Origin of the sequence: Microbacterium sp. zg.Y1084 (assembly GCF_024623595.1) — a bacterium.
GTDB lineage: Bacteria > Actinomycetota > Actinomycetes > Actinomycetales > Microbacteriaceae > Microbacterium > Microbacterium wangruii.
In genome coordinates, this window is the sequence record NZ_JANJGV010000003.1 from 1 (window position 1) to 57,671 (window position 57,671).

The following is a 57,671-nucleotide window of genomic DNA, read 5'->3' on the forward strand; positions in this document are numbered from 1 at the left end:
CCAGCGCACCGGCCGCAGCCCCGGCCGCGCCCAGCGCACCGGCCGCAGCCCCGGCCGCGGCATCCGCCGCCGCCCCGGTGGCCACGGCCACCCCCGCCGCCGCGGCATCCACCGCCGTCGCGGCCGGGCCGCGCCCGCCGCTCACCGTGCCCCGCACGGTGTGGCCCGGCGTCGCGGCCACCGTCCGCCCGGCGCCGAAGCCCGAGCCGCGCCGCATCGGCCCGTTCACCCGCGGCCAGTGGGCGGGTGTCGTGATCGTCGGCGGTGGCGGGCTGCTCGTCGCCGCCGCGCTGGCGGTGTTCTTCGTGCGGTGGTTCCTGAGCCTGGACTTCATGCAGGACTTCCTCGTCACCTACCCCGGCGAGTACCACCTGCCCGACACCGCGCCCGTCGGCTTCCCGGCCTGGCTGGGATGGCAGCACTTCTTCAACGCCTTCCTGATGGTGCTGATCATCCGCACCGGCCTGCAGGTGCGCACCGAGAAGCGCCCGACGGTGTTCTGGACCCCGCGCGGCGACAAGAAGGGCAAGACCAGCCTCACCATCTGGCTGCACCAGGCCCTCGACGTGCTGTGGCTGGCCAACGGTGTGATCTTCGTGGTGCTGCTGTTCGTTTCCGGTCAGTGGATGCGCATCATCCCCACCAGCTGGGAAGTCTTCCCCAACGCGCTGTCGGCGGTGCTGCAGTACATATCGCTGGACTGGCCCACCGAGAACGGCTGGGTCAACTACAACTCGATCCAGCAGCTGGCCTACTTCGCGACGGTGTTCATCGCGGCCCCGCTCGCCGCCCTCACCGGGTGGCGCATGGGCGCGCTCTGGCCGAAGAACGCCACGGCGCTGAACAAGGCCTACCCGGTCGAGTGGGCGCGCACGCTGCACTTCCCGGTGATGATCTACTTCGTCGCGTTCATCGCCGTGCACGTCGCGCTGGTGATGTCCACGGGCGCGCTGCGCAACCTCAACCACATGTATGCCGCGCAGGGCTCGGTCGACCCGAACGCCTACGCCGACAACTGGACGGGCTTCTGGCTGTTCATCGCGTCGATCGTCGTCACAGCGGGGGCGTGGATCGCCGCGCGGCCCCTCGTGGTCGCGCCGGTCGCGCGCCTGTTCGGCACGGTCAGCGGACGATAGCGGGGCGGATGCCGTGACCGAGCGCTGGACCAGGAACGTCACCCGGATCCTCGCTCCCAACGCGGGACCGATGACGCTCGACGGCACCAACACGCTCGTGGTCGCTGCACCGCAGAGTCGCACGGTCGTCGTGGTGGATCCCGGCCCCGATGACGCCGGCCACCTCGGCGCCGTGACGGCGGCGGGCGAGGTCGCGCTGATCCTCCTCACGCACCACCACATCGACCACGTCGAGGCGGCCCCGCGCCTCGCCCGGCTCACCGGTGCGCCCGTGCGGGCGCTCGACCCGGCGCTGTGCATCGACGCGCCGCCGCTCAGCGACGGCGAGCGCATCGAGGCGGCGGGCGTGGTCATCGACGTCGTGGCCACGCCGGGGCACACCGCCGATTCCGTCTCGTTCCATCTGCCCGGCGATGCGGCGCCGGCAGCGGATGCCGCTGCGAACGCGGACGCGGCATCCCCCACCGGCGTCATGCTCACCGGTGACACCATCCTGGGGCGGGGGACGACGATCATCGCCGCACCCGACGGCTCGCTGCGCGCCTACCTGGCCAGCCTCGACAGGCTGCGCGGCTTCGGCCCGATACCGGTGCTGCCCGCGCACGGCCCTATGCTCGACGACCTCGTGGCCGTGTGCGACGCGTACGCGGAGCACCGCCGTGGCCGCCTGGCCGAGGTGAGGCACGTCCTCTCGCGCCTCGGGCGCGAGCCGGCGACGAATGCCGACCTCGTCGCGGCCGTCGCCGACGCCGTGTACGCCGACGTCGACCCTGCGGTGCGGTTCGCCGCCGAAGCCTCCGTGCGCGCGCAGCTCGCGTACCTCGCCGACGCCCGCTGACTCGCAGCGGTACGCGCGCGCCCGCCGGAGCGGCACGCTCGCACCTGCCCCCGGTACCGGGCCTCCGCCCCCGCCCCCGCCCCCGCCACGGCACCGGCCACGGCACCGGCCCCGTCGCCGACGGCATCCGTCGCGCTCCACCGTGCCGTGCCGGGCCCCGGCCCCCGTCGCCCACGGCATCCCTCGTGCCGGCACCGCACCCGTGCCGCTGCGGGACGCCGGACTACACTGTTCGCACCGCTCACAACCCGCCTCGGCCACAAGCCTGAACAGGATGGAACGACGATGACGTCGACGATGACCTCGACCACGCCCGCGCTCACCGATGACGAGCGGGAGGCGATCCTCGAAGCCGTCCGCGAGTACACCGCGGCCGAGCTCGCCCCCTACGCGCTGGAGCGCGACGAGCGGGGCGAATTCCCGCGTGAGTCGCTGCGGCGCGGCGGCGAACTGGGGCTGGGCGGCATCTGCATCCGCGAGGATGTCGGCGGGGCGGGCCTGCGCCGAGCCGACGCCGCCGCGATCTACGAGGCCCTCGCCGAAGGCGACCCGGCGATCGCCGCGTACGTGTCGATCCACAACATGGTGGCCGGGATCATCGACGCCCACGGCACACCCGAGCAGCGGGCGCAGTGGCTCCCGGGACTCGTGTCGATGACCGACTTCGGCTCCTACTGCCTCACCGAGCCCGGCGTCGGCTCGGACGCGGCAGCGCTGACCACGACGGCGGTGCGCGACGGCGACGACTACGTGCTCACCGGCGTGAAGCAGTTCATCTCGGGCGCCGGCGAGGCGGGCGTGTACATCGTCATGGCTCGCACCGGTGACGCGGGCGACCCTGCGCAGGCGGGCGCCCGCGGTGTCACGGCGTTCCTGGTGCCCGCCGGGGTTCCCGGCCTGTCATTCGGCGCCGAGGAGCACAAGATGGGCTGGCGTGCGCAGCCCACCCGTCAGGTCGTGCTCGACGGGGTGCGCGTGCCGGCATCCGGCCGCATCGGCGCCGAAGGAGAGGGGTTCCGCATCGCGCTGGGCGCACTCGACGGCGGCCGCCTCGGCATCGCCGCGTGCTCCCTCGGCGGCGCGCAGTGGGCGCTCGAGCGCACCGTGGCGTACGTGCAGCAACGCGAGGCGTTCGGCGAGCAGCTGGCGCAGAAGCAGTCGATCGTGTTCACCCTCGCCGACATGGCCACCGAGCTGCACGCCGCCCGCACCCTTGTGCGCGACGCCGCGGCGGCCCTCGACGCCGGTGCGTCGGATGCCACGGCGCGGAGCGCCATGGCCAAGCGCTTCGCCACCGACGCCGGCTTCCGCGTCGCCAACGACGCCCTGCAGCTGCACGGCGGCTACGGCTACCTGCGGGAGTACGGCATCGAGAAGGTGGTGCGCGACCTGCGGGTGCACCAGATCCTCGAGGGCACGAACGAGATCATGCGCGTCATCATCGGGCGCGAGCTGCTGCGTCATCGCGGCATGGCACGATGAACCCATGACCCCCTACGAGACCCTCATCGTCGAGACCCGTGGCCGCGTCGGCTGGATCACCCTCCACCGCCCCGATGCCCTCAACGCCCTCAACTCCCGCCTGGCGGCGGAACTGGCCGAAGCGGCATCCGCCTTCGATGCCGACGACGAGATCGGCTGCATCGTGCTGACCGGCAGCGAGCGGGCATTCGCCGCGGGCGCGGACATCAAGGAGATGGCCGACAAGTCGTCGCACGAGATGGCGATGCGCAACCCCTTCGCGGGCCTCGAGGAGTTCGCTCGCCTGCGCACCCCCGTCGTCGCCGCGGTCGCCGGGTTCGCTCTCGGCGGCGGATGCGAGCTGGCGATGATGTGCGACGTCATCCTCGCCGCCGACACCGCGCGCTTCGGCCAGCCGGAGATCAACCTCGGCGTCATCCCCGGCATCGGCGGCACGCAGCGTCTGACCCGCGCGATCGGCGCGTACAAGGCCGCCGAGCTCGTGCTCACCGGGCGCATGATGGATGCCGCGGAGGCGGAGCGCTCCGGTCTGGTGTCACGTGTCGTGCCGGCATCCGACCTGCTCGACGAGGCCGCGAAGACCGCGGAGGCGATCGCCGCCAAGTCGCTGCCGGTGGTCTACGCGGCCAAGCAGACCCTGCGGGCAGCCCAGGAGACGCCGCTGGCGGAGGGGCTGCGGCTCGAGAAGGCGGTGTTCACCTCGCTGTTCGCGCTGGAGGATCAGAAAGAGGGGATGGCGGCGTTCCGTGACAAGCGCGCGCCGCGATTCCAGCACCGCTGATCCGGGAGCCGCCCTATGATGCCCCCGTGGGCCTCGGATCCGGGAGCGGCAGAGCGCAGGGCGTGATGGGTCGCGCCGCGGCGGCGGATGCCGCGCTGACGCCCATCGACTGGAGCCGGTTCCCACCGGGGGCGGAGCGCGATCGCGTGCTGGCGCCGAGCGGATCGCTCGCGCGGGTGTCGATGGGGCCGAGCGGCGGCCAGCGGGTCGTGCTCGTTCCCGGGGTCACCGGGTCGAAGGAGGACTTCGTCCGCATGATGCCGCTGCTCGCGGCGGCCGGCTATCGTGCGGAGTCCTACGACATGGCGGGGCAGTACGAGTCGTGCGCGGCCGGGCCGGAGAACCTCGAACCGCCGCAGCGCCACTACACGCTCGACCTGTTCGTCGACGACCTGGTTGCGGTGCTGCGCTCCGCCGCCACGCCGGCGCATGTGCTCGGCTACTCGTTCGCCGGCACCGTCGCCTCGATCGCCGCAGCGCGCTACCCGGAGCTGTTCGCCAGCCTGACGCTGCTTTCCTCTCCTCCGGTGGCCGGGCAGGCGCTGCGGTCCTTCCGGATCCTCGGCCCCATCACCGGCCTGGTGCCCGCTTCGGTCGAGGCGCGGCTGATGATGTGGGCGGTGCGCAACAACGTGCACCGCGCGCCGCGTGACCGCGCCGTCTTCGTGAGGGCGCGGTTCGCCCTCACCCGGCGTGCGAGCGTCGAGGACATCTTCGGGCTCATGAAGCACACGCCGGCCGTGGCCGACGCGCTGCGGGCGACCGGACTGCCCGTGCTGGTGGTCGCCGGGAGCGGCGACGTCTGGCCGGTCGAAGCCCACGACGAGTTCGCCCGGCGGCTGGGAGCGACGCTGCTCGTGATCCACACCGGGCACAGCCCGTGCGAATCGGCGCCGAATCAGGTCACCGAAGCGATGCTGGCGATGATCTCCGCGTGACGGACTGCGACGCCCGGCGCGGGTCGCGCTGCAGGCGCCGCCGTTCCCGTCGCCCCGCGGCGCACCGCCACTGACGCTCAGCGATGCTCTCCTCGGACAGGTTGACCGCGAGGCCGTGGAACGCCCAGTTGACGCGTCGGCGGAAGCCCGCCATCGAATCGAACGGGCGGGCGGAGACCCCGACTCGCAGCTCGCGGTCGAACTCCACGCCCATGTCGGGCTGCAGCGCGAAGCTGATCTCGAGGTCGTCGTGCATCCTCGGGTCGTCCATGTGCAGGTGGGGGCGCAGCGTCTGCCACGCCTCGCGCCGCAGCGCGAAGTTCGACCCGAACACCGGCACGTGCCCCATCACCAGCCGCATCGACCAGAAGTAGCCGCCCAGGTAGGCGTATCGGCCGAGCACGCGCCGCGGCCAGGTGCCGCCGTAGAACCGGCCGGTGCCCGTGATGCCGGTGAGCGTCGGGTCGTCGTCGAACCGCTGCTCCAGGCGCGCGATCCACTCGCGGGACGGGATGGAGTCGGCATCCAGTCGCCCGATGATGTCGCCCTCGGCCGCGTCGAATCCGGCGGCCGTTGCGCGCAGCACGCCGGGGCGCGGCTCGTCGACCACGCGGGCACCGGCGGCGCGGGCGACCGCCGCGGTGTCATCGCTGGAGCCGTTGTCGACGACGATGACCTCGTCGGGCTTGCGGGTCTGCACAGCGAGTGCGGCGAGGCAGTGCCGCAGCATGCGCGCATCATCGCGGGAGGGGATCACGACGCTGATGGTGCTCATGGCGCGTCAGCCTAGGGGTTCGCGGCCGCGTGGGGGAGGGGCTGGCGCCCCGACGCGCGGGTCCGGGCCGCGGGGGCGCCGGGGGTTTGGGTCGCGTGTCGGTTCCCGAACCCGGCTGCGACGGGGTTTGGGTCGCGTATCGGTTCCCGAACGGGGTGTGGCGGGGTTTGGGTCGCGTATCGGTTCCCGAACCCGGTGCCGCGCGGGCAGGCGGGGTTTGGGTCGCGTATCGGTTCCCGAACCCGGTGCCGCGGGCGCTCGCGGCGCTTCGGGTCGCGTATCGGTTCCCGAACGGGGGTGTGGCGGGGTTTGGGTCGCGTATCGGTTCCCGAACCCGGTGCCGCGCGGGCAGGCGGGGTTTGGGTCGCGTATCGGTTCCCGAACGGGGGTGCGGCGGGGTTTGGGTCGCGTATCGGCTCCCGAAACGGAGTCAGGCGGATACGGAGTCAGGCGGGTACGGAGTCAAGCGGGTTCGGCGCTCGGTGGGACAGCGGCGGGGTCGGGCTCTGGTGCTCAGCGCGCGGCGGTGCCCGCCGCGAAGCCCGCGGCGTAGCCCTGCGCGTGGGCCTCGTCGGCGCCCAGGTGGAAGAAGTCGCGCTCGGCGGGGCGCACGATCGACCGCGCTCCCGGAAGATCCAGCGCACCGACGAGGTCGGCGCGCCCCCGCACCACCGCCACGGGACGCCGTGATGCCTTGCCTTTCACGAGGTCGGCGGCCGCGGCCAGTTCGTCGGCGACGCAGGGCATCGTCACGACGAGCGGACGGCCCTCGGCATCGGTCTGCCCGCGGAGGTCCTCCATCACCGTGACGCCGGCGGCGCCGATCGCATGGTCGGTCTGCCCCTCCCGCCACGCGCGGCCGAGGGTGTCGGAGACGATGATTCCCACGTGCGCGCCCAGTCGTTCGCGGAGTCCTGCCGCGATAGCGCGGGCCGAGGCGTCGGGATCCACCGGCAGCAGCAGCACCGTGCCGTGCGGGGTGTTCGAGGCATCGACGCCGGCGGCGGCGGAGACGATGCCGAGCCGGTTCTCGACGATGCGGGTGACATGACCGGATGCCGAGGTGCGCGAGGCCACCAGCCGCACCGTCTCGGCGGTGATCGCGTCCTCTCGGTCGTCGGCGCGGATCATGCGTCCTTCTGCCTTGGACACGATCTTGGAGGTGACCACGAGGATGTCGCCGTCGGCGAGGTCGCCGGCCGCGGCATCCGCGATGAGGGAGACGAGGTCATCCCCCGCGGCGACCTCGGGGATGCCGTCGAGGGCCCAGACCTGCAGCACGGCGCTCAGCGGACGAAGCGGACTTCGGTCAGCATCTCGCCGAGGAAGGGCTCGGTGTGGCTCGCGCCGTCGAGGGTGAAGCCATTGCGCTCGTAGAAACGGTGCGCGCGCGGGTTGTCCTCGGCGACCCACAGGTAGGCCTGCTCGTCGGGGTGGATGGCTGCGTCGAACAGCCGCTGGCCCGTGCCGGTGCCGTGCCACGCGTCGAGAAGGTAGATGAAGTACAGCTCGCGGTTGCGTGGCGCGTCGCGGTCACGCGCAGGCCCGGAGCCGACGAAGCCGACGATCTCGCCGTCGGCGAGCGCGGCGTGCATGCGGAAGTCGGGGCCCTGCTCGGCCCAGTGGGTCCACAGCTCGGCGAGGCGGCGGGGAGAGACGTTCTCGAGGGCGGCCTTGCTGATGAGGTGGTCGTAGGTCTCGTGCCAGCAGGCGGCGTGCACTCGCCCGAGGGCCTCGGCGTCCACGTCGCGGACCGGACGGACGACGATGTCGGTCTGGGTCTCTGCATCCATGCGGGCACTCTACGCGGGGCGCGGGCCCCCGCGAAATCCGCGCGACGGCCGGTGTCGGGGCGTGACGGCGAGACGGGTTCGCGCGGTCGGCCGCCCCGGCAGCGCCGCGCGATCGCTGATGTCGTTGTGGGTTGCCCTGCACCGATTGCGACGTGGGCTGCCAGGCGCACTACCATCGCGCTTCGTGAACGTATGGTGGCGGACCCTTCTGACGATCCTGCGCGCGAAGCGGGCACTGCGCCGCAAGGGGCGGATCGATCCGACCGCGGTCGGACGCGTGCGGCTGCGCACCCTGCCCACCGACATCGACCTGCTCGGTCACATGAACAACGGCCGCTACGCGTCGCTGTTCGACCTCGGCCGGTTCGACCTGCTCATCCGCACCGGAGTGTGGGATCTGGTGAACAAGCAGGGCTGGTACGCCGTGGTCGCCAGCGAGACCATCTCATTCCGCAAGTCGCTCGGGCTGTGGCAGCGCTTCACGGTCGAGTCGCGCCTGCACGGTCACGATGACAAGGCGGTGTACATGGTGCACCGCGCCGTCGTCGACGGGGAGATCTATGCCGAGATGCTGGTGCGCGCCCGCTTCCTGAAGCGCGGGGGAGGGCTCGTGCCGATGGAGGAGCTGTTCGAGGCTCTGCACCGCCCCGACAATCTGCCGCCTCTCGAACCGTGGGTCGTCGACTGGGCCGCGGCATCCGCTCTGCCGTCGACGAAGAGCCCCGCCCCCAGCGTCTGGTCCTGACCGCCGCGACGCGGCTCGGCAACCGCCCCGCGACGGCAGCGCGGACCTAGGCTGGGCGCATGTCGCAGACCTACGAGGACCGGCAGCGCTCGGACATCCACCCCTTGGCCGAGGAAGCAGTGGAGCTCGCCCAGCGCTGGGTGCGCGAAGCCGCCGCCGCCGATGTCGATCCCGCCGCCGCACGACTGGCCGGTGTGCTGAAGGACCCGCAGGGGCTGCCGTTCACGATCGGCTTCGTCGACGGGGTGATGCGGCCGGAAAGCCTGTCCGCCGCGGCATCGCAGCTGGGCCGCATCGCTCCCCTGGTTCCGCAGTTCCTCCCGTGGTATCTGCGCACGGCGGTGCGGGCAGGCGGCGCGGTCGCGCCGGTGCTGCCGAGCCCCGTCGTCCCCATCGCCCGGCGCGTGCTGCGCGAGATGGTGGGGCACCTGGTCGTCGACGCGCGTCCCGACAAGCTCGGCAAAGCCATCGCCCGCATCCGCGAGAGCGGGGCGCGACTGAACCTGAACCTGCTCGGCGAGGCCGTGCTCGGCGAGGGCGAGGCGGGCCGCCGGCGCGACGGCATCCACGAGCTGATCCGCCGGGACGACGTCGACTACGTCTCGGTGAAGGTCTCGGCGATCACCCCGCGCATCTCGATGTGGGCCTTCGAGCAGACCGTCGAGACGGTCGTCGAGCGTCTGCTGCCGCTGTACCTCTCCGCGGCCGAGGACGGCACGTTCATCAACCTCGATATGGAGGAGTACCGCGACCTCGACCTGACCATCGCGGTGTTCACCCGCCTGCTCGAGGACGAGCGGCTGCAGGGGCTCGAAGCCGGCATCGTGCTGCAGGCGTACCTGCCCGATGCGCTCCCCGCGCTGCAGGAGCTCACGGCGTGGGCGCGCGAGCGGGTGGGAGCGGGTGGCGCCCGCATCAAGGTGCGCCTGGTCAAGGGGGCGAACCTCGCGATGGAGCGGGTGGATGCCACGATGCACGACTGGCCGCTCGCCACGTACGACAGCAAGCTCGACACCGACGCCAACTACCTGCGCTGCCTCGACTGGGCCCTGCACCCGGACCGCACGGCTGCGGTGCGCCTGGGAGTGGCCGGGCACAACCTCTTCGACATCGCCTATGCGTGGCTGCTCGCCGGTGAGCGGGGGGTGCGCGCCGACGTCGACGTCGAGATGCTGCTGGGCATGGCGCAGGGCCAGGTGCAGGCCGTCGCCCGCGAGGTTGGACCCGTGCTGCTCTACGTGCCGGTCGTACGGCCCGACGAGTTCGATGTGGCCATCAGCTATCTCGTGCGCCGGCTGGAGGAGAACGCCTCGAGCGAGAACTTCCTCTCCGCCGCGTTCGAGCTCGCCGACGACGCGTCGCTGTTCGACCGGGAGCGCGATCGGTTCCTGGACTCCCTCGACCGCAGCGCGGACCCCACCCTCGACATCGGGCCGCACCGGGTGCAGGACCGCACCGTGGATCCCGTGCCGCGCCTGCGCAGCATCCTGCGCGATGCCCCCGGCCGCGATGGCGCCGAAGAGGGAGGACTGACCCAAGCAGTGCTCGGCATCGCCCGCGGCGGCGGGCCGGACGACACCACGCCGATGGAGCCGATCGCCGAGGCGCTGCGGTTCGGCGGGGAGGAGTTCGTCGAGACGGCGGTGTTCGCCCCGCGCGAGACCCGCCGGGCACTCGGGGCGCCCGGCTTCCGCAACGCCGCCGACACCGACCCGGCCGTCGCGGTCAACCGCGCGTGGGCGAGCTCGGTGCTGGAGCGCATCGAGGTCAGCGCCGCGGGAGATGCCACGCTCGACGCCGCCCGCCTCACCGACGTCGGCTCGCTGGAGCGCGTGATGGCGACGGTCGCCGAGGCGGCCGGACCGTGGGGGGCGCTCGCCGCCGCCGATCGCGCCGCCGTGCTCATCGCCGCAGGACGTGCGCTCGAGGCCCGCCGTGCGGAGCTCATCGAGGTCGCCGCCTCGGAGACCGGCAAGGTGTTCGCCGAGGCCGACGTCGAGGTGAGCGAGGCCGTGGACTTCGCGCATTACTACGCGGCGACGGCCCGCGAACTCGACCGGGTGAGCGGCGCCGTGTTCGAGCCGGCTCGGGTGACCGTCGTCGCCCCGCCCTGGAACTTCCCGGTCGCCATCCCCGCCGGCGGGGTGCTGGCGGCGCTCGCCGCCGGATCCGGCGTCGTGTTCAAGCCGGCGCCGCAGGCGCGCCGCTGCGCCGCGGTGGTCGCCGAGGCGCTGTGGGCGGCGGGCGTTCCGCGAGACGTCCTCGCTCTCGTCGACGTCGAGGAGGGCGAACTCGGCCGCCAGCTCATCTCCCACCCCGCCGTGGACCGCGTCATCCTCACCGGATCATGGGAGACCGCGGCGCTGTTCCGCTCCTGGCGCCCTGCGCTTCCGCTGCTGGCCGAGACCAGCGGCAAGAACGCCATGATCATCACGCCCAGCGCCGATCTCGACCTCGCCGTCGCCGATCTGGTGCGCAGCGCGTTCGGCCACGCCGGACAGAAGTGCTCTGCGGCCTCGCTCGCGATCCTCGTCGGTCCGGTGGGGCGCTCGCAGCGGTTCGCCCGCCAACTGGTGGATGCCACGCGCTCGCTGCGTGTGGGGCCTCCCACCGATCCGCGCGCCGAGGTCGGGCCGCTCGTGCAGGCCCCCGAGGGCAAGCTCGCGTGGGCGCTGACGACCCTCGAGGAGGGGGAGAAGTGGCTCGTCGAGCCGCGCCGCCTCGACGACGTGGCGCCCGAGTACGCCGGACGGCTGTGGACGCCCGGCATCCGCGTGGGCGTGCAGCCGGGCTCGCGCACGCACCTGGAGGAGTTCTTCGGGCCGGTGCTCGGCGTGATGCACGCCTCGTCGCTGACGCAGGCCATCGAGCTGCAGAACGCGGTGGCGTACGGCCTCACCGCCGGGCTGTACACGCAGGCGCCGGGAGACCTCGCGCTGTGGCTCGACCGGGTGCAGGCGGGAAACCTCTACGTCAACCGCGGCATCACCGGCGCCATCGTGCAGCGCCAGCCGTTCGGCGGCTGGAAGCGCTCGTCCGTCGGGGCGGGCGCAAAGGCCGGTGGGCCCAACTACCTCATCGGCCTCGGCAGCTGGCGGCCGTCGTCGGGCAGCGCGCAGTCGTCGACACTGCACCTGCGCGGCCTGGATTCACGCATTACGACCCTCATCGAGGCTTCCCAGCCGACGCTCGATTACGAGGGTTTCGACTGGCTGCGCCGTGCGGCGCTGTCGGATGCGATCGCGTGGGACCGCGAGTTCGGCCACGTCCGCGACGTCTCGGAACTGGGGGTGGAGCGCAATCTCTTCCGCTACCGCCCGGTCGACGGCGTCGCGGTGCGGGCGACGGCGGACGCCACCTGGCAGGCGGTGCTGCGGGTGGTGATCGCCGGCATCCGCGCGGGTACCCCGATGACGCTGAGCGCGCCGGTGGGACTGCCCGCCGCGGTGAGACGCACGCTCGGCGATCTGCGGGTGCCGGTGTTCCTCGAGACCGACGAGCAGTGGCTGCAGCGCATGACCGGAGTCGGCCAGTCGACGCCCGACGACCCGATCGAGGGTGAGATCGTCGCCCGCCCCTCGCGCGCGCGTCTGGTCGGCCCTCGCGAGTCGATCGCGACACTGCACCGCGCGCTGGGAGCGGCCGTGGACGGCGACCCCGACCTGGCCGTCTACGACAACGAGGTCACCACGGCCGGGCGGCTCGAGATGCTCCCGTTCCTGCAGGAGCAGTCGATCACCATCACGGCCCACCGGTTCGGCAACCCCGACCCCTGGAGCGAAGCGGTCATCTGACGGCGGCGGCCGAGGGCGGGGCGGTCGCCGGCGCGGATCGCCGAGCAGCGCGGCATCCGTCGTGTGACAATGGTCGCGGCGTGTCCGGATCGCCCCTCGCCCTCGCCGCACCGTCGCGGCGGAGCCTGGGCCACCGGACCAGGAGGACAGCGTCCGCCACCTTCGCGAAGGAGCACAATGTCCACGCAGCCCACCACCCTCGCCACGGATGCCGGCGCGCAGCCGGGCGCGCAGCCCGCCGCGCCGGAGCGCATCGCCCAGCACCGCCGCTACCTCATGTGCCGGCCGGAGTACTTCACCGTGAGCTACCGGATCAACCCCTGGATGGAACCGGGGCGACCCACCGACACCGCGCGCGCGCTGTCGCAGTGGCAGGACCTGTACGACACGTACGTGCGGCTCGGGCACGACGTCGAGCTGATCGACCCGGTGCCGGGCCTTCCCGACATGGTCTACACGGCCAACGGCGGCTTCGTCGTCGGAGGTCGCGCGCTGGGCGTGCGGTTCCGCGTGGCCGAACGGCGCGGCGAGGAGCGCGCGTTCATGGACTGGTTCGCCGCCAACGGGTTCGAGGTCATCGAGCCGGTCGAGGTGCAGGAGGGGGAGGGTGACTTCCTGCTCGTGGGCGACACCGTGCTCGCCGGTACGGGCTTCCGTTCCGACGGAGCCAGCCACCGCGAGGTCGCCGACGTGTTCGGTCGTGAGGTGGTGAGCCTGACACTCGTCGACCCGCGCTTTTACCACCTCGACACCGCCCTGGCAGTGCTCGACCCGGTGGAGGGCGAGGGAGGCGTTCCGCGCGCGAACATCGCCTACCTGCCGACGGCGTTCGACGACGCTTCGCGGGCCGTGCTCGCCGAGCGCTACCCCGACGCGATCCTCGTGGACGACGCCGACGGGGCGGTGTTCGGCCTCAACACCGCCAGCGACGGCCGCAACGTCATCGTCTCGCCGCGAGCCCACGGGTTCATCGCCCAGCTGCGGGAGCGCGGCTACACGCCGGTGACCGTCGACCTGTCCGAGCTGCTGCTGGGTGGCGGCGGCATCAAGTGCTGCACCCTCGAGCTGAGGAGCTGACATGACCGACGCACCCGCTTCGCCCCTCCACACCGAGCCCACCGCGGCACGGATCATCGCCGCCGAGGACGCCCACGTCGCCCACACCTACCACCCCCTCCCGGTCGTCGTGGCCGAGGGCGAGGGATCGTGGGTCACCGACACCGAGGGCAAGCGCTACCTCGACCTGCTCTCGGCCTACTCCGCGCTGAACTTCGGCCACCGGCATCCCGACCTCGTCGCTGCCGCCACCGCTCAGCTCGGCCGACTGACCCTCACCAGCCGCGCCTTCCACAACGACCAGCTCGGACCGTTCGCCGAGGCGCTCGCCGCTCTGTGCGGCAAGGATCTGGTGCTGCCGATGAACACCGGCGCCGAGGCCGTCGAGACCGGCATCAAGGTGGCCCGTGCGTGGGCGTACCGGGTCAAGGGCGTGCCGGCCGACAGCGCCACCGTCATCGTCGCCGACGGCAACTTCCACGGCCGCACGACCACGATCGTCGGATTCAGCGACGACCCCGTCGCCCACGACGACTTCGGGCCCTACGCCCCCGGTTTCGTCTCGGTGCCCTACGGGGATGCCGCGGCGATCGAAGCGGCGATCGACGACACCACGGCGGCGGTTCTGCTGGAGCCGATCCAGGGCGAAGCCGGGGTCATCGTGCCGCCGGCGGGCTACCTGGCGGCGGTGCGGGAGATCTGCACCCGGCGCGGCGTGCTGTTCATCGCCGATGAGATCCAGTCCGGCCTCGGCCGCGCCGGCACCACGTTCGCCTGCGACCGCGAAGACGTCGTGCCCGACCTGTACCTGCTGGGCAAGGCGCTCGGCGGCGGCATCGTGCCGGTGTCTGCCGTCGTGGGAGACCGCGGCGTGCTGGGAGTGCTGCGCCCCGGCGAGCACGGGTCGACCTTCGGGGGCAACCCGCTGGCGGCGGCGGTCGGCCGCCGGGTGGTGGAGCTTCTCGCGACCGGCAGGCTGCAGCAGCGGGCAGCGGCGCTCGGCGAGCACCTGGAGGCCGCGCTCACGCCGTTGATCGGCCACGGGGTGACCGCCGTGCGCGTCGCCGGGCTCTGGGCGGGTGTCGACATCGACCCCGCGCACGGCACCGGCAGGGAGGTCGCCGAGCGGTTGCTCCTGCGCGGCGTGCTGGCCAAGGACACGCACGGGCAGACCATCCGCCTGGCGCCGCCACTGGTGATCCGCGCGACCGAGCTGGACTGGGCGGTCGAGCAGCTCAAGGTCGCCCTGGGCTGACTCGCGGCGCACCGGCATCCGGCCGGAGAAACGGGCCCGAGTGGTCGGATGCCGCCTGCGTGTCAAGGTCGGCAACCCGGAAACATGGCGGCAACCCGGCGCGGATAGGGTGAATCCCATGGGTGATCTGTTCGACGGCTACGGCTCCATCTTGGCGCCACGCAAGACGCCGTCGGGCGTCCCGGCGTTCGACGAGATGTTCGGCCACCCAGACGGATCCGGTGCCCCGGTCGCCTCGCGGCGCGCCTATCGCGAGCTCTATCAGGCGCTGGCGCAGATGACCCAGGAAGAGCTGCGCGGACGCACCGATTCGCTCGCCAGCTCGTACCTCGCCCAGGGTGTCACGTTCGACTTCGCCGGCGAGGAGCGGCCGTTCCCGCTCGACGCGGTGCCGCGCATCATCGACTACGACGAGTGGTCGCGCATCGAGGCGGGCGTCAAGCAGCGTGTGCTCGCACTCGAGGCGTTCCTCGACGACACCTACGGGCACCAGCACTGCGTGCGCGACGGCGTGCTGCCGGCGGGCCTCATCGCCTCGTCGCAGTACTTCTACCGCCAGGCCGCCGGCATCCACGCCGCCAACGGTGTGCGCATCCACGTGTCGGGCATCGACCTCATCCGCGACGAGCACGGCGAGATGCGCGTGCTCGAGGACAACGTGCGTGTGCCCTCCGGTGTCAGCTACGTCATCTCCAACCGCCGGGTCATGGCCCAGACGCTGCCCGAGCTGTTCGTCTCGATGCGCGTGCGGCCCGTCGGCGACTACCCGAACAAGCTGCTCGCGGCACTGCGCGCGTCGGCCCCGCCCGGTGTCGAAGACCCCAACGTCGTGGTGCTCACTCCCGGCGTCTACAACTCGGCGTACTTCGAGCACACCCTGCTCGCCCGCCTCATGGGCGTGGAGCTCGTGGAGGGACGGGACCTCGTGTGCACCGGCGGCAAGGTGTTCATGCGCACCACCCGCGGACCGCAGCGCGTGGACGTCATCTACCGCCGCGTGGACGACGACTACCTCGACCCGCTGCAGTTCCGTGCCGATTCGATGCTCGGGGCCCCCGGCCTGATGCTCGCCGCGCGCCTGGGCAACGTGACGATCGCGAACGCCGTGGGCAACGGCGTCGCCGACGACAAGCTGCTCTACACGTACGTCCCCGACCTCATCCGCTACTACCTCGCCGAAGAGCCGATCCTCAAGAACGTCGACACCTGGCGCCTCGAGGATCCCGGCGCCCTCGAGGAGGTGCTGGACCGCCTCGACGAGCTGGTGGTCAAGCCCGTCGACGGCTCCGGCGGCAAGGGGCTCGTGGTGGGCCCGGATGCCTCACCGGCAGAGCTGGACAAACTGCGCGCCCGGCTCCGTGCCGACCCCCGCGGGTGGATCGCCCAGCCCGTCGTGATGCTCTCGACCATCCCGACCCTCGTCGAGGACGGCATGCGACCGCGCCACGCGGATCTGCGGCCCTTCGCCGTCCACGACGGCGACGACGTGTGGGTGCTCCCCGGGGGGCTCACACGCGTGGCGCTCCCGGAGGGACAGCTCGTGGTCAACTCCAGCCAGGGCGGCGGTTCCAAGGACACCTGGATCGTGGGAGGGGCGGCGCCCCGCGACGTCGAGTACGGACACGGCCGCGGTGGCGGCATGGCCGACCTCGTCGCCGATCAGGCCACGACCGAGGCGATCCCGGTGGTCTACGACGAGCAGGCCGCGCCCGTGCACTCGCCGCAGGACGCGCCGCGTGCGCGCGCCGAGCAGCAGGAACAGCAGCAGCAGCAGCAGACCGCGGTGCCGACGACCGGGGGGTGCGAGTCATGCTGAGCCGCATCGCAGAGAGCCTGTTCTGGATCGGGCGCTACATCGAGCGGGCGGACGGCACCGCCCGCATCCTCGACGTGCATCTGCAGCTGCTGCTGGAGGACCCCTGGATCGACGAGGACACCGCGTGCCGGTCGTTGCTCAGCGTCATGGGATCGATGCCGCCGGACGACGCCCTCGAGAAGGTCGAGCGGCAGGACGTCCTGGCGCGCCTGGCGGTGGACCGCGGCAACTCCTCGAGCATCGCGTACTCGCTGCACGCCGCACGCGAGAACGCCCGGCGGGCGCGCGAGATCGTCTCCACGGAGCTCTGGGAGACCCTCAACACGACCAATTCGCGGATGCCGCGTCGGCTGCAGTCCGAGAAGGTGCACGAGTTCTTCCAGTGGGTGCGCGAGCGCTCCGCGCTGGCCGTCGGCATCGTCGACTCGTCGACCAGTCGCGACGAGGCGTGGCAGTTCTTCACGCTCGGTCGCAGCATCGAACGCGCCGACATGACGGCACGCATGCTGGCGACACGGTCGCTGACAGAGGCATCCGGCCCGTCGTGGACGACCATCCTGCGGTCGTGCGGCGCCTACGAGGCGTATGTGCGCACCTACCGGGGCATGCCGAGCTCGCGCAACGCCGCCGAGTTCCTGCTGCTGGACCGGCTGTTCCCGCGGTCGATCATCTACTCGATCCAGCGCGCCGAGGAGTGCATGAGCGCCATCGATCCGCGCGCCGACCGGGTCGGGCACTCCAACGCCGTGCTCCGCGCCCTCGGTCGCATCCGCAACGATCTCGAGTACAGCCCCATCACCGACATCCTCGGGGAGCTGCCCGAGCATATGGAACGGGTGCAGACGGTGACGCGCGAAGCGTCGGAGGCGATCCGGCAGCGCTTCTTCCCCACCCAGGCCGAGCCCAGCTGGATCGGAGAGATCTCATGATGCGGCTGCGCGTCGAGCACACCACCGGCTTCGTCTACCCCGGGGAGGTGTCCGCGTCGTACAACGAGGCACGCATGCTGCCGGTGTCGACCGAGAACCAGTTCGTGCTGAGCTCCTCGCTGGACATCGAGCCGTCGACGAGCGTCAACCAGTACGTCGACTACTTCGGCACCCGGGTGGCGTCGTTCGACGTGCTGTCGGCGCACACCGCCCTGAACATCACGGCGCGCTCGCTCGTGGAGGTGCGGCCGCGTCCGCTGGAGCATCCCGAGATCTCGTGGGAGGACCTGGCCCGCGAGGCGCAGGGCGCGATCAGCACGGTCGAGATGCTCGCGCAGACGCCGCACACCGCCCCGCACGAGGAGGTGGCCCGCCTGGCGCGTTCGATCGCCGCCGAGCACGACGGCCCCGGCCACGCCGCGCACGCGATCGCCGTCGCCGTGGGCGACGCCGTCGAGTACGTCTACGGCAGCACCGGCGTGCACTCCACCGCCGCGGAGGCGTGGGAGAAGCGGTCGGGAGTCTGCCAGGACATGGCCCACATCACCCTCGGCGCCCTGCGCGAGGTGGGCATCCCCGCCCGGTACGTCTCGGGATACCTGCACCCCGACCCCGATGCCGAGGTGGGCGTGGCCGTCGTGGGCGAGTCGCACGCCTGGGTGGAGTGGTTCGCGGGCGACTGGCACGGCTTCGACCCGACGAACAACGTCGAGATCGGCGAGCGGCACGTGCTGGTCGGGCGCGGGCGGGATTACAGCGACGTGCCGCCGCTGCGCGGCGTGTACGGCGGCGCCACCAAGAGCGACCTGCACGTGCAGGTGACGATCACCCGCGAGGCCTGACCGCGCCGACGGCGATTCCGGCCGCCTCAGGCGGGCGGGCTGTCGGGGTCGAGCGTCTTGAGCGTCTCCTCCTCAGCCGGGTTGTCGGCTTCGAGCTGGTCCTGTGTGCCCTCGTCACCACCGAGCGGGGCTTCCTCGTCGTCGGCGGCTGGAGCGTTGTCGCGGTCCTGGTCCATGACGACACGGTAGGGGTCACCGCGCTCGGCCGCACCGGGCTTGCGCTGACCCCCGGCGAGGTGCCACGGCGGATACCGCTCGGCGCTGCTCCGGTGTCGCAAAGGAGCGTGGAACGAGCGCCGCACTGTGCGGACGCGACACTCGAGCGGCTCTTCGCGACACCGGCGATCGCGGCGGGCGCCCGTAGGATCGGCCGGGAGCGGGGCCCGAGGCGCGGAGCGCCGACGATCGTCGGCTGCGCCTCTCGGCTCCGTCCTGATCTTCTCCGCTCGAAAGGCGACTCGTATGACCCGCACCCTCGGCACCACCGGCATTCCCGTCGGTGACATCACCCTCGGCACCTCGTCGCTCGGTGACGGCACCGCTCCCGGTTCGGCGGAAGAGGCCGCAGCCGTCGCGGCGGCGGTGGACCTGCTCACCGGTCCCTTCCCGCTCGTCGACACCTCGAACAACTACGGCGACGGCCGGTCCGAGGAGGTGCTCGGCCTCGCCCTCGCGCAGCTGGGGGGCCGCGCCGCCGCCCGCATCGCCACCAAGGTCGACCGTGACCCGGAGGCCGGCGCGTTCGACCGCGACCGGGTGCTGCGCTCCTACGAGGAGAGCCTCGCGCGGCTCGGCGTCGACCGCGTCGGCATCCTCCACTTCCACGACCCCTTCAGCGTCACCTTCGAGGAAGCCACCGCGCCCGGCGGGGGACTGGAGGGGATGCGTGAGCTGCGGGACTCGGGCGCCGTCGACGCGATCGGCATCGCGGCGGGGCCGATCCCGCTGATGACCCGGTACGTCGAGACCGGTCTGTTCGATCTGGTGCTGTCGCACAATCGCTTCACGCTCGTCGATCGCAGCGCCGAGGCGCTGTTCGCGGACGCGCGCCGCCGCGGCATGGGGGTCTTCAACGCGGCGCCGTTCGGTGCCGGCATCCTCGCGAAGGGGTCGGCGTCGCGGGCATCGTACGGCTACACCGAGGCCTCGCCCGGACTCGTCACCTGGATCCAGCGCGCCGAGGCGGTGTGCGCCGACCACGGTGTGCCGCTGGCCGCGGCGGCGCTGCACTTCTCGCTGCGCTCGGACCTCGTCGACTCCACGATCGTCGGCATCTCCTCGACGCGGCGGCTGCAGCAGCTGATTGCGCTGCGCGACACCTCGGTGCCCGACGCGCTCTGGGGAGACCTCGACGCGCTCGGGCCGGCGCCGACCCCGCTGGCGGCGCAGGACGCGGCGGCCGCGCTGTGAGCCGCCCCGCGATCGGCGTCATGCTGCCCCGCGACCTCGACGCGCACCAGGTGCAGACGTTCGTCCGCCGCGCCGAGGAGCTCGGGTTCGATGAGCTGTGGATCGTCGAGGACCTCGGATTCCGCGGCGGCATCGCGCAGGCCGGTGCCGTGCTGGCGTGGACCGAGCGGATGCGCGTCGGGATCGGCATCCTCCCCGCCGGCGCCCGCAACGCCGCGTTCGCCGCGATGGAGCTGGCCACGCTCGCGCAGCTGTTCCCCGGGCGGATCGACGCCGGGATCGGGCACGGGATGCCGGACTGGATGCGCGCGGTCGGGGCATGGCCGTCCCGCCCGCTGGGGGCGCTCGAGGCCCACGTGACGGCGGTGCGGACCCTGCTCGCCGGGGGTGCGCTCGACAGCGACGTGCACCTGGACTCGACAGCGGTGCCGAGCGAGCGGCCCCCGCTGCTGCTGGGCGTGCGCGGCCCGAAGTCCCTCGCGCTGTCGGGGCGCATCGCCGACGGCACCGTGCTGGCCGAGCCGGTGACCCCGGAGTACGCGCGGGCGGCGGTGGCGCGGATCGACGCGGCATCCCCGCATCGGCTCGTCGCCTACAACGTCGGCGTCGTCGACGCGGATGCCGCGGCGGCCCTGGCGACGGCGCGCCCCGGGCTGGCCGCGATCGGCGAACCGGACTGGGCTCCGCACATCGAGCCGCTGCCGTTCGCGGCCGAGTTCGCAGCCCTGCGCGCACGGTGCGCCGACGGGGCGGAGTTCGCGCGCACGATGCCGGACGAGTGGGTGCGGCAGCTGGCGCTCGTCGGGACAGCCGCGCAGGTGCGTGCGCGCATCGACGAGCTCGCCGGCGCCGGTGTGCACAGTTCGGTGTTCATCCCCGTCGGCGACAGCCTCGCCGCCCTGGAGTCCCTGGCCGCCGTCCTCGACTGAGGATTCGTCCCGTCGAACCAGCGCGAGGCAGCACGTGGCAGCAGGTGGCAGCACGTGGGCGCGGATACTCGCCCAGACGACCACGGCTCACCCGGCTCGGGTTATGTTGTGGGGAACGCGAAAAGGCGAGGGGGCGGCATGCCGCAGCAGAACTGGGCAGGGAACTACACCTACCGGGCGCCGCGCATCGCGGTGGCCGAGACGATCGACGACGTCCGCCGGGTCGTCGCGGCGGGCGGCCCGGTGCGCGCGCTCGGCACCCGGCACTCCTTCACCGACCTCCCCGACACCGACGGCACGCTCATCGACGTCACCGGCATCGAGCCCGCCTTTGCGCTCGACGAGGCGGCGCAGACCATCACCGTCGGTGCGGGCACCCGCTACGGCGACCTCGCCCTCTGGCTCGAGGAGCGCGGCTGGGCCCTGGGCAACCTCGGCTCGCTGCCCCACATCAACGTCGGCGGCGCGATCGCGACCGGCACCCACGGATCCGGCAACGGCAACCGCGTGCTCTCGGCTGCCGTGCGGTCGCTGCGCTATGTCGGCGCCGACGGTGACGTGCACGAGGTGCGCCGCGGCGACCCCGACTTCCCCGCGCTCGCGGTGGGGCTCGGCGCCGCCGGCATCACCGTCACGGTCACCCTCGACGTGCAGCCCACCTTCCGCGTGCGGCAGGACATCTACACCGGCGTCACCTGGGATGCCGCGCTCGCCCGCTACGACGAGCTCACCTCCGCCGGCTACAGCGTTTCGGTGTTCTCCCGCTGGGAGGGTGACACCCTCGGCCATGTGTGGGTGAAGACCCGGCTGGATGCCGACGACGACCCGATCGGCGACACCCTGCTCGACGGCGAGCGCGAGCTCACCGGGCTGTCCCCCCTCGAGGGCATGACGAACGTCACGGAGCTCGCCGGCGTGCCCGGTCCCTGGCTGCTGCGGCTGCCGCACTTCCGCCTGGACATGCAGCCGTCGTTCGGCAACGAGATCCAGACGGAGTACTTCGTCGACCGCGCCGACGCCCCCGGCGCGCTCGCTGCCGTGAGGGGCCTCGGCGACGGCATCCGCCCGCATCTCATCGTGACCGAGCTGCGCACCGCCGCCGCCGACGACCTCTGGCTGAGCCCCGCCTACGAGCGGGATGCCGCGATCATCCACTTCACGTGGGAGAACCACCCCGATGAGGTCGCCGCGCTGCTGCCCGGCATCGAGGACGCGCTGGCCCCCTTCGCGGCGCGCCCGCACTGGGGCAAGGCGCACGCGTTCGACCGCGCCGCGATCGAGCGGGTGCACCCGCGCCTCGCCGACGCCCGCGGCGTGTTCGAGCGACTCGACCCGGACGGTCGCTTCGTCAACGCGCACCTGGTGCGCGTGGGCGTGCGCGACCCGCGCTGACGCCCGCCTGCGACGGTGTCAGCGCTGTTCGCAGAGACCGGTCAGCCCGCGAAGCGCTCCCGAGCCTCGCGCGCGGCCCGGGCGTCCCGCTCGCGGTCGTCCGGTAGCCGGATCGGTGTGGTGCCCGCGATCTCGTCGGAGAACGCCTCAGGCGGCACGATGGCCACAGGACGGGTCTCGCCGAGCGTGACGCCGAACCGCCGTGTCTCAGAGCGGCGGACACGGCCGGACACGAGCATCCAGGTGGCGCCGATCGCGAACGCCACGAACGCCGCGACGGCACCGAGGAGGATCGCCGCGCGCGGGCCGAACTCCGCTGCCACCCAGCCGACGATGGGGGCCCCGAGGGGAGTGCCGCCCATGAGGATCGCCATGTACAGCGCCAGCACGCGGCCGCGCAGGGCGGGGTCGGTCGTGGTCTGCACGTAGCCGTTCGCGGTGGTGAGGGTCGTCACGACGGCGAAGCCGGTGAGCATGAGGGTCAGCGCGTACAGCCAGTAGTTGGGCATGAACGCCGAGACGGTGATGGCGACGGCGAACATCAGCGTGCCGAGGATGACCACGCGGATGCGGGCACGGTCGCGGCGGGCGGCCAAGAGCGCGCCGATGAGCGACCCGACGGCCAGGATCGAGCTGAGCAGGCCGTAGCCGTCGGCCTCCTGGCCGAACTCCAGGGCCATCGTCGAGGCGAAGATGGGGAAGTTCATGCCGAAGGCGCCGAGCAGGAACACCATCGCGAAGGCGACCATCAGATCGGGGCGCTTGCCGACGTAGCGGAACCCGTCGGCGAGCCGCGAGGCGCCCGGCGCCTTCACGCGCGGGATGAGCTCGTCCGTCCGGATCAGCATGAGGGCGCCGATCATCGCGAGGAAGGTCACCGCGTTGACGAAGAACACCCAGCCGGTTCCCACCGCGACGATGACGACGCCGGCGACGGCGGGGCCGATCATGCGGGCGCCGTTGAAGGATGCCGCGTTGAGCGCGACGGCGTTGGAGGCGTTCTCACGGGAGACGAGGTCCGAGACGAACGCCTGGCGCGACGGGTTGTCGAACGCCGAGATGACGCCCAGCAGCAGCGCGAACCCGTACATCAGGCCGAGCGTCATGACGTCGGCCAGCAGCAGCGCGCCGATGACGAGCCCGACCAGCAGCAGCAGGCTCTGGGTGAGCATGAGCAGCTTGCGCCGGTCGAAGCGGTCTGCCACCCATCCGGTGACGCCCACCAGCAGCAGCGGCGGGGCGAACTGCAGCGCCATCGTGATGCCCATGGCGCCGGCGTCGTTGTCGGTGAGGGCGGTGAGCACGACCCAGCTGAGCGCGGTCGCCTGCATCCACGCGCCGATGTTCGACACGAGCGCGCCGATGAACCAGACGCGGTAGTTGAAGATGGAGAAGGAGCGGAACATCGCACTCATCGCGAGGCCACCTCCCGCATGATGTCGGCGGCCTGCGCGAGCACGTCGCGGTCGGCGTCGCTCAGCGACGCCAGGGCGGCCTCGAGCCACGAGTCCCGCCGGCGCGTGGTCTCCTCGACCACGGCGCGGCCGGCGTCGGTGAGCGAGATCGTGACCTTGCGGCGGTCCTGCTCGTCGGGGGTGCGCGCGACGTAGCCGGACTCCTCGAGGCAGTTGACGGTGCGGTTCATCGACGGCGCCGACACGCGCTCGCGGTCGGCCAGTTCACCGAGGGCATGCGGGCCGTGCACGGTGAGAGCGGCGAGCACCGCGAACTGGCCGTCGCTCATCTCGTCGACCGCGCGCTGGGCGCGCAGGCGTCGTGCGAGACGGAAGGTCGCCATGCGCAGGTCGGATGCCGCGGCGGCGAGATCGGCGGTGGGGGAGGGCGGAGCGGAGGCGTCTGTCGTTGTCATGCGGTTCATTAGCATAGCTCATTAGTGTTGCTAAGTAAACCGGGGAGGCGGCCGTGCAGCGCCCGCGGGGCTTGTCAATCCGGTGTGGGGCGCCCTCTCATCGGCGCCGTGGAAGCGCGAACCACCAGGTGAGGCTGCACCGTGAGCTCTCCGGGCGGATCGTCGCGCCCTTCGAGTTGCGCGGTGACGTAACCCACGGCTGCGCGAGCCAGCTCTGCGAACGGCTGCGCGACGGTGGTCAGCGCAGGAGAGCAGAAGGCCGCGAGTCGGATGTTATCGACGCCGACAACGGAGACGTCCGCGGGAACGCGACGGCCGGCTTCGTTGAGCCCGCGGATGAGCCCGAATGCCATTTCATCGTTCGCCACGAACACTGCCGTGACGTCGGTACGGGCACCCAGGGAGCGCCCCGCCGCGTACCCCGATTCCGGGCTCCAGTCGCCATGGATGATGTCCGGTACCGGTCGCGCCGCCTCGTCCAGCGACGCGCGCCACCCGGCAGATCGCTCCGCGGCATCCACCCAGTCCTCCGGTCCGGACACGTGCCACACCGTTTCGTGCCCCAGCGACAGCAGATGGTCGGTGGCCAGTTGTGCCAGCTCTCGCTGGTCAACGGCGAGCGAGCGCGCCCTGCGCACGGGAGACCCGCCGATCGTCGCCGTGGGCAGTCGGTCAGTGATCTCCTCGATCCGATTGTCGTGAGTGCGCAGAGGTACGGCGAGGATGATCGCTTCGGAACCGAGTCGCTCCAGTCGGCGCAGCGCCGCGCTGATCGCGCTCGCATCGAGCGAGGAGATTTGAGTGCCCACGACGCTGTATCCGAGTTCGTCGGCGGCACGCTCCAGACTCGCTTGAGTCATCGACCCGGCATACGACTCGGTTGCCATGGCAACGACGCCGATCGTCCGTGTGCGTCCGGAAGACAGTGCCTGGGCGGCGGTGTTCATCCGGTAACCCAGCCGTTCCACGGCAGCCAGCACTCGCCTGCGCTTGTCCGCGGTCACGTAGGGGTGGTCGCGCATGACGCGTGACACGGTCTGAGCAGAGACGCCGGCCTCGCGCGCGACATCGATCATGGCGGGAGGCTTGCTCTCGCGCCCCTCGCTCGGAGCCTTCCCCACTCGCGCCTCGCTTCGTCGTCCGGCAGGGCTGATGGCGCCCCGTTCCACCGTTGACAGAGCATAGCAACGTCCCATATGTTATCGATGCCATAGGTCGCACAGCATGGTGCGACCGGACAATGACCGTCCGAGAAAGTAGGTCTCAGTGAAGTCACCGACCGAGCGCCGCAGTCGAAGGCTGCCCACCGTGCTCACGGCAACCATGACCGCCGTTGCATTCGCGTTGAGCTCGCTCGTCGCGACCGCCCCCGCTGTCGCTTCCGCCCTGGACCCCGGACCCGTGGAGCTTCCCTCCGTGATCCCGTCGATCGAGCAGTGGCAGCAATCGGGCGGCTCCTTCGGCGCCGCCGACGACCTCGCGGTCGTTGTCGCCACCGAGAGCGAGCGCCTCGAGTCGATCGCAGGCATCCTGCGCGAAGAACTCGCCGTGGATTACGCCGGGGTGAGCGTGACGGCCGGGCCGGGTGCAGCGGGTGACATCGTGCTTCGGCTGGATGAGGGCCGCACGGACCTCGAGACCGAGGGGTACGAACTCAAGGTCGGCGATCGCATCGAGATCGTCGCGGCGGACCCGGCCGGCGTCTTCTACGGCACCCGCACCGTCGTGCAGATGCTCATGCAGCAGGACACCCTGCCGCAGGGCTCTCTCATCGACGTGCCGGAATACGAGGAGCGCGGCGTCACCGTCTGCGCCTGCGTGATCAACATCTCCACGGAATTCATGGACCGTCTCATCGAGGAGATGGCCTTCCTCAAGCTCAACACGATGCTCGTGGAGTTGAAGGTCAAGGTCGACGCCTATCCAGAGACCAACACCTGGTCGTACTACACCAAGGACGACATCACCGCCCTCGTGGCGAAGGCCGGCGCCTACGGCATCGACGTCATCCCGGAGATCAACTCTCCCGGTCATATGGAAATCTGGCTGGAGAACAAGCCGGAATTGCAGTTGACCAATGAGCGGACCGGGGCCAAGGACGAGGTCCGCATGGACATCACCAAGCCCGAGTCGTTCGAGTTCTACGCCGACTTGATCGATGAGTACTTCGACGTCTTCACGACCGAGTACTGGCACATGGGCGTCGACGAGTACATGCTCGGCAGCGGCTACGCCAACTTCCCCCAGGTCAAACGCTTCGCGGAGGCGGAGTTCGGTGCCGGTGCTACGGAGAACGACGTCGTCGCGTGGTACGTCAACAAGGTCAACGACTACGTCAAGTCCAAAGACAAGAAGCTGCGCATCTGGAATGACGGTGTCATCACCGACAACCAGTTCGTCGACTTCGACACCGACATCATCGTCGAGCATTGGAACCCGGCGGCATCCACCGTCAAGCCTCAGCAGTTCATCGATTGGGGGCACCAGGTCGCCAACATCTCCAACTCGCTCTACATGGTGCGTGGCGGCTACGGGGTCAACTCGCAGCGTCTCTACGAGCAGGGCTGGACCCCGGAGGTCTTCTACGACCAGACCGTCACCCGTGGTACCGATCAGATCCTGGGCGCGCGGATGAGTATCTGGCCCGACGGTGGTACGCCGAGCGAGGCGGAGAACACCACCGAGGCACGCATGTTCGAACCGTTGCGTTTCGTCGCGCAGGCGACCTGGTCCGCCTCGCGGCCTTGGGCGACCTTCGCGGAATTCCGTGCCGACATGGACACCATCGGCCGTGCGCCGCTCTGGGACGAGGTGCAGCGCCAGCCGCTGCCGGACGGCACGTTCACGCTGACGGGTGCAGCCGGTGAGGGTGCTCTTGCAGCGGGTGAGGACGGAGGGCTCGTTCTGTCGGATGCCGGTGCGCCGTTGGCCTTCACTCGCACCGCCGACGGTTACTACACCATCCGCTCCACCGACGGTCTCTGCCTCGATCTGGCGCGCGACGGCACCATGCGCCTGGATGTGCCGGTCGAGATCGGTGCCGACATCCGCTTGAGCACCTGTGCGACCACGACTCTGCAGAAGTGGCAGCTGCGCAAGGTCGACGGTGGCTACACGATCGTCAACGCCGCGAGCCAGCAGTTCGTGTCCGTTTCCCGCAGCCTGGTCGACGTGCCGGTGGCCCGCGAGGGGTTCAAGACCGTCGCCGACGGTCGTGTCGTGCAGACGCCCGGCGACTGGGGTAAGACGGTGTGGAAGGTGGTGGGTGACGTCGCGATGACGGCGACGCCGACTGCGCTGTCCGCCGTTCCCGGCACCAGCGGTGACGTCGCCGTCACTGTGACGAACATGGCCGGCTCCGTGCTGGAAGGCGCGACGGTGCGCGTCGCCTCGGCAGCCGCCGGATGGACAGCGCTGCCGGCATCGGTGCCGCTGGAGCCGCTGGCGCCCGGGGAGATGGGGGAAGCGGCCTTTGTCCTGCACAACGTCAACTCGGCCTCCGGAACGGGCACGTTCGTGTTCGAGCTGGTGGGGGCCGATGGGACCGTCCTCACGCAGACCGCGGTCTCGACCGTCGGGGTGTGCTCGGCGGAAACGGTACGCCCCTCGGCCGCTGTGGCATCCTCCGAGCAGAGCAGCGGGGAACCGAGGCCGAGTGGTCCCGCCAGCGCGGTGATCGACGGTGACCCGGCGACCTACTGGCACTCCCAGTACTCACCGGTCGAGCCGCGACATCCGCACTCGGTCGTCATCGACCTGGGCGCCGATGAGTCCGTGTGCGGTCTGTGGTACACGGCGCGGTCCGGCGGAGCCGGCACCGGTGCGGCGAACGGGCGCATCGACGAGTACGACGTGTATGTGTCGAGCACTGTGGCAACGGTGAACGGTGACTGGGGGGAGCCTGTCGTCAGCGGTGCCTTCCAGAACACCGCAGACGCACAGCTGGCGGCCTTCCCTGCCCAGGAGGCGCGCTACATCAAGCTCGTCTCCCGGAGCGCGATCAACGGCCAGCCGTGGGCGACCATCGGCGAGTTGGCGGCCGCGGGTCCTGCCGCGGCGATCCCGGTGTTCGATGAGGCGGAGATCGATCTGAGCGCGGCGAGCGTTCAGGCCGGCGGTGAGGTCGCCGTCTCGGGCACCGGGTTCGCCCCCGGTGAAGCGGTGAGCTTCACGCTGGGGCAGCCGGTGGCCACGATGAGCCGTGCGGCCGCGGCGGCCAGCCTGCTGGAGTTGTCTGCGGATGCCGGTGGTGCCTTCAGCGGCGTGGTGGTCATCCCGCCGGCCACGGCAGCGGGCACGTACGTGCTCGCGGCGGTCGGAGCGGTGTCAGCCGCCCAGGCAAGCGGGACCCTGGCGGTCACCGCGGCGCCAGCCCGACCTGGCGACGTCCCCGCGGCGCCGGTGCAGCCCGGCGACCTCCCGGCGGTGCCGGGTGCCGGGGGAGGTGGGGGTGCGGAAGCCACCGACCCCGAGTCGGCTGGCTCGCTGGCCAACACCGGTGGTGAGCTGGCGGTTGCCGGCGGTATCGCCACGGGCGTGCTGCTGCTGATCATCGGCATCGGGCTGGCGCTCCTGAGGCGCCGCAGGGCGGTTCAGGCGTCCTGACCCGCCGCGCGCAGAGGGCTCCGCCTGTGGGCGGGGTCCTCTGCGCACGGGTCACCCTAGACTCATCGGCATGCCCGAGTTCATCGATGCGCACGGCATCGCGATCGTCTACGACGTCCACCCCGCCCGTACCGAGCCGCGCGGCATCGTGCAGGTGCTGCACGGCGTCGGCGAGCACGCCGGGCGCTATAACGCGCTCATCGAGACCCTCACTGACGCCGGGTACACCGTGTACGCCGACGACCACCGGGGCCACGGCCGCACCGGCATGCGCCAGCACGGCGGCGATGCGTCAAAGCTCGGCCGGCTCGGAAAAGGCGGGCTGCGGGCGGCGAAGGAAGCCATCTGGCAGCTGACCCGGATCATCCACGACGACGAGGACCCCGGCCTGCCCCTCATCCTCTTCGGGCACTCGTGGGGGTCGTTCCTCGCGCAGATGCTGGTGGACGAGCATCCCTTCGCCTACGACGCGCTCGTGCTGTCGGGTTCGGCGCTGCGGTGGCCGGGGTCACTCAACCCCGGCGACCTCAACGCCCCCTGGAAGACCGAGGAGGCGACGGGCGCTGAGTGGCTGTCGTCCGACGCCGCGATCGGTCAGGCCTTCCTCGACGACCCGCTCACCACGAGCGTGCCCCTGCTGAAGCTCTTCGGCCCGCTCGACGCCCTGCGCCTGTACGGGCGCCCGCGGCGCAACCCCGGCGTGGATCTGCCGGTGCTGCTGCAAGTGGGCCGTGACGACACGGTGGGCGGACCGCGCAGCGTGCATCGGCTGGCCGACGCGTACCGGCGCCGCAGCGGGTTCAGCGACGTCACGACGCTCGTCTATCCCGACGCGCGCCACGAGATCTACAACGAGGTGGAGCAGGCGCAGGTGCGCGCCGATCTCATCGCGTGGCTCGACGCGCGCTTCCCGCCGCGCCCCCACGTGACCGACCCCGAGGCCGTTCCCGCCCCGTGAGCCCGCCCGCCGGTCACCCCGGCCGGTGAAACGACAACTGACGGCCGAGACCATGGGTATCACCCACTGTCTCGGCCGTCAGATGCAGTCTCAGCGCCGGTTGGCGTCAGCGCCGCGGGTCAGCGGCACCGCGGGTCAGCCGTGTGCGCGACGCGAGCCGCGACCGCGGCCGGTGCCGGCGTTGGCGCGGATGTCGGCGACGGTGGCGCCGGTGGTCGGGCGGGCCGGGCGTGACGACCGGCTGGATGCCGCGGCGGGCGCGCTCGCGGTGCGTGCGGCACCCGAGCCCTGACCGTCGCGTCCGCGACCGGTACCGGCACCGCGGCCGGAGCCACCGGAGCGACCACCCGAGGCGGAACCGCCCGAACGTCCACCGCCGTTGCCGGCGCCGCGGCCGGAGCCGCCGTTGCGGCCGCCGCCACCCGAGCGCTGCGGCGCTGCGGTGACGGGGGCGGGCGTGACGTGCGCGGCGGGCTCGCCGACCAGCACCGAAACGGCGGAGGCACCTGCGGCCACGGGCTCGAGAGCCGCGGAGACCTTCGCCTTGCGCAGCAGATCCTTGACCTCGCCGCGCTGCGCGTCGAGCGCAACGGTCACGACGACGCCCTCGGCGCCGGCACGGGCGGTGCGGCCCGAGCGGTGCAGGTATGCCTTGTGCTCGACGGGCGGGTCGACGTGGACGACGAGCTCGACGTCGTCGACGTGAACGCCGCGCGCGGCGACGTCGGTCGCCACGAGCACGCGCACGCCGCCCTTGGCGGTGTCGGCGCCGAACGAGGCGAGGTTGCGGTCACGGGCGCCCTGCGACAGGTTGCCGTGCAGATCGACGGCCGGGATGCCGGAAGCGGTCAGCTGCTTCGCAAGCTTCTTGGCCTGGTGCTTGGTGCGGGTGAAGAGGATGCGGCGCCCCTGGCCCGACGCGAGCTGGCGCACGAGCGCGGTCTTCTCATCGGCGCCGGGCACCACGAAGACGCGGTGGGTCATGACGCCCTGCGGGACGCTGGACTCGTCGACCTCGTGACGCACCTCGTCGCGCAGGAACTTGCGCACGAGGGTGTCGACGCCGCGGTCGAGCGTGGCGCTGAACAGCATGCGCTGGCCGCCCGCGGGGGTGGCGGAGAGGATGCGGGTGACGCCCGGCAGGAAGCCGAGGTCGGCCATGTGGTCGGCCTCGTCGAGCACGACGATCTCGACGAAGCTGAGGTCGACGACCTTCTGCTTCATCAGGTCCTCGAGGCGACCGGGGCACGCCACGACGATGTCCACGCCGCGGGCGAACGCCTGCTCCTGCCCGCGCTGGCTCACGCCGCCGAAGACGGTGGTGACGTTGAGCCCGACGGCAGCAGCCAGAGGGGAGATGGTCGCAGCGATCTGCGTCGCGAGCTCGCGGGTCGGGGCGAGCACCAGGCCGCGGGGGCGGCCGGGACGCCGCGCGGCGGCTCCGGCGCCGGACAGACGCGCCACGAGCGGCAGCGAGAAGGCGATGGTCTTGCCGCTGCCGGTGCGGCCGCGGCCGAGCACGTCACGGCCGGCGAGGGAGTCGGGGAGCGTGTCGCGCTGAATGGCGAACGCGTCGGTCTTGCCCTCGGCGGCGAGGACGGCAGCGAGCTTCTCGGGCACGCCGAGGGAAAGGAAGGAAGAAGACATGTGTGCTTTCGGGCAGGCACACGCAGATCATGGGAGGATCGCGGTGCGGAGGAGGCGACGGCGCGGATTCGCGCATCGGTTCGCCGTTCGAAAAGATGCCGCGATCGGGATCGGGGAGTCGTGACGACGACGTAGTGGCACTGAGGCCACACGACCACCCTACCAGCGCAGCGCCGTAGGCTTGACCCATGCACGGTGAGTACAAGGTCCCTGGCGGCAAACTGGTCGTCGTCGACCTCGAGGTGGACGAGGGACTGATCACCGATTTCCACCTGGCCGGCGACTTCTTCCTGGAACCCGATGACGCCCTCGCGGACATCGACGCAGCGGTGACGGGGCTTCCCGTCGAGTCCGACGTCGCCACCATCGCCGCCGCCGTCCGCGCCGCGCTGCCGGAGGGCGCGCAGCTGCTGGGCTTCACCCCCGAGGCGGTCGGCACCGCGGTGCGCCGCGCGCTGGTGACCGCTCCCGGATGGCGCGACTTCGAGTGGGAGATCGTGCACGACCGGCCGCTCTCGCCGAACATGAACCTGGCCCTCGACGAGGTGCTGACCACCCGCGTCGGAGATGGCCGCCGCAAGCCCACCATGCGCATCTGGACGTGGGACGCCTCAGCCGTCGTCATCGGCTCGTTCCAGTCGTATCGCAACGAGGTCGATCCGGAAGGGGCCGCGCGGCACGGCTTCGAGGTGGTCCGGCGCATCTCCGGCGGCGGCGCCATGCTCATCTCCGCGGAATGGATCATCACGTACTCCCTGTACGTGCCGGCATCCCTCGTCGCCGGCATGACGTTCGCCGATTCGTATGCGTTCCTCGACGACTGGGCGCTGCAGGCGCTGCGCTCCCTCGGCATCGACGCCACCTACAAGCCCCTCAACGACATCTCCTCCCCGGAGGGCAAGATCGGCGGGGCTGCGCAGAAGCGCCTGGCCAACGGCGGCGTGCTGCACCACGCCAGCCTGAGCTACGACATGGACGGGCAGGTGCTCACCGAGGTGCTGCGCATCGGCCGCGAGAAGCTCAGCGACAAGGGCACGGCGTCGGCCGCCAAACGGGTGGATCCGCTGCGCAGCCAGACCGGGTTGCCGCGCGAGGAGATCATCGAGCGCTTCAAGACCACCTTCGCGACCCTCTACGGCGCGACGGAGGGGTCGATCAGCGACGAGGAGTACGCCGAGGCCGAGGCGCTCGTACAGTCGAAGTTCGCCACCGACGCGTGGCTGCACCGCGTTCCGTGACCGGCGAACCCGGCGACCCCGGCGACCCCGGCGACGCACCCGGTCGCGTCGACATCCATGCCGGGGACAACCTGGCCGTCGCGCGCACCCTGCCCGACGGGGCATTCACCCTCATCTACCTCGATCCGCCGTTCAACACCGGCCGTCGCCGAGAACGCGCCGTCGAGTCCGTCGTCGACGTGACCGCCGCACCCGACGATGCGGTCGGACTCGGGCCGGCGTCGAAGACCACGGTGTCCGGCCCCGTGAAGGCCGGGTTCCGCGGGCGGGAGTACGCCCGGCTGCGCGGCGACCTCAGCCGATACGACGACCGGTTCGAGGACTACTGGGACTTCCTCGAGCCGCGCCTGGCCGAGGCATGGCGCCTGCTCGCCGACGACGGCACCCTCTACCTGCACCTGGACTACCGCGAGGCGCACTACGCCAAGGTGCTGCTGGACGCCCTCGTCGGCCGTGAGCGCTTCCTCAACGAACTGATCTGGGCGTACGACTACGGCGCGAAGAGCCGTCGCCGCTGGCCCACCAAGCACGACACGATCCTGGTCTATGTGAAGGACCCGGCCGCGTACCACTTCGACTCCACGGCCGTGGACCGCGAGCCCTACATGGCACCGGGCCTGGTCACCCCCGACAAGGCGGCGCGCGGAAAGCTCCCCACCGACGTCTGGTGGCACACGATCGTGCCGACGTCGGGGCGGGAGAAGACCGGCTACCCGACGCAGAAGCCCGAGGGGATCCTGCGCCGCATCGTGCAGGCGTCCAGCCGTCCCGGCGACCGCGTGCTCGACCTCTTCGCTGGCAGCGGCACGACGGGCGCCGTCGCCTCGGCCCTGGGCCGGCACGCCGTGCTCGTCGATGCCAATCCCGAGGCCGTCGCGATCATGCATCAGCGGATGCCGCACGCCACCGTGCACGGCGAAATCGAGGGGTGCCCCGGCGGCGCGGCATCCGTAGGCTGAGCGCATGCGCTTCGGAACCTTCATCCCCCAGGGCTGGCGACACGATCTCGTCGACATCGCCCCCGCCGACCAGTGGACCCTCATGCGCGACCTCGCGCAGCGTGCCGACGCCGGCCCGTGGGAGTCGCTGTGGGTCTACGACCACTTCCACACCGTGCCCGTTCCGAGCCAGGAGGCCACGCACGAGGCGTGGACGCTGATGTCGGCGTTCGCCGCGTCGACGAGCCGCATCCGGCTCGGCCAGATGTGCACCTGCATGGGATACCGCAACCCCGCCTACCTGGCGAAGGTCGCCGCGACCGTCGACCACGTCTCGGCGGGCCGGGTCGAGATGGGGATCGGCGCCGGCTGGTACGAGCACGAGTGGCGGGCCTACGGCTACGGCTTCCCCCGCATCGGCGACCGTCTCGCGATGCTCGCCGAGGGCGTCGAGATCATGCGGCAGGCCTGGGAGACCGGCCAGGCGACGCTCGACGGCGCGCACTACCAGGTGGACGGCGCCATCGTGCAGCCCCAGCCGGTGCAGCAGGGCGGCATCCCGATGTGGATCGCCGGCGGCGGCGAGAAGAAGACGCTGCGCATCGCCGCGCAGTACGCCTCGTACACCAACTGGTCGAGCGACCCCGAGGAGTTCAGCCACAAGAAGCAGGTCTTCGAGGCGCACTGCGCCGACCTCGGCCGCGACCCGGGCGAGGTCGTGCTGTCGACGAACTTCAACACCGTGGTGGGCGCGACCGAGGCAGAGGTGGCCGACCGTCTCGACGCCATCGAGGCGCGCGTGCGCCCCCACCTGGGTGACGCGACCGACGGCTTCATGGCCGAGTACCGCGGCGGCCGCGGTCTGGTCGGAACACCGGCCCAGGTGATCGAGCGCCTGCAGGCCATGCGCGAGCGGGGCCTGGGGTACGCCATCCACTACTTCCCCGAGCTGGCCTACGACCGCTCCGGCGTCGAGCTGTTCGAGTCCGAGGTGATCCCCGCGCTCAGCTGAGCAGAGGGCGGGCGTCGTCGTAGCCGTTGCCGATGACGTCCGGGGTGGCCGTCGTGCCGCCGAAGACGCGGGTCGTGCCGGGCCGGGCCGACCACGGCCGCCACCCCGGGTCGCCGTCGCGCACGAACGCCGTGGCCGCACCGTGCATCGCGGCGGCGAGCGAGCGCGGCGGGTCGTCGCCGGCGATCGAGGCCACCGCCGGAGCGTCCAGGCAGTCGAACCAGAACGGCACGTCCAGGCAGTGCAGCGCCCAGCGTCGCACGGGGGACTGCCACGCGAAGCGGTAGACCCACGTGGGGGCCGCCGCGTCGGTGCCCACCACGCCTGCCGCACGGGTGCGCGCCTCGGCGACCCTCACGACCAGCGTGCGGAACACCTGGTCGGTGGCGTAGCGGCCGAGGACGGCCGCCGTGCCGAGGCGTCGCTGGCGGCGGTTCGCGGCGAGCCAGCCGCGGATCGTCGCCCGCCGGCCGGGCATGACCACGCGCAGGGCGAGCGATGCCGGCAGCAGCCGGAGAGCCGCGGCCAGCTTGTCGGTGACCATCGTGAACTCGTCGTCGGTCGCCCCGAGCAGCAGCGGCTTGTCGGCGCCGACGCCGGCGGCGATCGCGGCGACAGTCGGCTGCGGCACCAGGTCGCCGTCGACCACCGGCCCCCAGGGTGGTCCTTCGCCGAGCAGTTCCCGCAGCGGCTCCAGCCGGTCGCGGCTGCGGGGCAGCCCGGCGGTGTCCTGCAGGGCGATGATGCGCTCCTCCGGGACGGTGCTGAACCCCTCGAGCGTCGGCGGGACGCCGAGGAGGACGCCCAGCCGCTGCGACGTCGCGGCGGCGCGTTCGGGGCGCACCGCGGCGATCGCGCTGGAGAACGCCATCGCACGATGGAAGAGGTGCTGGGCCGCGGGCATGCCGAGCAGCGTCAGCACGGCGCCCCCGCCGGCGGACTGCCCCGCGATGGTGACGCGGCCCGGATCGCCGCCGAACGCCGCGATGTTCTCCTGCACCCATTCGAGGGCCGCCAGCCAGTCGTGCACGCCCCGGTTGGGCGGCACCCCTTCGATGAGACCGAAGCCGTCGAAGCCCAGCCGGTACGACACCGTGACCGTGACGACCCCGTCCCGGTTGAAGGCGCGGCCGTCGTACCACGGGCTGGCCGGAGAGCCCGTCGTGAAGCCGCCGCCGTGGATGTACACCAGCACCGGCAGCAGGTCGGAGCCGCCGGGGGACGGGGTGAAGACGTTGACGTTGAGGATGTCCTCGCCCGGGATCGATGGCTCGGGGATGAGGGTCATGCCTTCGTCGGAGCGGTGCGGCGTCGCGCCGTGGGCGGTGGCGTCCCGCACCCCCTCCCACGGGGTCGCGGGCACCGGCTCGGCGAAGCGCAGCGCGCCCACCGGCGGGGCGGCGAAGGGGATGCCGAGGAAAGCCGCCGACCGCGCCCCGTCGCTCTCGCGCCAGAACCCCCGCACCCGGCCGGCGGAGGTGGTGACGAGCGGATCTTCGGTCATGGATGAAGCGTAATCCGCGGGTGTCCGACGCGGGGGTCCGCGGATATCGTGAGGCCATGACAGCGCAGCGCGTGCCGGCCGTGTCCGACCTCACCCTCGACGAGAAGACCGGCATCACCAGCGGCGCGGACTTCTGGACAACCAAGGCGGTGCCGCGTGTCGGGTTGCCGGCGATCATGCTCACCGACGGTCCGCACGGCCTGCGCAAGCAGACCGGAGCCGCCGACCATCTGGGGCTCGCCGCCAGCGTGCCGGCCACCTGCTTTCCGCCTGCTGCCGGGCTCGGCACGTCGTGGGACGCCGAGCTCGTCCAGCGGGTGGGCGCGGCGATCGGGCGTGAGGCGGCGATCGAGGACGTGGCCGTGGTGCTGGGGCCCGGCGTCAACATCAAGCGCTCGCCGCTGTGCGGACGCAACTTCGAGTACTACTCGGAGGACCCGCTGCTCTCCGGGGTGCTGGGGGCGGCGGCGGTGCGCGGCATCCAGTCGCAGGGGGTCGGTGCGTCGCTGAAGCACTTCGCGGCGAACAACCAGGAGACCGACCGGCTGCGGGTCAGCGCCGATGTCGACCCGCGGCCCCTGCGGGAGATCTACCTGCGGGCGTTCCAGCGGGTCGTGACCGAGGCGCGACCGTGGACGGTGATGTGCGCGTACAACCGCATCAACGGCGTCTACGCCTCGCAGGACCCGTGGCTGCTCACCCGTGTGCTGCGCGAGGAGTGGGGGTTCGAAGGCCTCGTCGTGTCGGACTGGGGCGCCGTCGACGACCGTGTCGCCGCGCTCGCGGCGGGCCTCGACCTCGAGATGCCCTCCAGCGGCGGCCGCACCGATGCGCAACTGGTGGCGGCGGTCGAGGCCGGGACGCTCGGCGAAGGTGTCGTGGACACCGCCGCGCAGCGCGTCATCGACCTGGTGCGCCGGGCGGGGGACCGGCCCGCGGCATCCGCGCCCCTCGACGTCGAGGCCCATCACGCGCTGGCGCGCGAGGCGGCGGGCCGCTCGATCGTGCTGCTGAAGAACGACGGCGCCCTGCTGCCGCTGCCCCGCGGGGCGCGGATCGCGGTGATCGGCGCGTTCGCGGCCGAGCCGCGCTACCAGGGCGCCGGGTCGTCGCTGATCAACCCCACCCGGCTCGACACCGCGCTGGCCGAGATGCGGGCGCTCTGCGAGGGCGGCGTGGTCTCCGCGGTCGGATTCGACCTGGCGGGGGACGGCGGCCAGGGTGGGGAGCCGGATGCCGAGGCGCTCGTGGCAGAAGCGGTCGCCGCCGCGCGCGACGCCGAGACGGCCGTGGTGTTCCTCGGACTGCCGGCGGCAGCCGAATCCGAGGGCTTCGACCGCGAGCACATCGACCTTCCGGCCGACCAGCTCGTGCTGCTCGACGCGGTGATCGCCGCCAATCCCCGCACGGTCGTCGTGCTGTCGCACGGCGGCGTCGTGGCGCTGCCCTTCCGCGACCGCGTCCCCGCGATCGTCGACGGGTCACTGCTCGGGCAGGCCGGCGGCGGCGCCACCGCCGACGTGCTGTTCGGCGTGGTGAACCCGTCGGCGAAGCTCACCGAGACCGTGCCGCTGCGCCTGGCCGACACCCCCTCGTTCGGGAACTTCCCCGGGGAGGCCGGGCACGTCCGCTACGGCGAGGGCGTGCTCGTGGGCTACCGCGGCTACGACGCCCGCGCGCTGGATGTGGCCTACCCGTTCGGCCACGGGCTGTCGTACACGACGTTCGCCTACGGCGAGCCGTCGGCATCCGTCACCGCGGACGGCGACCTGCGGGTGCACGTCCGCATCGCCAACACCGGTTCCCGCGCCGGTCGTGAGGTCGTACAGGTCTACGCGGCGCCGACGTCGTCCGCCGTTGCCCGCCCGCCACGGGAGCTGAAGGGGTTCGCGGGAGTGACGCTGGATGCCGGGGAGGAGCGGACCGTCGAGATCGTCGTGCCGCGGGCGGAGCTGGCCTACTGGGACGTGCGGGTCGACCGGTGGGTCGTCGAGGGCGGGGCGTACCGGCTGGAGGTCGGCGCGTCCAGCCGTGACGTCCGCGGTGCGGCGACGGTCGATGTCGCCGGTGACGACGTGGCGCTGCCGCTGACCATGTCGTCGTCGGTGGGGGAGCTGCTGGCGCATCCCGTGGCCGGGCCGCTCGTGCAGCAGGCGATGGCGGCGATGCTCGGGGGCGCAGCGCCGGACGAAGGGATGCAGAAGATGATGGCATCCTTCCCGCTCGGGCGCCTGGCCGGGTTCCCGGGGGTGCCGGTGAGCTACGAGCAGGTGGAGCAGCTCGTGGCGATGGCCAACGCGACCGCCCCCGTGCGGGGCTGAGTCGCACGGATATGACAGAGGCCCCGGGGCGCGATGCGCTCCCGGGGTCTTCTGCCCGCAGCCCGTTCGGGTCAGGCTGCCGACCAGCCTCCGTCGCTGGCGAGGGTGACACCGTTGATGTTCACGCCGTCGTCGCTGAGGAGGAAGGTGATGGATGCCGCCAGGGCGTCGGCCTCGACGGGGTCGGGGAGAATCGCCATCGCGCCGCGCACGCGCTCGGCGCCCAGCGGCGAGGCGAACTTCGCCTCGATGTTGGTGATCGTGGCGCCCGGCGCGACGGCGTTGCAGCGGATCCCGCTCGGGCCGTACATGAACGCCGTCGACTTCGTCAGGCCCACGACCGCGTGCTTCGACGCGGTGTAGGCCGCACCCGCGGCCGATCCGCGCAGCGCCGCCTCGGAGGCGGTGTTGACGATGGAGCCCCCGCCCTGGGCGAGCATGGCGGGGATCACCGCCCGGGTGAGCTTCATGGTGCCGGTGACGTTGATGGCCATGACACGGTCCCAGACGGCGTCGGTCACCTCGCCGATCGGCGTCATGTCGTCCATGATCCCGGCCACGTTGGCCAAGGCGTCGATGGTGTCGCCGGCGGCTGCGACGATGCGGGCGATGCCGGCGTCGTCGGTGATGTCGGCGACGATCGTGACGATGTCCGACTGGGGGTGCTCCGCGGCGAATTCGGCCAGGCGCTCCTCGCTGACGTCGACGGCCACGACACGGCCGCCTTCACGGGCGACGCGCGACGCCGTGGCGCGTCCGATGCCGGAGCCCGCCCCCGTCACGATGACGGTCTTGCCGGTGAACCGGCCCTGGTCGATGCGCTCGGTCCATTCGCGCAACGGCACTGCCGGGGCCCCCGCGTCTTCGGCTTCGGGAGCCTGCGCGGGCGCGGCGGGGGCGCCGGCGGGCACCTCTCCCGCAGCGGCGCGGCGCACGAGGTCATCGAGCATGTCCTGGGTGAAAGAGCCGCGGCTCAATTTGACGAGTCGTTTGATGGCGAGGCGACGCACGGGCTTGAAGACCTCGGGGGTCTGTCCGCCGGCGGCCAGCATCTCGGTGAGGATGGCGTTGCCGGCCGGGTCGGCCAGCCAGTCGGCGATGGCGGAGTCGCCGGAGAGAGCGGTGGTGCCCATGGTGTGATCCCTTCTACCGGACACGATTGTCCGGTACTAGGTTATACCCGTGGGATCTGACGTGGAAGACCGGCGAAAGGCCAACCGGGGACCGGCAGCCGGCCCGGGCAACAGGCAGGCGCTGCTGCGTGCCGCGCGCGAGGTGTTCGCCGAGTCGGGCGTCGCCGCGCCCTTCTCCGCGGTGGCCAGGCGCGCCGGGGTCGGGCAGGGCAGTCTCTACCGCCACTTCCCCGATCGCACCGCGCTCGCCGCGGCCCTGTTCGAGGAGAACGTCGAGCGTATCGAGGAGCACACCGCCGGCGACGACCGCACGCTCGACGACCTGTTCGACATCGTGATCAGCCAGGCCGTCGTCTCCACGGCCCTGATCGACCTCACGTCCGGCCACCGCGACGACCCGCACGTGCAGGCGCTGGGGCAGCGCTTCCGCAGTGTGGTCGACCGGGTGCTCTCACGCGAGCGCGCGGCCGGGCACGTGGGTGCGCACGTCGACACCGATGATGTGGCGCTGGCCGCCGGCATGCTCGCGGGAGAACTCGCCCGTACCGCCGACGCCGACCGTGCCGCCGCCGCCGACCGTGCACGGCGGATGCTGCATCGGGCGTTCGCGCCCTGACCCGGGTGCGATTCAGTGCGTGCCGACGAAGGCCAGCAGCGCGTCGTTGACCTCGTCGGCATGCGTCCACAGCAGCCCGTGCGGGGCTCCGTCGATCTCGATGTAGGTCGCCGACGGCAGCAGTTCGCGGAAGCGTCGCGCCGTGGCGTCGATCGGCAGGATGTTGTCGGCGGTGCCGTGCACGATGAGCGCGGGAACCGAGATCTGCGGGATGTCCTCGCGGAAATCGGTGGGCCAGGTCAGCGGCGCCGCGGTGATGGCGGCGTTGCCGGCGAGGTTCGCCACGGCGATGCTCGCATCGACCGCCTCCTGGGAGATCCGGTCCCCCAGCAGGTCGTCGAGGCTGTAGAAGTCGTGGAAGAACCCGGTGAGGAAGGCGAAGCGGTCGGCGCGCACGGCATCCGCCGTCTGCTGGAAGAACTCCGCGGGCGCGGCGCCGTCGGGGTTGTCACCCGTGATCGCGAGATACGGCTCGAGGGAGCCGAGGAACGCCGCCTGCGCCACCCGCCCCGAGCCGTACCGGGAGAGGTAGCGGGCGACTTCGCCGGTGCCCATCGAGAAGCCCACCAGAGTGGCGTCCTCGAGTTCCAGCTCCTCCATGAGCGCGTGGAGGTCGGCGGCGAAGGTGTCGTAGTCGAAGCCGGTCGCCGTCTTGCTCGACGCGCCGAAGCCGCGGCGGTCGTAGGCGATGACGCGATAGCCGGCATCGAGCAGCGCCGCCTGCTGCTTGCCCCAGGACTCGCCGTTGAGCGGGAACCCGTGGATCAGCACGACCGGCCGGCCGCTGCCCTGATCTGTGTAGTAGAGGTCGACATCGGCCGAGTTCTCGGTCGCCACGGTGATGAACGCCACGATTGCTCCTCACGTCGAGGGGGACGGATGCCTCGACATCGTCTCGACGCTAGGGCCTTCGCGGCGGTCGCCGCCAGGGGTTGCCGGGGGTCAGGCGTCGCGCTCGGCGCCCGCCGAGGGCACGACGGTGAACACGTGCGGTGCGGTGAAGCCGCGCTCGGCGAAGGCGGCCGTCACGGCATCCGTCACCGCGCCGACCTTGTCGTGGTCGACCAGCGCGATGGCCGCGCCGCCGAACCCGCCGCCGGTCATGCGGGCGCCGATCGCTCCGGCGGCCACAGCGGTCTCGACCGCCGTGTCGAGCTCGGGGACAGAGATCTCGAAGTCGTCGCGCATCGAGGCGTGCGAGGCGTCGAGCAGGCCGCCGATCGCGCGCGGGCCCTCGCTGTCGAGCGTCGCGACGGTGTCGAGCACCCGCTGGTTCTCGGTGACGACGTGGCGCACGCGGCGGAACGTCACATCGTCCATCAGCGCCTGGGCCCGGTCGAGGTCGGCGACCGCGACGTCGCGCAGCGACGGCACGCCCATGATCTCGGCGCCGCGCTCGCACGCCGCACGCCGCTCGCCGTAGCCGCCGGTGGAGTGGGCGTGCTTCACGCGGGTGTCGATGACGACGAGTTCGAGGCCGGCCGCGGCGAAGCCGAGATCGACGATGCGGGTCTCGAGCGTACGGCAGTCGAGGAAGGTGGCGGCATCTGTCTGTCCGAGCATGGACGCCATCTGGTCCATGATCCCGGTGGGGGCGCCGACGGCCTCGTTCTCGGCGCGGCGGCCGATCTGGGCCAGGGTCACCCGATCGAGCGGCGTGCCCCAGGTGTCGGCGAGCGCCGTGGCGGTGGCCCCCTCGATGGCGGCGGACGATGAGAGACCGGCGCCCACGGGGACGTCGGAGGCGAACGCGAGGTCGACGCCGGTGACGTCGCCGGCGCTCAGGCCCGCCGCGTGCAGCAGCGCCCACGCCACCCCGAGGGGATACGCCGACCACTCCGGCACGCGCAGGGCGCCTTCGCTCGGGAAGAGGGCGTCGAGGTCGGCCAGCGGAACCTCGACGGGGACCGGGTCGAACGTCGAGACCACGCGGATGCGGCCGTCGTCGCGCGTGCCCAGCGCCACATGGGTGCGGTGGGGCGTGGCGAAGGGCAGCACGAAGCCGTCGTTGTAGTCGGTGTGCTCGCCGATGAGGTTCACGCGACCGGGTGCCGACCAGGTGCCGATCGGCTCGTGGCCGGTGAGCGTGGCGAACAGGTCGCGCGCGGCGGCGGCGGTCGCGGCGGAGCCGGGAGCGGCGGGGGTGGTCACAGGGTCACTCCTTCGACGGCGGCGCGCAGCCGTTCGGCGGCGGCCTCGGGGGTCACATCGCCGATCCAGGCGCCCATGGCGGCCTCGCTGCCGGCGAGGAACTTGAGCTTGTCGGCGGCGCGGCGGGGGCTGGTGAGCTGCAGGTTCAGGCGCACGGTGTCGCGCCCGTGGCGCACCGGAGCCTGGTGCCAGGCGGCGATGTAGGGGGTGGGCGAGTCGTAGAGCGCGTCGACGCCGCGCAGCAGGCGCAGGTAGAGGGGTGCGAGCTCGTCGCGCTCGGCATCGGTCGTCTCGGCGAAGTCGGCGACCTGGCGGTGGGGGAGCAGGTGCACCTCGATCGGCCAGCGCGCCGCGAAGGGCACGAAGGCCGTCCAGTGCTCGCCGGAGAGGATGACGCGCGGGCCGGAGCGCTCGAAGTCGAGGATGCGCTCGAACAGGTCGGGGGCGGTGCGATCGATCGAGTCCAGCAGGCGGGTCGTGCGGGGTGTGATGTACGGGTAGGCGTAGATCTGGCCGTGCGGATGCGGCAGGGTGACGCCGATGGCCTCGCCCCGGTTCTCGAACGGGAAGACCTGCTCCACGCCCGGCAGCGCCGAGAGAGCGGCGGTGCGGTCGGCCCACGCCTCGATGACGGTGCGGGCGCGGGTGACGCTCAGCGTGCCGAACGACCCGGCGTGCTCGGGGCTGAAGCAGACCACCTCGCAGCGGCCGACCGAGGTGCGTGTGCGGCCGAGGCCCAGGTGCTCGAGGTCTTCGACGCCGCGGGGCGGGTCGCCGGCGGCAGGCGCATCACCGAAGGCCTCGGCGAGGGCGGGACCGAACGAGGGCGACTTGTTCTCGAAGACCGCGACGTCGTAGCGCGACGGGATCTCCGACGGGTTGGTGGGCGTCTGCGGCGCGAGCGGGTCGAGCTCCGCCGGCGGCAGGAAGGCGCGGTTCTGCCGCGCTGCCGCGATGGAGATCCAGTCGCCGGTCAGCACGTCCTGCCGCATCGTGGCCGTCGCGGGGCGAGGGTCGAGCGTGCGCGCGTCGACGGCGCGCTCCGCGCCGAGCGTCGTGTCGGGGTCGTCGAAGTAGAACAGCTCGCGGCCGTCGGCCAGGCGTGTGGAGCGCTTCACGACGCCGGCGCCGAGGGTGACGGGTTCGGGGGTTTCGGGTGTACCGAACTCAGCAATGTTCACGTCAACATGGTACGGCCGTGCTGTGTTATCGTCAACACGGCCGCCGGGATGAGGAGGAAGCGGATGGCTCGCGACCCCATGAACCACCTCGACCGGCTCGAGCGCGGCGGCGCCTCCGACTCCCCCGCCGAGGCGGACGCTCGCGCTGCCCCGGCCCCTGCCCCTGCCCCTGCCCCGGCCCCTGCCCCTGGGGCGAAGCGTGTGTCGATGCTCGACGTCGCCGCCCGCGCCGGGGTCTCCGGGCAGACGGTGTCGCGCGTGGTCAACGGCAGCCCGCGGGTCGACCCGGTCACGCGCGCACGGGTCGAAGAGGCGATGGCGCAGCTCGGCTATCGCCCCCACCGCGCGGCCCGCGCGTTGCGCACCGGACGCACCCACACGATCGGACTCGTCGCCACGACGCTGGCCACCATCGGCAACTCCCGCATGCTGCAGGCCGTCGTCGATGCGGCCACCGTCCGCGGCTACGCCGTGGTGGTGGTGACGCTGGATGCGGCATCCGGCATCGCCGACGCCTTCGCCCGGCTGCGCGACCAGGGGGTGGACGGCGCCATCGTGCTGAACGAGGCGACGGCGGTGGTGCGTGACGCCGTCGCGCCGGCCGGTCTCGCGCTCGTCGTGGTGGACTCGCCCCCCGACGAGCGCTTCGCCGTCGTGCAGACCGACCACGCCGCGGGTGCCCGCGCGGCGACCGAGCACCTGCTGGGCCTCGGTCACGCCGCCGTCTGGCACCTCGCCGGTCCCGAGGGCTCGTTCGCCGCCGCAGAGCGTGAGCGTGGGTGGCGCGCCGCGCTGGTCGAGGCGGGGCAGCAGGTGCCGGCACCCGTGCGCGGCGACTGGACCGCGGCATCCGGTCACGCGCTCGCCGGTGCCCTGCCGAGCGAGGCGACGGCCGTGTTCGCCGCGAACGACCAGATGGCCCTGGGCGCTCTGCGCGCCCTCGCCGACGCCGGTCGGCGGGTGCCCGAGGACGTCAGCGTGGTCGGCTTCGACGACGTGACGGATGCCGCCGACTACCGGCCTCCGCTGACCACCGTGCGGCAGGACTTCGATGCGCTGGGAGCCGCGGCCCTCGCCGCGCTCGTCGCCGCGATCGAGGGTGATGACCAGCGGCCCGTGCTGCTGCCGGCGCCGCTGGTCATGCGCGCCAGCACCGGGCCTGCCCCGCGCGCGTAGCCCGACGGCGGAGCACCCCCGCCGTCCGTTGCGCGCTGCCCGTTGCGTGCTGCCCTTGCCCGCTGCGCGGGTCAGCCCGCGGCGCGGCGGGCCTCCCACCCGGTGCGCACCATCTCGTCGACGCTGTAGCGGTTCTCCCACTGCAGGTCGCGGGCGGCGAGTTCGCCGGTCGCCACGATGCGGTCGGGGTCGCCGGCGCGGCGCGGTCCGATCTCGGGCGTGAAGTCGACGCCGGTGACGCGGGCCATGGCATCCATGATCTGCCGCACCGACAGGCCGTTCTGGGAACCGAGGTTGTATGCCGGCTCCACGGGCTCGCCGGCGGTCAGCCGCTGCGCGGCCACGACGTGGGCCGCGGCGATGTCCGCCACGTGCACGTAGTCGCGCACGTTGGTGCCGTCGGGGGTGGCGTAGTCGTCGCCGTTGATGCGGGGCGTCCGGCCCTCGATGAGCGCCTCGAACACCAGCGGGAACAGGTTGTGCGGGCTGCTGTCGTACACGGCGAGGTCGCCCGACCCCACGACGTTGAAGTACCGCAGCGACGTGTGGCGCAGCGGCGCCGCGGCGTCGGCCGTCGCGACCGCCTGGTCGCGGATCAGCCACTCGCCGATCAGCTTGGACTCGCCATAGGGCGACGCCGGGCGCTTGGGGAGATCCTCGGTGACGAGCTCGACGTCGGGGGTGCCGTACACGGCGGCCGACGAGGAGAAGACCAGCTTGTCCACACCGGCATCCGCCATCGCCTGCAGCACCACGCGGGTGCCCTCGACGTTCTGCTCGTACGTGTGCAGGGGCCGCGTCACCGACACCCCGGCGTACTTGAAGCCGGCGACGTGGATGACGCCCTCCACGGCGTGCTCGCGCAGCGTCTGCTCCACCAGTGCGCGGTCCAGGATCGTCCCCTGCACGAAGGGCACCCCCTCGGGCACGAACGACGCATGGCCGCTGGAGAGGTCGTCGATCACGACGGGGCTGAGCCCCGCGGAGCCGAGTGCGCGGACGATGTGGGCGCCGATGTAGCCGGCGCCGCCGGTGACAAGCCAGGACATGTCTCCATCCTGCCTGATGCGCGATGGTGAGCCGACGGGGGCAGGCCTCGTGCCCGCATCCTCAGGGCAGGCGGTCGCCTGACGGAGCGGTCAGGCGCGACGGGGCGCCGCCGTGCGCCGCGGCGGCAGCGGCACGAGCATGGACGTGCGCCGCTGGTAGTCGGCGTAGGCGGGATACTTCGACGAGCTGATCGACTCGGTGAAGATCGTGGAGCCGATGAACAGCACCGTCAGCAGCACGGCGCCCACGATCGTCGGGTTGATCAGGCCGCCCCAGAAGCCGAGACCCGCCGAGACCGCGGCGACGGCGCCGATGAAGTAGAACACCCACCACTGGGCTTGCTCGAAGAAGAAGTTCGGATGCCGGCTGAGGCGGAACAGCCCCGTCATGGCGAAGCCCGGCTCGAGCGTGCCGCCGGCACGCTTCTTGGCCTGGTGGAAGTCCCACTGCTCCTGGTCGGCGACGGTCTCCCCGACGAGGAACGCCAGGAACAGGGCGGCCAGAGCGATGTCCCAGCCGGTGAGCGGTGTGGGGTGCTCCCACGCCATGAGGGCAGGCAGGCTGATGAGCACGAGCAGGGCGTTCTGGTACAGCACGATGAAGAACAGGTTGAATAGCTGGAACTGCACGGGACTCATCCGCCTGCGCAGGATCGCCCAGCGGTAGTCCTCCATGCCCGAGTAGCCGCCCTTGCGGGCGAAGTTGAAGGTCAGACGCGCGCCCCAGAGCGTGACGAGCGCCGCCATCAGTACGGAGCGCGCGGCGTCACCGCCGGAGGTGATCACGGCGATCGCGAAGATCCAGGTGTAGGCGATGGGCACGATCGACCAGATCCGGTCGACCCACGAGGTGTCCTTCGTGACGAGCGAGAGGATCCAGCAGGCCGCGGATGTCACGGCCGCCAGCGGCAGGACGAGCAGCACGGGGTCCATGGGGCTCAGGTTAGCGAGGTGACAGCCGCTGTCCAGGGGGTGATCGGCGTGCCCGGCGCCGACGGCGGGTCGAACGGCCGGCCCGCCTAGACTCTGGATCGTGACCGGAGCCAACGAAGGCCGGCTGTCCCTCGCGGGTGCACCCGCGAGTGCGCACGCCGCCGGCGACATGACCGTCGTCGTCGCGCTCGACAGCTTCAAAGGCTCGATCGGCGCCGCCGACGCCGCACGGGCGCTCGCCGCGGGGTGGCGCGACGCCGACCCGGGGGCTGCGGTCGAGCTTCGCCCCATGGCCGATGGCGGGGAAGGCACCCTCGAGGCGTTCGCCGCCGCGGTCGCGGGAGCCGCGAGGATGCCGGTGCAGGTGACCGGGCCCGACGGCGCCGCGGTCGATGCGTCGTGGCTGCTGCTGCCGCCGACCTCCGACGCGCCCGACGGCACGGGGGTGGTCGAGCTGGCCTCCACCTCGGGGATCGAGCTGCTCGGCGACCGCCGGCTGCCGTGGGACGCCGACACCACGGGGTTCGGCCAGGCCATCGCCGCGGCGCTCGATCACGGCGTCTCGCGCCTCGTGCTCGGCATCGGATCCAGCGCCTCCACCGACGGCGGGGTGGGGATGCTCCGCGCGCTCGGCGCGGTGGTCACCGATATCGCCGGGCTGCCGATCGCCGCGGGGGCCCGGGGGCTGGCCGCGGCCGTTGGTATCGACCTCTCGCGGCTTCGGCCGCCGCCGCCGGCGGGCGCCCTCGTGCTGACCGATGTCACGAATCCGCTTCTCGGCCCCACCGGGGCCGCAGCCGTCTTCGGCCCGCAGAAGGGGTTGGATGCCGCCGGCGTCGTGAGCGCCGATGCCGGACTTGCGTGCCTGGCCGCGCTGGTCGACGCCGATCCCACCACGTCGGGCACGGGGGCTGCGGGCGGCACCGGCTTCGGTCTCGTCGTCTGGGGCGCGCACCTCGTGCCCGGGGCGCCGGAGGTGGCCGAGCTGATCGGGCTGCGCGAAGCGATCGCCGCCGCCGATCTCGTCGTGACCGGGGAGGGCTCGTTCGACGGGCAGTCCGCCGCCGGCAAGGTGCCCACGTTCGTCTCGGCGGTCGCCGCGGAGGCGGGCGTGCCGGTGGCGCTGGTCGCCGGCCGGATCGCTGCCGACGCCGACGCCGGCGCGTTCGCGGCATCCGTCTCGCTCACCGATCTCGCGGGGAGCCCGGAGGCCTCCTTTGCCGAGCCTGCCCGCTGGCTGCGTGCTGCCGGCGCTGCGCTCGCCCGCCGCAGCGCGCCCTAGGGGCGCGCGGTGGTCACATCCAGCGCCGGGATTTGAAGACGAGGTACAGCACGCCGGAGGTCGCCGCCATCGCGAGCAGTGCGAGCGGGTAGCCCCACTGCCATTCCAGTTCCGGCATATAGCGGAAGTTCATTCCATAGATGGTGCCGACCAGGGTCGGCCCGAACAGGATCGCCGCCCAGCCGGAGATCTTCTTGACCTGCTCGCTCTGCTCGAGCGCGGCGTCGGTCTGGCGGTGGGTGACGAGGGTGGCGTTGACGGTGAGTGCGTTCTCGAGGATGGCGCGCAGCGCCGCGATCTTCTCCGTCATGCGGATGACGTGGTCCTGCACATTGCGCAGCTCGCGCTGCAGCTCGATGTCCACGCCGTACTTCCCGGCGCCCCGCAGCACGGCGTCGAGCATCTCGGTCAACGGCTCCGTGGCCCGCTGGAAGAGGATGACCTCGCGGGAAAGCTCGTAGATGCGGCGGGACAGTTCAGAGCCGCTCTCGCTGAACAGCGCGTCCTCGATCTCGTCCACGTCGTTCTGCAGGCCGGCGGTGACGGGCGCGTAGTCGTCCACGACCTCATCGAGGATGGCGGCGAGCACGACGTGGGGACCCTTCGCCAGCGTGGCCGGCTGCTGCTCGAGGCGGCGACGGACCACCGCGAGGTCGGGGACGTCGGCGTGGCGGATCGTGACGACGAAGTCGGGTCCGACGAACACGTGCAGTTCGCCGAACTCCACCGTCTCGGTCCCGTCGTTGTAGCGGGCCGGGCGCAGCACGGTGAACAGGATCTCGCCGTAGCGTTCGATCTTCGGCCGCTGGTGCCCGGTGAAGGCGTCTTCGACGGCCAGCGGATGCAGCGAGAACTCGGCCGCCACCTGCTGCAACTCCTCGGGGGTCGGCCGCAGCAGCCCGATCCAGGCCATCCCGTGGTTGTCCTTCATGTGCTCGAAGGTCTGCTGAAGGGTGGCGGGGTCGCGGATCCGCTCCCCCTCCACGTACACGGCGTTGTCGATGATCGGCATCCCGCCAGTCTGCCCGTCCGCTCCGCCCGCCGCGCCGCCGCGCCGCCGCGCCGCCGAAACCGGCGGCGTCAGCGGCGGGCGTGCGCAAACGTCAGCGCAGCGAGAGCGCGGTCCAGGACACCGGCGGCAGTGTCACCGAGAGGATGCCGTCGGCGATCGTCGCCGAGTCGTTCGGACGCACCCCCACCCGCTCCGGGTTCTCGAGCGTGTTCGCGGCGTGCATGTCCTCGTCGTGCAGGAGGTGCGATTCCGCCACGACGACTGCGCCGAGGTGGGCGACATCGATCTCTACCGAGATCGGCTCGGTGAGGCTGCGATTGACCAGGAACACCGCGGTGCCGCCGGTGGCCGCGTCGTGCGTCGCGACGGCGTCGACGACGGGCACCGCGCCGAAGCGCTCGGTGTCGTACGTGGGCGACTCGACGGCGACCTCCAGGGCGACACCCTGCGCCAGGCGCGAGGTGATCGAGAACGGGAAGAACGTCGTCTGCCGCCAGGCGATGCCGCCGGGCTCGGTCATGATCGGCGCGATGACGTTGACCAGCTGGGCCAGGCTCGCGGCGGTCACCCGGTCGGCGTGGCGCAGCAGCGAGATCATGAGGCTGCCGAAGACGACGGCATCCACCACCGTGTATGCGTCCTCCAGCAGGCGCGGCGCGACCGGCCACACCTCGGGGTCGGTGATCTTGTCCACCTCGTTGTAGCGGGTCTGGTACCAGACGTTCCACTCGTCGAACGAGATCATCATCGTCTTGTCGCTGCGTCGCAGCGCCTTGACGTGGTCGGCCGTCGCGGCGACCGAATCGATGAACCGGTCCATGTCCACCGCCGAGGCGAGGAACCCGGCGTAGTCGTCGCCGTCGGGCTCGTAGTACGCATGGCACGAGATGAAGTCGACGTGGTCGTACGTCTCCGAGAGCACGACCCGCTCCCACTCGCCGAAGGTGGGCATGCCTGCCCCCGAGCTGCCGCAGACCACCAGCTCCAGGTCGGGGTCGACCTGCCGCATCGCGCTGGCGGTCTTGCGGGCCAGGCGGGCGTACTCGTCGGCGGTGCCGTGCCCGAGCTGCCAGGGGCCGTCCATCTCGTTGCCCAGGCACCACATGCGGATGCCGTGGGGCTCGGGGCTGCCGTTGGCCACGCGTGCGTCGGACAGTGCGGTGCCCGAGCGGTGGTTGGCGTACTCCAGCACGTCGAGCGCCTCCAGCACGCCGCGCGTGCCGAGGTTGACCGCGTACATCAGCTCTGCGCCCACCTCGCGCGACCAGTGGGCGAACTCGTCCAGTCCCACCTCGTTGGTCTCGGTGGAGTGCCAGGCCAGATCCAGCCGCCGCGGACGCTCCTCCCGCGGCCCGACGCCGTCTTCCCACCGATAGCCGGAGACGAAGTTGCCCCCGGGGTAGCGGATCGTGCTGACCCCGAGCTCGGTCACCAGGGCGGCGACGTCGCGACGGAACCCGTGCTCGTCGGCATCCGCGTGCGAGGGCTCGTAGATGCCGTCGTACACGCACCGGCCGAGGTGCTCCACGAAGGAGCCGAACAGGCGGCGGTGAACCGGGCCGATGGCCAGGCGGGGGTCGATGGTCAAGCGTGCGTTACTCATGGTCCTTCTCGGGTAGGCGTGCGGGTGGGGGAGGGGGCGGATGAGGGTCAGGTCACTTCAGGCTTCCGATCGAGAGTCCACCCTGCCAGTACCGCTGCAGGGTGAGGAAGGCGATCACCAGCGGGATCACGGAGACCAGGGAGCCGAGGATGATGATGCTCCACAGTGACGTGCCGCCGGCGTTGTTGGCCGATGCGATGCCCTGCCACAGGCCGATCCCCACCGTCACGGGGAAGAGCCGGTTGTCGGAGAGCATCGCCAGGGGCAGGAAGTAGTTGTTCCACGACGCGACGATCGACAGCAGCAGCACCGTGACGATCGCCGGACGCAGCATCGGCAGCGCCACCTGCACGAAGATGCGGAACTCGCTCGCCCCGTCCACGCGCCCCGCGTCGAGCAGCTCGTCCGGAACGGCGTCCCGCGCGTACACGTGCATGAGGTACACGCCGAAGGGGTTGAGCAGTGTGGGGAGGATGACCGCCCAGATCGTGTTCGTGATGCCGAGCTCGGCGAACAGGATGAAGGTCGGGATCACCAGCGCCGTGGTGGGCACCATGACCGAGCCGAGCAGGATCGCGAAGCTCAGCTGGCGCCCGGCGAAGCGGTACTTCGCGAACCCGTAGCCGGCGGCGACGGCGAGGACGGTGGCGCCGAGCCCGCCGACGAAGGCGTACAGCGCGGAGTTGCCCAGCCACCGCAGGTAAATGCCGTCCTGGAACGTGAACAGCTGTGAGAAGTTGCCCACGTAGTCGACGACGTCGGCGAACCACAGTGCGCTGCCGCCGCCGAACAGTCCCGCAGCGGTCTTCGAGCTGTTGACGATGACCCACCAGAACGGGATGAGGAAGTAGACGACGAGGAAGCCGAGCAGGATCTGCATCGGCAGATACCGGCGCCGTGCGGCCGCGCGACGGGACCGGTCGAGGGCGACGGTCATGACAGGAAGCTCCCTCGCTTGCGCGTGATGAACAGGAAGATGTAGACGCACACGAAGACCACCGCGCCGAGGGCGAACGAGATCGCGCTGCCGTAGTTGTAGTTGGCCAGCGCGAAAGCCTGCTGATACGCGTACATGTTCGGTGTGAAGTCCGCCGGGATGGCGCCCGCGGCGAGATATCGCAGGATCTGGGGTTCGTTGAAGAACTGCAGGGTGCCGATCAGGGCGAACACGAGGATCAGCACGAGGGCCGGGGCGATGAGGGGGATCTTGATGCGCAGCACGATCTGCCACTGGCTCGCACCGTCGATGCGCGCCGCTTCGTACAGCGTCGGATCGATGCCCTGCAGCGCCGCGTACAGGATGATCATGTAGTACCCGGCCCACTGCCACGTCACGATGTTGAGCAGGCCGAAGAAGATCAGGTTGCGGCTGAGGAAGTCGGGCCCGACCAACCCGAACATCCCGAACAGCTCGGCGACGGGGCCGAAGCTCTTGCTGTACAGGAACCCCCACATGAGCGCCCCGATGACGGCGGGGATCGCATAGGGCAGGAAGATCATCAGCCGGGAGAAGCGCGCGAAGGCGCCGGTGACGACGTCGAGGATGAGCGCCACGGTGAGCGAGACGGCCATCTGCAGCGGGATCAGCACCAGCGAGAACCGCAGGACGAACCAGATTCCATCGAGGAAGTTGGGGTCGGTGAACGCCTTGGCGTAGTTGGCGATGCCGACGAAGCGGGTGCCGCCGATCAGCTGGTTCTGGAACAGGCTCAGGTACAGCGCGAACAGCAGCGGCGCGACGAGGAACGCCAGGAAGACGACGGCGAACGGGGCGACGAACCCCCAGCCCACGAGGCTCTGGCGGCGAGGGCTGCGGCGACGGCGGGGCGGGGGCGCGGCGGCGACGGCCGGGGCGCTCTGGGCGAGGTCAACGGTCATGGAATCCTCCGAGGAACGGGCGACGGATGCCGGGGAGCGTGGACCGGTCCCCCCGGACCGGCCCACGCGGCGGGATTCACTCGACGGTGAAGCCCTGCTCCTCGGCGTAGGCGACCACGTCCGCCTGCAGTCGCTCGGCCGCCTCGGAGCCCGTGACCGAGCCCTCGTTGATGGCCGCCAGCTGCTCGGTGAAGGCATCGAAGTAGTACTGCCCGAACGGGGTGTAGGTCATGCCGGTGTAGGCGTTGGCCGCCGGGACGTACACCTCTTTGTTGGCCTGCTGCCCACCGAAGAACGGCACCTCGTAGTCGACGAAGTCCGTCGAGTTCAAGGCGGTGAGGTTCAGCGGGAAGATGACCTGGTTCTGCCAGCCGTCCAGCAGCGACGCGTCATCGGCGTACACGCCGAATGCGACCTTCGCGGCCAGCTCGGGATCGCTCGCCTGGCTCGTGACCGAGAACGCCGAGCCGCCCCAGTTGACCGACACGAGGTTCGCGGCATCCCACTGCGGCAGCGGGGCGACCTTCCACACTCCCGCGTCATCACCCTCGCCCACGCCGGCGCCGGTCAGATATCCCGGTGCCCACGCGGCGGAGATGTAGGTGGCGTAGTCGCCGCCGATGACGCCGGAGATGTACTCGGGGGTGAACTGGTCCTGCGTGCCCACGAGGCCCTTCTCCACCAGGCCCGCCCAGTAGTCGAGCACCTCCTTCGAGGCATTGTCGTCGAGCGCGATGCCGATCGACTCGGGGGTCGCCGAGTCGTAGGTGAAGGGCTGTGCGCCGTTCTGGTACTGCAGCGCCATCATGACCGCCGGCACGTTGGCGCCGAGGTCGCCGAACAGCGGCCCGCCGGCATCCTTCACCGTCTGGGCGGCCGTCTCGTACTCCGCCCAGGTGGTGGGCGGGGTGATCCCGTACTGCTCGAAGACGTCCGCGCGGTAGATCATGCCCATCGGGCCGCCGTCGACGGGAGCGCCGTACACGCCGTCTCCGACCGAGACGTCCTTCCACGCGCCCTCGCTGTAGTCGTCCTTGACGTCCTCGTAGCCGTAGTCGCTGATGTCGACGATCGCCTCCTGGATCTGGAAGGTCGGGATGCGGTCGGCCTCGATCATGATGACGTCGGGGGCGCCGGTGCCCGCGGTGATCGCCGTCTGGAACTTGTCGTACTCGTCGCCGCCCTGACCGACGTTGGTCCAGCACACCTGCACGTCGTCGCTCTGCTCGTTGAAGTTGTCGACGACCAGCTCCATGTTCGGGTACCAGGCCCACATGGTCACCACGGGCAGATCGGTCTTGGGGATGGTGTTGGTGCAGTTGGTGGCGTCGTTGCCTCCGGAGGCGGTGCCTCCCTGCTGCTCCGAGCACGACACGAGGGTGCCGGCCAGGACGATGGTCGCTGCCGCGGCCAAGACTTTCGTGGTCTTCACGGGGGTCTTCCTTTCGGTGCGGGACGGCTGTGTCGAATCGGCACCGCGGCGGGATTCCGCCGCACGATCCGCTGCTCATCATTGAGTCGTCGGGATGGGTGTACAACGTTGTATATCAACGTGTGGAAAGTAGCTTCCCAGCGCACTCCGGTGATGTCAACAGTCGGTTGGCCCGGCGCTAGAGTTGCGTGGCGGGCGGTGCGAGAACGGGGCAGGCGATGGGTTCGACGATGCACGACGTTGCCCGGCTCGCGGGGGTGTCGATCAAGACCGTCTCCAACGTCATCAACGATTATCCGCACGTGCGACCCGAGACCCGATCCCGCGTGCAGGCGGCGATCGACGAGCTCGACTATCACCCGAACCTGTCGGCGCGTGGACTGCGGTCGGGCAAGACCGGGGTCATCGGACTGGCGGTGCCGGCGCTGCGAGAGAACTACTTCGCCGAGCTCGCCGACGCCATCATCCGCGCGGCGGAGAAGCGCGGCCTGGGGGTCGTCGTGGAGCAGACCAGCGGCGACCGCGACACCGAGCTCGCCGCCGTTTCCGGTCGCCGCCAGCGGTTCATGGACGGGCTGTTGTTCAGCCCCGTCGCCCTCGGCCAGCAGGACGCGCACGTGCTCGACGCACCATTCCCGCTCGTGCTGCTGGGCGAGCGCATCTTCGGCGGTCCCACCGACCACGTCGCGATGCACAACGTCTCGGCAGCCGAGGCTGCGGTTGCGCATCTCATCGACACCGGGCGGCGCCGCATCGCCGTGGTGGGCGCGGCGGCCGAGGACGAGGACGGCGAGGCGAGTTCAGCGAGCCTGCGGCTGCGCGGCTACCGCCGGGCGCTCGAGGCGGCCGGCATCCCGTTCGACCGTCGGCTCGTGCGCCCGGCCGAGGGGTGGAACCGGCAGTCCGGAGCGGCGGCGCTGCACGGTCTCGTGGCCGACGGGGTGGCGTTCGACGCCGTGTTCGCGCTGAACGACACGCTCGGGCTGGGGGTGCTGCGGGCGCTCGGTGAGGAGCACATCGCCGTACCCGAGCACGTCGCCGTCATCGGATTCGACGACATCGACGAGGCGCGGTTCTCGGTGCCGTCGCTGTCGAGCGTCGAGACGGGCCGCGAGCAGATCGCCGAGATCGCGGTGCGGCTGCTCGTCGAGCGGATCGCCGAGAAGGACGACCGCCTGCCGCCCCGCACGATCAAGCCCGACTTCACGGTCGTTCGTCGCGAGTCGTCCTGACGCGGGTCGCGCGTCCCGTCGGTGTCCTTCCGCTGCAACCGCACCTGACCGCTGCGACCTCACCTCACGGCCGAGACCGCAGCTGACGGCCGAGACCGCAGCTGACGGTGAGACCTCATCTGAGGGCCGAGACCGTGGGTGAAATCCGCTGTCTCGGCCGCCGGCTGTCGTCTCACGGGCGGGGCGGGGCGGCGGCGGGCTCGGTGTCGGCAGCGACGTGCGCGGTGTCGGTGGCGGCGGCCGGCGCCGCATCGGCGTCCGCAGCCGGTGGGGCCGGCGTGCCCTCGGTGGCCTTCGCCGCGGCGACGGCGGCGTCGATGCGGGCCTGCACGCGCGCGGCAGACCGGGCCCGCAATGCGCGGATGGCGAAGAAACCGCCCACCAGCAGGGCGAGGAGCGCGAGCTGCGACCACGGGATGGTCCAGACGGTGAACTCCGCGGTGGTCGCGGCCAGCGCGGCATCCACCTCGTCTTCTCCGACGACCAGCGGGGTGGCCGTGACGGTGCCCCAGCTGAAGAACGTCGGCCACACCGGCACCTCCACCGTGGTGGACTGGGCCTGGCCGGGGAGGATCTCGCGGCTCTCGGTCGCAGCAGACGCGGCCAGGATGCCGAAGGGGCCGCTCACCGCGGTGTCGGTCTCGGCACCCAGCCGCACGTTGCCGTCGTTGGACAGCGCATAGGTCACCGTCACGGTGCCCGGAGCGAAGGGGTTCCAGGAGGGCGTGTAGGTGGCTGTCGTTCCGTCGGGAACGACGGATGCCACGATGTCGCCGCTGACCCGGAGGTGAGCGCGCACCCCCACCCGGGAGGCCAGCTGCACCGCGTCGGAGTCGGCGGGGACGAGTTCGGCCACGATACCGGCCGGGTGGTCGCCCGGGGTGGCGTTGGCGGGCACCTCGACGCGCACCGGGATCGTCACGGTGGTCTCGGCGGGGACCTCGAGCACGATGCCGCCACCGTCGCGCGCTGTCGCGCCGTCGACGCTTCCCACGGTGATCCAGGCGCCTCCGCCGGTCGCCGGCTCGTCGGCGGGAGCGAGGTCGAAATTGCCGTCGGCGCTGACGGTGCCGTCGCCTGGGTAGACGGCGTAGGTTGCCGGCTGCGGGCCGAAGTTGGTCAGCGCGACGAGGTCGTCCACGGCCGCCCCGCCGTCGATGGTGTGCCGCAGCGACACCCGGCCGTCGGGGCCTTCCGCGCCGGCGGGCTGCAGCGCCCACGTCGTGCCGGTCTCGCCGGTGGTGTCGTCTGCGGCCGCCGTGGCGACGGCGGCGGCGACCCCGGCCGTGCCAGTCGTCCCGGCGGATGTCACGGCGGTCGCCGCAGCCGCAGTGGGGGCGGCGACGAGGGCAGCGGCCACGGCGAGGGCGAGGGGCAGTCGGGAGGTCATGTGTCTCCTGAGGGTGGCGGGGGGGGGGGGGGGGGGGGGGGGGGGGGCGCCCCCCCCGCGCCCGGGTCGGTCCTCGTCTCAGTCGACGGGGAACAGCGAGATGGTGAGTGTTCCGGTGTAGGTGCCGGGCTGGGTGTCCACGGGGACTTCCAGCACGAGTCCTGCGCCGAGTATGGCCGAACCGAACCGTCCTTCGGCAGTGGCCGAGGCCAGTTCACCGGGAGTGTCCAGGCCCGGGCCGCCGGCGAGCACGGTGGCGACGGGGTCGCCGGCGCTGAGCCCGGGGCGGGGGGTGAGCACGCGGGGTGTCCATCCGAAGTGGTCGGCGGTGACCGTTTGGCCGGCGGAGGTGAACGCGTCGGCGTGGCCGGAGACGGCCCAGCCTCCGACGCCTGCCTGCTGCGCGGTGCGGGAGTCGGTGACGGTCACCTCGGGCAGTTCGCCGGTGAACCGCAGGCGGTTTCCGGCGTTGTCCGGGCCGGCCAAGGCGATGCCGTCGCCGTAGTCGGCGACCGTCAGGGCCAGGGAGCCGTTCTCGCCTTCCGGGACGACAGCGGTGACGGGGATGCCATCACTGGTGTCCGCAGCGAACAGACGCGGCAGGAAATCGATCAGCGACTTCTGCCATACATCCCAGCTGTGCGGGCCAGGAATCAGGGGCGCGAACTCGTGCGCGATTCCCCGATCCTCCAGCGCGGCGATGAGGCCCAACGTCGGCTGGTAGGTGAAGTCCTGGATGTCGCCGCTGTAGATGCGCAGCAGCTTGGTCCCCGCGTTGATGGCTTCGACATCCGCGCTGGCGGGCGGCGCGCTGAACGCCGAGAACGCTCCGATATAGCCGAACTCGCCGGGGTGGGCGTAGAGCGTGCTCAACGCGTGCCCCGAACCCATCGAGAGACCTGCCAGTGCCCGCTGGTCGGGCTCGGCGCTGACGTTGTACTGCTCCTCGGCCGTCGGCGCGATGCGCTGGAGCATCTCGTTGGGGAAGTTCACCCCGTTGCCGTTGGCCATCACCACCACCATCGGCACGATCGTCCCGCGCAGGTAATGGTTGTCGAGGATCTGCGCGGCCCGACCGACCTCGATCCAGTCCGACCAGGTCTGCCCGCCGCCGTGCTGCAGATACAGCACGGGGTAGGCCTCCGCGCGCTCGGCGTCGAACCCCGGCGGGGTCCACACGTACGCGGAGCGGTCGGCTTCGCCGGCCGTGCTGCGGTAGGTCATCGTCGTGACGGCACCGCGATCCGCCTCGGGGACATCGCCGGTGTACTCGGCGCGCAGCCCCTCGCCGGCCACGTAGAACGTGCTCCAGTTCGGTTCGATCGTCACCTTCGTGGGGTTGCTGAGGTCCTTGTGGTCCACGCCGTCGACGACGAACTTGTAGTAGTACGAGCCGCCGTCGAGGGGCCCGACCGTCACCCGCCAGCGATCGCCCACCTTCGTCATCGGAAGGCGCGGCCAACTGCCGCCGGCGCCCCAGTTGCCCCAGACCGTCACGTTCTTCGCGTCGGCGAACTGGGTGCCGGTCTCGAAGGTGATGATGCCGTTGTCGTCGATCCAGGGGGTGGGGGTGGTGCCGGGTGCGGGCAGGGAGTGCGG

47 protein-coding genes (1 of these 47 running past the window's edge) are annotated in these 57,671 nt (G+C 71.6%); 25 read left to right on the forward strand and 22 right to left on the reverse strand.

The genetic code is table 11. The features are described 5' to 3' along the window. The 5 genes from NQ165_RS04575 to NQ165_RS04595 all read left to right on the forward strand — a co-directional run. The coding region (locus tag NQ165_RS04575; protein WP_257531798.1) for a cytochrome b/b6 domain-containing protein at positions 1 to 1,136 on the forward strand (1,136 nt) is incomplete at its 5' end. Between the two features lie 13 nt (positions 1,137 to 1,149). Then, entirely contained in the window at positions 1,150 to 1,974 is an 825-nt protein-coding gene (locus NQ165_RS04580) for an MBL fold metallo-hydrolase (protein WP_257531800.1), read from the forward strand. Positions 1,975 to 2,271: 297 nt separating this feature from the next. Next, positions 2,272 to 3,456, forward strand: a complete 1,185-nt coding sequence (locus tag NQ165_RS04585) for an acyl-CoA dehydrogenase family protein (protein WP_285181708.1) — start codon at positions 2,272 to 2,274, stop codon at positions 3,454 to 3,456. A gap of 4 nt (positions 3,457 to 3,460) precedes the next feature. Further along, positions 3,461 to 4,237, forward strand: a complete 777-nt coding sequence (locus NQ165_RS04590) for an enoyl-CoA hydratase-related protein (RefSeq protein WP_257531804.1) — start codon at positions 3,461 to 3,463, stop codon at positions 4,235 to 4,237. Positions 4,238 to 4,263: 26 nt separating this feature from the next. Continuing rightward, entirely contained in the window at positions 4,264 to 5,175 is a 912-nt protein-coding gene (locus NQ165_RS04595) for an alpha/beta fold hydrolase (RefSeq protein ID WP_257531806.1), read from the forward strand. On the opposite strand, the gene NQ165_RS04600 is transcribed toward NQ165_RS04595, so the two are convergent. The 3 genes from NQ165_RS04600 to NQ165_RS04610 all read right to left on the reverse strand — a co-directional run bounded on the left by NQ165_RS04600 (position 5,141) and on the right by NQ165_RS04610 (position 7,743). Beyond that, entirely contained in the window at positions 5,141 to 5,950 is an 810-nt protein-coding gene (locus NQ165_RS04600) for a glycosyltransferase family A protein (protein ID WP_257531809.1), read from the reverse strand. The genes NQ165_RS04595 and NQ165_RS04600 overlap by 35 nt on opposite strands. A 513-nt stretch (positions 5,951 to 6,463) precedes the next feature. After that, positions 6,464 to 7,231, reverse strand: coding sequence for a coenzyme F420-0:L-glutamate ligase (cofE, locus tag NQ165_RS04605; RefSeq protein WP_257531811.1), 768 nt, complete (start codon positions 7,229 to 7,231; stop codon positions 6,464 to 6,466). A gap of 5 nt (positions 7,232 to 7,236) precedes the next feature. Then, positions 7,237 to 7,743, reverse strand: a complete 507-nt coding sequence (locus tag NQ165_RS04610; RefSeq protein ID WP_257531813.1) for a GNAT family N-acetyltransferase — start codon at positions 7,741 to 7,743, stop codon at positions 7,237 to 7,239. A 184-nt stretch (positions 7,744 to 7,927) separates the two neighbouring features. Between NQ165_RS04610 and NQ165_RS04615 the strand changes: the two genes are divergently transcribed. The 7 genes from NQ165_RS04615 to NQ165_RS04645 all read left to right on the forward strand — a co-directional run bounded on the left by NQ165_RS04615 (position 7,928) and on the right by NQ165_RS04645 (position 18,180). Then, positions 7,928 to 8,488: a thioesterase family protein gene (locus NQ165_RS04615; RefSeq protein ID WP_257531815.1), complete on the forward strand. Its 561-nt coding sequence runs from the start codon at positions 7,928 to 7,930 to the stop codon at positions 8,486 to 8,488. A gap of 59 nt (positions 8,489 to 8,547) precedes the next feature. Continuing rightward, positions 8,548 to 12,282 (forward strand): bifunctional proline dehydrogenase/L-glutamate gamma-semialdehyde dehydrogenase, encoded by a 3,735-nt coding sequence (locus NQ165_RS04620; protein ID WP_257531817.1) that lies wholly within the window; start codon positions 8,548 to 8,550, stop codon positions 12,280 to 12,282. A 177-nt stretch (positions 12,283 to 12,459) separates the two neighbouring features. Continuing rightward, the gene (gene ddaH, locus NQ165_RS04625; RefSeq protein ID WP_350310494.1) at positions 12,460 to 13,359 is read left to right on the forward strand and encodes a dimethylargininase; all 900 of its coding nucleotides are present in this window, start codon (positions 12,460 to 12,462) and stop codon (positions 13,357 to 13,359) included. Between the two features lies 1 nt (position 13,360). Continuing rightward, positions 13,361 to 14,593: an ornithine--oxo-acid transaminase gene (gene rocD / locus NQ165_RS04630; protein ID WP_257531819.1), complete on the forward strand. Its 1,233-nt coding sequence runs from the start codon at positions 13,361 to 13,363 to the stop codon at positions 14,591 to 14,593. 118 nt (positions 14,594 to 14,711) lie between these two features. Continuing rightward, complete coding sequence (locus NQ165_RS04635) at positions 14,712 to 16,409, forward strand: circularly permuted type 2 ATP-grasp protein (protein WP_257531821.1); 1,698 nt, start codon at positions 14,712 to 14,714, stop codon at positions 16,407 to 16,409. Continuing rightward, positions 16,403 to 17,338 (forward strand): alpha-E domain-containing protein, encoded by a 936-nt coding sequence (locus NQ165_RS04640; protein WP_257531823.1) that lies wholly within the window; start codon positions 16,403 to 16,405, stop codon positions 17,336 to 17,338. Before NQ165_RS04635 ends, NQ165_RS04640 begins: the two co-directional genes overlap by 7 nt. Further along, positions 17,335 to 18,180: a transglutaminase family protein gene (locus NQ165_RS04645; protein WP_257531824.1), complete on the forward strand. Its 846-nt coding sequence runs from the start codon at positions 17,335 to 17,337 to the stop codon at positions 18,178 to 18,180. The genes NQ165_RS04640 and NQ165_RS04645 overlap by 4 nt, the downstream gene beginning before the upstream one ends. A 26-nt stretch (positions 18,181 to 18,206) precedes the next feature. Here NQ165_RS04645 and NQ165_RS04650 read toward each other — a convergent pair whose 3' ends face one another. Next, a complete protein-coding gene (locus NQ165_RS04650) occupies positions 18,207 to 18,356 on the reverse strand; it encodes a hypothetical protein (protein ID WP_257531827.1) in 150 nt (49 codons plus the stop codon). A 286-nt stretch (positions 18,357 to 18,642) separates the two neighbouring features. Here NQ165_RS04650 and NQ165_RS04655 point away from each other — a divergent pair, with 286 nt between their 5' ends. The 3 genes from NQ165_RS04655 (at position 18,643) to NQ165_RS04665 (ending at position 21,911) form a co-directional block, all read left to right on the forward strand. Then, complete coding sequence (locus NQ165_RS04655; protein ID WP_257531830.1) at positions 18,643 to 19,590, forward strand: aldo/keto reductase; 948 nt, start codon at positions 18,643 to 18,645, stop codon at positions 19,588 to 19,590. Further along, positions 19,587 to 20,519 (forward strand): LLM class flavin-dependent oxidoreductase, encoded by a 933-nt coding sequence (locus NQ165_RS04660; RefSeq protein ID WP_257531832.1) that lies wholly within the window; start codon positions 19,587 to 19,589, stop codon positions 20,517 to 20,519. Before NQ165_RS04655 ends, NQ165_RS04660 begins: the two co-directional genes overlap by 4 nt. 138 nt (positions 20,520 to 20,657) lie before the next feature. Then, positions 20,658 to 21,911 carry an FAD-binding protein gene (locus NQ165_RS04665; protein ID WP_257531834.1) on the forward strand — a complete coding sequence of 418 codons (1,254 nt, stop codon included), beginning with the start codon at positions 20,658 to 20,660 and terminating at the stop codon, positions 21,909 to 21,911. Between the two features lie 41 nt (positions 21,912 to 21,952). Here NQ165_RS04665 and NQ165_RS04670 read toward each other — a convergent pair whose 3' ends face one another. The 3 genes from NQ165_RS04670 to NQ165_RS04680 form a co-directional block, all read right to left on the reverse strand. After that, a complete protein-coding gene (locus NQ165_RS04670; protein ID WP_374679397.1) occupies positions 21,953 to 23,317 on the reverse strand; it encodes an MFS transporter in 1,365 nt (454 codons plus the stop codon). A 5-nt stretch (positions 23,318 to 23,322) separates the two neighbouring features. Continuing rightward, the gene (locus tag NQ165_RS04675; RefSeq protein WP_257531837.1) at positions 23,323 to 23,781 is read right to left on the reverse strand and encodes a MarR family winged helix-turn-helix transcriptional regulator; all 459 of its coding nucleotides are present in this window, start codon (positions 23,779 to 23,781) and stop codon (positions 23,323 to 23,325) included. 74 nt (positions 23,782 to 23,855) lie between these two features. Continuing rightward, on the reverse strand, positions 23,856 to 24,857 hold the full coding sequence (locus NQ165_RS04680; protein WP_257531839.1) for a LacI family DNA-binding transcriptional regulator: 1,002 nt from the start codon (positions 24,855 to 24,857) through the stop codon (positions 23,856 to 23,858). 190 nt (positions 24,858 to 25,047) lie between these two features. On the opposite strand from NQ165_RS04680, the gene NQ165_RS04685 reads away from it, so the two are divergent. Both NQ165_RS04685 and NQ165_RS04690 read left to right on the forward strand, forming a co-directional pair. After that, positions 25,048 to 28,386 (forward strand): family 20 glycosylhydrolase, encoded by a 3,339-nt coding sequence (locus tag NQ165_RS04685; RefSeq protein ID WP_257531841.1) that lies wholly within the window; start codon positions 25,048 to 25,050, stop codon positions 28,384 to 28,386. A 70-nt stretch (positions 28,387 to 28,456) separates the two neighbouring features. After that, positions 28,457 to 29,344: an alpha/beta hydrolase gene (locus NQ165_RS04690; protein ID WP_257531843.1), complete on the forward strand. Its 888-nt coding sequence runs from the start codon at positions 28,457 to 28,459 to the stop codon at positions 29,342 to 29,344. Between the two features lie 135 nt (positions 29,345 to 29,479). On the opposite strand, the gene NQ165_RS04695 is transcribed toward NQ165_RS04690, so the two are convergent. Continuing rightward, positions 29,480 to 30,991 carry a DEAD/DEAH box helicase gene (locus NQ165_RS04695; protein ID WP_257531845.1) on the reverse strand — a complete coding sequence of 504 codons (1,512 nt, stop codon included), beginning with the start codon at positions 30,989 to 30,991 and terminating at the stop codon, positions 29,480 to 29,482. Positions 30,992 to 31,179: 188 nt separating this feature from the next. Between NQ165_RS04695 and NQ165_RS04700 the strand changes: the two genes are divergently transcribed. From NQ165_RS04700 to NQ165_RS04710, 3 genes are read left to right on the forward strand one after another with little or no spacing between them, the layout of a single operon-like run. Beyond that, complete coding sequence (locus NQ165_RS04700) at positions 31,180 to 32,229, forward strand: biotin/lipoate A/B protein ligase family protein (RefSeq protein WP_257531847.1); 1,050 nt, start codon at positions 31,180 to 31,182, stop codon at positions 32,227 to 32,229. Continuing rightward, on the forward strand, positions 32,208 to 33,188 hold the full coding sequence (locus tag NQ165_RS04705; protein WP_374940925.1) for a DNA-methyltransferase: 981 nt from the start codon (positions 32,208 to 32,210) through the stop codon (positions 33,186 to 33,188). Before NQ165_RS04700 ends, NQ165_RS04705 begins: the two co-directional genes overlap by 22 nt. Before the next feature lie 4 nt (positions 33,189 to 33,192). Continuing rightward, positions 33,193 to 34,179 carry an LLM class F420-dependent oxidoreductase gene (locus NQ165_RS04710; protein ID WP_257531849.1) on the forward strand — a complete coding sequence of 329 codons (987 nt, stop codon included), beginning with the start codon at positions 33,193 to 33,195 and terminating at the stop codon, positions 34,177 to 34,179. On the opposite strand, the gene NQ165_RS04715 is transcribed toward NQ165_RS04710, so the two are convergent. Beyond that, positions 34,172 to 35,683, reverse strand: coding sequence for a carboxylesterase/lipase family protein (locus NQ165_RS04715; RefSeq protein WP_257531851.1), 1,512 nt, complete (start codon positions 35,681 to 35,683; stop codon positions 34,172 to 34,174). The two genes, NQ165_RS04710 and NQ165_RS04715, sit on opposite strands and share 8 nt — an antisense overlap. A gap of 56 nt (positions 35,684 to 35,739) precedes the next feature. On the opposite strand from NQ165_RS04715, the gene NQ165_RS04720 reads away from it, so the two are divergent. Continuing rightward, positions 35,740 to 38,004 (forward strand): glycoside hydrolase family 3 C-terminal domain-containing protein, encoded by a 2,265-nt coding sequence (locus tag NQ165_RS04720; RefSeq protein WP_257531853.1) that lies wholly within the window; start codon positions 35,740 to 35,742, stop codon positions 38,002 to 38,004. A gap of 71 nt (positions 38,005 to 38,075) precedes the next feature. On the opposite strand, the gene NQ165_RS04725 is transcribed toward NQ165_RS04720, so the two are convergent. Continuing rightward, positions 38,076 to 39,137 (reverse strand): SDR family NAD(P)-dependent oxidoreductase, encoded by a 1,062-nt coding sequence (locus NQ165_RS04725; protein ID WP_257531855.1) that lies wholly within the window; start codon positions 39,135 to 39,137, stop codon positions 38,076 to 38,078. Positions 39,138 to 39,186: 49 nt separating this feature from the next. On the opposite strand from NQ165_RS04725, the gene NQ165_RS04730 reads away from it, so the two are divergent. After that, positions 39,187 to 39,753 (forward strand): TetR/AcrR family transcriptional regulator, encoded by a 567-nt coding sequence (locus NQ165_RS04730; RefSeq protein WP_257531857.1) that lies wholly within the window; start codon positions 39,187 to 39,189, stop codon positions 39,751 to 39,753. Between the two features lie 12 nt (positions 39,754 to 39,765). On the opposite strand, the gene NQ165_RS04735 is transcribed toward NQ165_RS04730, so the two are convergent. The 3 genes from NQ165_RS04735 to galT form a co-directional block, all read right to left on the reverse strand. Next, positions 39,766 to 40,605: an alpha/beta hydrolase gene (locus tag NQ165_RS04735; RefSeq protein WP_257531859.1), complete on the reverse strand. Its 840-nt coding sequence runs from the start codon at positions 40,603 to 40,605 to the stop codon at positions 39,766 to 39,768. A 90-nt stretch (positions 40,606 to 40,695) separates the two neighbouring features. Then, a complete protein-coding gene (gene galK, locus NQ165_RS04740; protein WP_257531862.1) occupies positions 40,696 to 41,904 on the reverse strand; it encodes a galactokinase in 1,209 nt (402 codons plus the stop codon). After that, positions 41,901 to 43,085 carry a galactose-1-phosphate uridylyltransferase gene (gene galT / locus NQ165_RS04745; RefSeq protein ID WP_257531864.1) on the reverse strand — a complete coding sequence of 395 codons (1,185 nt, stop codon included), beginning with the start codon at positions 43,083 to 43,085 and terminating at the stop codon, positions 41,901 to 41,903. The genes galK and galT overlap by 4 nt, the downstream gene beginning before the upstream one ends. Before the next feature lie 207 nt (positions 43,086 to 43,292). On the opposite strand from galT, the gene NQ165_RS04750 reads away from it, so the two are divergent. Then, positions 43,293 to 44,261 (forward strand): LacI family DNA-binding transcriptional regulator, encoded by a 969-nt coding sequence (locus NQ165_RS04750; protein WP_257532385.1) that lies wholly within the window; start codon positions 43,293 to 43,295, stop codon positions 44,259 to 44,261. Between the two features lie 71 nt (positions 44,262 to 44,332). On the opposite strand, the gene galE is transcribed toward NQ165_RS04750, so the two are convergent. Continuing rightward, a complete protein-coding gene (gene galE, locus NQ165_RS04755) occupies positions 44,333 to 45,310 on the reverse strand; it encodes a UDP-glucose 4-epimerase GalE (RefSeq protein ID WP_257531866.1) in 978 nt (325 codons plus the stop codon). A 90-nt stretch (positions 45,311 to 45,400) separates the two neighbouring features. Further along, on the reverse strand, positions 45,401 to 46,243 hold the full coding sequence (locus tag NQ165_RS04760) for a DUF1295 domain-containing protein (RefSeq protein ID WP_257531868.1): 843 nt from the start codon (positions 46,241 to 46,243) through the stop codon (positions 45,401 to 45,403). A gap of 169 nt (positions 46,244 to 46,412) precedes the next feature. On the opposite strand from NQ165_RS04760, the gene NQ165_RS04765 reads away from it, so the two are divergent. Beyond that, on the forward strand, positions 46,413 to 47,525 hold the full coding sequence (locus tag NQ165_RS04765; RefSeq protein WP_257532387.1) for a glycerate kinase: 1,113 nt from the start codon (positions 46,413 to 46,415) through the stop codon (positions 47,523 to 47,525). Between the two features lie 13 nt (positions 47,526 to 47,538). Here the strand turns inward: NQ165_RS04765 and NQ165_RS04770 are convergent, their stop codons facing one another. The 5 genes from NQ165_RS04770 to NQ165_RS04790 form a co-directional block, all read right to left on the reverse strand. Next, complete coding sequence (locus tag NQ165_RS04770; protein WP_257531870.1) at positions 47,539 to 48,537, reverse strand: magnesium and cobalt transport protein CorA; 999 nt, start codon at positions 48,535 to 48,537, stop codon at positions 47,539 to 47,541. Between the two features lie 91 nt (positions 48,538 to 48,628). Then, positions 48,629 to 50,140: an alpha-N-arabinofuranosidase gene (locus NQ165_RS04775; protein ID WP_257531872.1), complete on the reverse strand. Its 1,512-nt coding sequence runs from the start codon at positions 50,138 to 50,140 to the stop codon at positions 48,629 to 48,631. A gap of 52 nt (positions 50,141 to 50,192) precedes the next feature. Beyond that, positions 50,193 to 51,077: a carbohydrate ABC transporter permease gene (locus NQ165_RS04780; RefSeq protein ID WP_257531874.1), complete on the reverse strand. Its 885-nt coding sequence runs from the start codon at positions 51,075 to 51,077 to the stop codon at positions 50,193 to 50,195. Then, positions 51,074 to 52,018, reverse strand: coding sequence for a carbohydrate ABC transporter permease (locus tag NQ165_RS04785; protein WP_257531876.1), 945 nt, complete (start codon positions 52,016 to 52,018; stop codon positions 51,074 to 51,076). Before NQ165_RS04785 ends, NQ165_RS04780 begins: the two co-directional genes overlap by 4 nt. A 76-nt stretch (positions 52,019 to 52,094) precedes the next feature. Then, complete coding sequence (locus NQ165_RS04790) at positions 52,095 to 53,450, reverse strand: extracellular solute-binding protein (RefSeq protein ID WP_257531878.1); 1,356 nt, start codon at positions 53,448 to 53,450, stop codon at positions 52,095 to 52,097. 230 nt (positions 53,451 to 53,680) lie between these two features. Here NQ165_RS04790 and NQ165_RS04795 point away from each other — a divergent pair, with 230 nt between their 5' ends. Further along, complete coding sequence (locus NQ165_RS04795; RefSeq protein ID WP_257526324.1) at positions 53,681 to 54,682, forward strand: LacI family DNA-binding transcriptional regulator; 1,002 nt, start codon at positions 53,681 to 53,683, stop codon at positions 54,680 to 54,682. Between the two features lie 172 nt (positions 54,683 to 54,854). Here the strand turns inward: NQ165_RS04795 and NQ165_RS04800 are convergent, their stop codons facing one another. Further along, positions 54,855 to 56,072: a hypothetical protein gene (locus tag NQ165_RS04800; RefSeq protein WP_257526323.1), complete on the reverse strand. Its 1,218-nt coding sequence runs from the start codon at positions 56,070 to 56,072 to the stop codon at positions 54,855 to 54,857. Between the two features lie 78 nt (positions 56,073 to 56,150). Next, on the reverse strand, positions 56,151 to 57,671 hold the 3' portion of the coding sequence (locus NQ165_RS04805) for an alpha/beta hydrolase-fold protein (protein WP_257531880.1). Its footprint extends 1,116 nt past the window's final position; the window shows 1,521 of its 2,637 coding nt (coding positions 1,117-2,637); the start codon falls outside the window, past its right edge; the stop codon is at positions 56,151 to 56,153.

Bases quoted from the DNA above. Each gene is read 5' to 3' on its own strand.
- NQ165_RS04585 (WP_285181708.1), top strand. From the start codon at position 2,272: ATGACCTCGACCACGCCCGCGCTCACCGATGACGAGCGGGAGGCGATC.
- NQ165_RS04590 (WP_257531804.1), top strand. From the start codon at position 3,461: ATGACCCCCTACGAGACCCTCATCGTCGAGACCCGTGGCCGCGTCGGC.
- NQ165_RS04600 (WP_257531809.1), bottom strand. From the start codon at position 5,950: ATGAGCACCATCAGCGTCGTGATCCCCTCCCGCGATGATGCGCGCATG.
- NQ165_RS04610 (WP_257531813.1), bottom strand. From the start codon at position 7,743: ATGGATGCAGAGACCCAGACCGACATCGTCGTCCGTCCGGTCCGCGAC.
- NQ165_RS04620 (WP_257531817.1), top strand. From the start codon at position 8,548: ATGTCGCAGACCTACGAGGACCGGCAGCGCTCGGACATCCACCCCTTG.
- ddaH (WP_350310494.1), top strand. From the start codon at position 12,460: ATGTCCACGCAGCCCACCACCCTCGCCACGGATGCCGGCGCGCAGCCG.
- rocD (WP_257531819.1), top strand. From the start codon at position 13,361: ATGACCGACGCACCCGCTTCGCCCCTCCACACCGAGCCCACCGCGGCA.
- NQ165_RS04635 (WP_257531821.1), top strand. From the start codon at position 14,712: ATGGGTGATCTGTTCGACGGCTACGGCTCCATCTTGGCGCCACGCAAG.
- NQ165_RS04640 (WP_257531823.1), top strand. From the start codon at position 16,403: ATGCTGAGCCGCATCGCAGAGAGCCTGTTCTGGATCGGGCGCTACATC.
- NQ165_RS04645 (WP_257531824.1), top strand. From the start codon at position 17,335: ATGATGCGGCTGCGCGTCGAGCACACCACCGGCTTCGTCTACCCCGGG.
- NQ165_RS04650 (WP_257531827.1), bottom strand. From the start codon at position 18,356: ATGGACCAGGACCGCGACAACGCTCCAGCCGCCGACGACGAGGAAGCC.
- NQ165_RS04655 (WP_257531830.1), top strand. From the start codon at position 18,643: ATGACCCGCACCCTCGGCACCACCGGCATTCCCGTCGGTGACATCACC.
- NQ165_RS04665 (WP_257531834.1), top strand. From the start codon at position 20,658: ATGCCGCAGCAGAACTGGGCAGGGAACTACACCTACCGGGCGCCGCGC.
- NQ165_RS04670 (WP_374679397.1), bottom strand. From the start codon at position 23,317: ATGTTCCGCTCCTTCTCCATCTTCAACTACCGCGTCTGGTTCATCGGC.
- NQ165_RS04675 (WP_257531837.1), bottom strand. From the start codon at position 23,781: ATGACAACGACAGACGCCTCCGCTCCGCCCTCCCCCACCGCCGATCTC.
- NQ165_RS04680 (WP_257531839.1), bottom strand. From the start codon at position 24,857: ATGATCGATGTCGCGCGCGAGGCCGGCGTCTCTGCTCAGACCGTGTCA.
- NQ165_RS04690 (WP_257531843.1), top strand. From the start codon at position 28,457: ATGCCCGAGTTCATCGATGCGCACGGCATCGCGATCGTCTACGACGTC.
- NQ165_RS04695 (WP_257531845.1), bottom strand. From the start codon at position 30,991: ATGTCTTCTTCCTTCCTTTCCCTCGGCGTGCCCGAGAAGCTCGCTGCC.
- NQ165_RS04700 (WP_257531847.1), top strand. From the start codon at position 31,180: ATGCACGGTGAGTACAAGGTCCCTGGCGGCAAACTGGTCGTCGTCGAC.
- NQ165_RS04710 (WP_257531849.1), top strand. From the start codon at position 33,193: ATGCGCTTCGGAACCTTCATCCCCCAGGGCTGGCGACACGATCTCGTC.
- NQ165_RS04715 (WP_257531851.1), bottom strand. From the start codon at position 35,683: ATGACCGAAGATCCGCTCGTCACCACCTCCGCCGGCCGGGTGCGGGGG.
- NQ165_RS04720 (WP_257531853.1), top strand. From the start codon at position 35,740: ATGACAGCGCAGCGCGTGCCGGCCGTGTCCGACCTCACCCTCGACGAG.
- NQ165_RS04725 (WP_257531855.1), bottom strand. From the start codon at position 39,137: ATGGGCACCACCGCTCTCTCCGGCGACTCCGCCATCGCCGACTGGCTG.
- NQ165_RS04750 (WP_257532385.1), top strand. From the start codon at position 43,293: ATGCTCGACGTCGCCGCCCGCGCCGGGGTCTCCGGGCAGACGGTGTCG.
- galE (WP_257531866.1), bottom strand. From the start codon at position 45,310: ATGTCCTGGCTTGTCACCGGCGGCGCCGGCTACATCGGCGCCCACATC.
- NQ165_RS04760 (WP_257531868.1), bottom strand. From the start codon at position 46,243: ATGGACCCCGTGCTGCTCGTCCTGCCGCTGGCGGCCGTGACATCCGCG.
- NQ165_RS04765 (WP_257532387.1), top strand. From the start codon at position 46,413: ATGACCGTCGTCGTCGCGCTCGACAGCTTCAAAGGCTCGATCGGCGCC.
- NQ165_RS04770 (WP_257531870.1), bottom strand. From the start codon at position 48,537: ATGCCGATCATCGACAACGCCGTGTACGTGGAGGGGGAGCGGATCCGC.
- NQ165_RS04775 (WP_257531872.1), bottom strand. From the start codon at position 50,140: ATGAGTAACGCACGCTTGACCATCGACCCCCGCCTGGCCATCGGCCCG.
- NQ165_RS04780 (WP_257531874.1), bottom strand. From the start codon at position 51,077: ATGACCGTCGCCCTCGACCGGTCCCGTCGCGCGGCCGCACGGCGCCGG.
- NQ165_RS04785 (WP_257531876.1), bottom strand. From the start codon at position 52,018: ATGACCGTTGACCTCGCCCAGAGCGCCCCGGCCGTCGCCGCCGCGCCC.
- NQ165_RS04795 (WP_257526324.1), top strand. From the start codon at position 53,681: ATGCACGACGTTGCCCGGCTCGCGGGGGTGTCGATCAAGACCGTCTCC.
- NQ165_RS04800 (WP_257526323.1), bottom strand. From the start codon at position 56,072: ATGACCTCCCGACTGCCCCTCGCCCTCGCCGTGGCCGCTGCCCTCGTC.